Source organism: Arthrobacter sp. 179 (assembly GCF_052379645.1).
Lineage (GTDB): Bacteria > Actinomycetota > Actinomycetes > Actinomycetales > Micrococcaceae > Arthrobacter_H.
Genome location: NZ_JBQSYU010000009.1, coordinates 1 through 57,671 on the forward strand (window position 1 = coordinate 1; position 57,671 = coordinate 57,671).

48 protein-coding genes and 2 tRNA genes (1 of these 50 running past the window's edge) are annotated in these 57,671 nt (G+C 67.7%); 29 read left to right on the top strand and 21 right to left on the bottom strand.

The features are described 5' to 3' along the window. Positions 1–50: 50 nt before the first annotated feature. From ACT3UE_RS07450 to ACT3UE_RS07465, 4 genes are all read right to left on the bottom strand, one after another. Positions 51–710, bottom strand: a complete 660-nt coding sequence (locus tag ACT3UE_RS07450) for a methionine ABC transporter permease (RefSeq protein WP_444554335.1) — start codon at positions 708–710, stop codon at positions 51–53. Next, positions 707–1,801 carry a methionine ABC transporter ATP-binding protein gene (locus ACT3UE_RS07455; RefSeq protein WP_444554336.1) on the bottom strand — a complete coding sequence of 365 codons (1,095 nt, stop codon included), beginning with the start codon at positions 1,799–1,801 and terminating at the stop codon, positions 707–709. Before ACT3UE_RS07455 ends, ACT3UE_RS07450 begins: the two co-directional genes overlap by 4 nt. A gap of 115 nt (positions 1,802–1,916) precedes the next feature. Continuing rightward, on the bottom strand, positions 1,917–2,825 hold the full coding sequence (locus ACT3UE_RS07460) for a MetQ/NlpA family ABC transporter substrate-binding protein (RefSeq protein ID WP_444554337.1): 909 nt from the start codon (positions 2,823–2,825) through the stop codon (positions 1,917–1,919). 306 nt (positions 2,826–3,131) lie between these two features. Further along, positions 3,132–3,812: a 3'-5' exonuclease gene (locus tag ACT3UE_RS07465; RefSeq protein ID WP_444566497.1), complete on the bottom strand. Its 681-nt coding sequence runs from the start codon at positions 3,810–3,812 to the stop codon at positions 3,132–3,134. A gap of 58 nt (positions 3,813–3,870) precedes the next feature. On the opposite strand from ACT3UE_RS07465, the gene ACT3UE_RS07470 reads away from it, so the two are divergent. The 3 genes from ACT3UE_RS07470 to ACT3UE_RS07480 are packed head-to-tail and all read left to right on the top strand — an operon-like array spanning position 3,871 to position 10,927. Further along, positions 3,871–4,257 carry an MGMT family protein gene (locus tag ACT3UE_RS07470; RefSeq protein ID WP_444554339.1) on the top strand — a complete coding sequence of 129 codons (387 nt, stop codon included), beginning with the start codon at positions 3,871–3,873 and terminating at the stop codon, positions 4,255–4,257. A gap of 8 nt (positions 4,258–4,265) precedes the next feature. Then, positions 4,266–7,499, top strand: coding sequence for an ATP-dependent helicase (locus tag ACT3UE_RS07475; RefSeq protein ID WP_444561464.1), 3,234 nt, complete (start codon positions 4,266–4,268; stop codon positions 7,497–7,499). Further along, positions 7,496–10,927, top strand: a complete 3,432-nt coding sequence (locus ACT3UE_RS07480) for a UvrD-helicase domain-containing protein (RefSeq protein ID WP_444561465.1) — start codon at positions 7,496–7,498, stop codon at positions 10,925–10,927. The genes ACT3UE_RS07475 and ACT3UE_RS07480 overlap by 4 nt, the downstream gene beginning before the upstream one ends. A 3-nt stretch (positions 10,928–10,930) precedes the next feature. Here ACT3UE_RS07480 and ACT3UE_RS07485 read toward each other — a convergent pair whose 3' ends face one another. Continuing rightward, entirely contained in the window at positions 10,931–12,397 is a 1,467-nt protein-coding gene (locus ACT3UE_RS07485; RefSeq protein ID WP_444561466.1) for a phosphotransferase, read from the bottom strand. A gap of 209 nt (positions 12,398–12,606) precedes the next feature. Here ACT3UE_RS07485 and nudC point away from each other — a divergent pair, with 209 nt between their 5' ends. Both nudC and ACT3UE_RS07495 read left to right on the top strand, forming a co-directional pair. Then, complete coding sequence (gene nudC / locus ACT3UE_RS07490) at positions 12,607–13,557, top strand: NAD(+) diphosphatase (RefSeq protein WP_444561467.1); 951 nt, start codon at positions 12,607–12,609, stop codon at positions 13,555–13,557. A gap of 4 nt (positions 13,558–13,561) precedes the next feature. After that, positions 13,562–15,682, top strand: coding sequence for an ATP-dependent DNA helicase UvrD2 (locus ACT3UE_RS07495; protein ID WP_444561468.1), 2,121 nt, complete (start codon positions 13,562–13,564; stop codon positions 15,680–15,682). Positions 15,683–15,691: 9 nt separating this feature from the next. Here the strand turns inward: ACT3UE_RS07495 and ACT3UE_RS07500 are convergent, their stop codons facing one another. Then, a complete protein-coding gene (locus ACT3UE_RS07500; protein WP_444561469.1) occupies positions 15,692–16,627 on the bottom strand; it encodes a hypothetical protein in 936 nt (311 codons plus the stop codon). A gap of 178 nt (positions 16,628–16,805) precedes the next feature. Here ACT3UE_RS07500 and ACT3UE_RS07505 point away from each other — a divergent pair, with 178 nt between their 5' ends. Further along, positions 16,806–17,522: a M48 metallopeptidase family protein gene (locus tag ACT3UE_RS07505; RefSeq protein ID WP_444561470.1), complete on the top strand. Its 717-nt coding sequence runs from the start codon at positions 16,806–16,808 to the stop codon at positions 17,520–17,522. A 91-nt stretch (positions 17,523–17,613) separates the two neighbouring features. On the opposite strand, the gene ACT3UE_RS07510 is transcribed toward ACT3UE_RS07505, so the two are convergent. Next, positions 17,614–19,101: a zinc-dependent metalloprotease gene (locus ACT3UE_RS07510; protein WP_444554347.1), complete on the bottom strand. Its 1,488-nt coding sequence runs from the start codon at positions 19,099–19,101 to the stop codon at positions 17,614–17,616. A gap of 158 nt (positions 19,102–19,259) precedes the next feature. Here ACT3UE_RS07510 and ACT3UE_RS07515 point away from each other — a divergent pair, with 158 nt between their 5' ends. The 6 genes from ACT3UE_RS07515 (at position 19,260) to ACT3UE_RS07540 (ending at position 26,203) form a co-directional block, all read left to right on the top strand. Further along, positions 19,260–20,378, top strand: coding sequence for a YlbL family protein (locus tag ACT3UE_RS07515; protein WP_444554348.1), 1,119 nt, complete (start codon positions 19,260–19,262; stop codon positions 20,376–20,378). Positions 20,379–20,512: 134 nt separating this feature from the next. Beyond that, on the top strand, positions 20,513–23,572 hold the full coding sequence (locus ACT3UE_RS07520) for a UPF0182 family membrane protein (RefSeq protein WP_444554349.1): 3,060 nt from the start codon (positions 20,513–20,515) through the stop codon (positions 23,570–23,572). A 147-nt stretch (positions 23,573–23,719) separates the two neighbouring features. Further along, positions 23,720–23,793 (top strand) — tRNA-Met (locus ACT3UE_RS07525). Between the two features lie 143 nt (positions 23,794–23,936). Further along, on the top strand, positions 23,937–24,872 hold the full coding sequence (locus ACT3UE_RS07530) for a cytochrome b/b6 domain-containing protein (protein ID WP_444554350.1): 936 nt from the start codon (positions 23,937–23,939) through the stop codon (positions 24,870–24,872). Between the two features lie 61 nt (positions 24,873–24,933). Next, positions 24,934–26,070 carry an acyl-CoA dehydrogenase family protein gene (locus tag ACT3UE_RS07535; RefSeq protein ID WP_444554351.1) on the top strand — a complete coding sequence of 379 codons (1,137 nt, stop codon included), beginning with the start codon at positions 24,934–24,936 and terminating at the stop codon, positions 26,068–26,070. A 59-nt stretch (positions 26,071–26,129) separates the two neighbouring features. Beyond that, positions 26,130–26,203, top strand: a tRNA-Met gene (locus ACT3UE_RS07540). Between the two features lie 122 nt (positions 26,204–26,325). Here the strand turns inward: ACT3UE_RS07540 and ACT3UE_RS07545 are convergent. Then, positions 26,326–27,060, bottom strand: a complete 735-nt coding sequence (locus tag ACT3UE_RS07545) for a PspA/IM30 family protein (RefSeq protein ID WP_444554352.1) — start codon at positions 27,058–27,060, stop codon at positions 26,326–26,328. 87 nt (positions 27,061–27,147) lie between these two features. Then, complete coding sequence (locus ACT3UE_RS07550; protein ID WP_444561471.1) at positions 27,148–29,211, bottom strand: TPM domain-containing protein; 2,064 nt, start codon at positions 29,209–29,211, stop codon at positions 27,148–27,150. A 265-nt stretch (positions 29,212–29,476) separates the two neighbouring features. On the opposite strand from ACT3UE_RS07550, the gene ACT3UE_RS07555 reads away from it, so the two are divergent. The 4 genes from ACT3UE_RS07555 (at position 29,477) to ACT3UE_RS07570 (ending at position 33,721) form a co-directional block, all read left to right on the top strand. Next, entirely contained in the window at positions 29,477–30,955 is a 1,479-nt protein-coding gene (locus ACT3UE_RS07555) for a trypsin-like peptidase domain-containing protein (protein WP_444561472.1), read from the top strand. Positions 30,956–31,187: 232 nt separating this feature from the next. Continuing rightward, positions 31,188–32,006, top strand: a complete 819-nt coding sequence (locus tag ACT3UE_RS07560; protein WP_444561473.1) for an electron transfer flavoprotein subunit beta/FixA family protein — start codon at positions 31,188–31,190, stop codon at positions 32,004–32,006. A gap of 16 nt (positions 32,007–32,022) precedes the next feature. Continuing rightward, complete coding sequence (locus ACT3UE_RS07565; protein WP_444561474.1) at positions 32,023–32,964, top strand: electron transfer flavoprotein subunit alpha/FixB family protein; 942 nt, start codon at positions 32,023–32,025, stop codon at positions 32,962–32,964. Between the two features lie 7 nt (positions 32,965–32,971). Then, positions 32,972–33,721: a PIG-L deacetylase family protein gene (locus tag ACT3UE_RS07570; protein ID WP_444561475.1), complete on the top strand. Its 750-nt coding sequence runs from the start codon at positions 32,972–32,974 to the stop codon at positions 33,719–33,721. Positions 33,722–33,759: 38 nt separating this feature from the next. Here the strand turns inward: ACT3UE_RS07570 and ACT3UE_RS07575 are convergent, their stop codons facing one another. From ACT3UE_RS07575 to folP, 5 genes are all read right to left on the bottom strand, one after another. Beyond that, on the bottom strand, positions 33,760–34,311 hold the full coding sequence (locus ACT3UE_RS07575; protein ID WP_444554358.1) for an anti-sigma factor: 552 nt from the start codon (positions 34,309–34,311) through the stop codon (positions 33,760–33,762). A gap of 92 nt (positions 34,312–34,403) precedes the next feature. Then, on the bottom strand, positions 34,404–34,865 hold the full coding sequence (locus ACT3UE_RS07580; RefSeq protein ID WP_444554359.1) for a tRNA (cytidine(34)-2'-O)-methyltransferase: 462 nt from the start codon (positions 34,863–34,865) through the stop codon (positions 34,404–34,406). Positions 34,866–34,905: 40 nt separating this feature from the next. Continuing rightward, positions 34,906–35,829, bottom strand: coding sequence for a J domain-containing protein (locus ACT3UE_RS07585; protein ID WP_444561476.1), 924 nt, complete (start codon positions 35,827–35,829; stop codon positions 34,906–34,908). Between the two features lie 97 nt (positions 35,830–35,926). Next, entirely contained in the window at positions 35,927–36,688 is a 762-nt protein-coding gene (locus tag ACT3UE_RS07590) for a dihydrofolate reductase family protein (RefSeq protein ID WP_444566498.1), read from the bottom strand. A 9-nt stretch (positions 36,689–36,697) separates the two neighbouring features. Then, positions 36,698–37,615 carry a dihydropteroate synthase gene (folP, locus tag ACT3UE_RS07595; protein ID WP_444554426.1) on the bottom strand — a complete coding sequence of 306 codons (918 nt, stop codon included), beginning with the start codon at positions 37,613–37,615 and terminating at the stop codon, positions 36,698–36,700. A gap of 73 nt (positions 37,616–37,688) precedes the next feature. On the opposite strand from folP, the gene ACT3UE_RS07600 reads away from it, so the two are divergent. Genes ACT3UE_RS07600 through mnmA form a run of 3 tightly spaced genes read left to right on the top strand, consistent with a single transcriptional unit; the run spans position 37,689 to position 40,960 of the window. Beyond that, entirely contained in the window at positions 37,689–38,543 is an 855-nt protein-coding gene (locus ACT3UE_RS07600) for a hypothetical protein (protein ID WP_444561478.1), read from the top strand. A 30-nt stretch (positions 38,544–38,573) separates the two neighbouring features. Continuing rightward, positions 38,574–39,812 carry a cysteine desulfurase family protein gene (locus ACT3UE_RS07605; protein WP_444561479.1) on the top strand — a complete coding sequence of 413 codons (1,239 nt, stop codon included), beginning with the start codon at positions 38,574–38,576 and terminating at the stop codon, positions 39,810–39,812. Then, the gene (gene mnmA / locus ACT3UE_RS07610) at positions 39,809–40,960 is read left to right on the top strand and encodes a tRNA 2-thiouridine(34) synthase MnmA (RefSeq protein WP_444561480.1); all 1,152 of its coding nucleotides are present in this window, start codon (positions 39,809–39,811) and stop codon (positions 40,958–40,960) included. Before ACT3UE_RS07605 ends, mnmA begins: the two co-directional genes overlap by 4 nt. 25 nt (positions 40,961–40,985) lie before the next feature. Here the strand turns inward: mnmA and ACT3UE_RS07615 are convergent, their stop codons facing one another. After that, positions 40,986–41,351 carry a hypothetical protein gene (locus ACT3UE_RS07615; RefSeq protein ID WP_444561481.1) on the bottom strand — a complete coding sequence of 122 codons (366 nt, stop codon included), beginning with the start codon at positions 41,349–41,351 and terminating at the stop codon, positions 40,986–40,988. Between the two features lie 93 nt (positions 41,352–41,444). On the opposite strand from ACT3UE_RS07615, the gene ACT3UE_RS07620 reads away from it, so the two are divergent. From ACT3UE_RS07620 to ACT3UE_RS07635, 4 genes are read left to right on the top strand one after another with little or no spacing between them, the layout of a single operon-like run. Beyond that, positions 41,445–42,368 (top strand): lysostaphin resistance A-like protein, encoded by a 924-nt coding sequence (locus ACT3UE_RS07620; RefSeq protein WP_444561482.1) that lies wholly within the window; start codon positions 41,445–41,447, stop codon positions 42,366–42,368. Between the two features lie 41 nt (positions 42,369–42,409). Further along, entirely contained in the window at positions 42,410–42,802 is a 393-nt protein-coding gene (locus tag ACT3UE_RS07625; RefSeq protein WP_444554368.1) for a chorismate mutase, read from the top strand. Between the two features lie 29 nt (positions 42,803–42,831). Then, a complete protein-coding gene (locus ACT3UE_RS07630; protein ID WP_444566499.1) occupies positions 42,832–43,833 on the top strand; it encodes a hypothetical protein in 1,002 nt (333 codons plus the stop codon). A 33-nt stretch (positions 43,834–43,866) separates the two neighbouring features. After that, on the top strand, positions 43,867–44,376 hold the full coding sequence (locus ACT3UE_RS07635; protein WP_444561484.1) for a GNAT family N-acetyltransferase: 510 nt from the start codon (positions 43,867–43,869) through the stop codon (positions 44,374–44,376). Here the strand turns inward: ACT3UE_RS07635 and ACT3UE_RS07640 are convergent. Then, entirely contained in the window at positions 44,373–45,416 is a 1,044-nt protein-coding gene (locus tag ACT3UE_RS07640; protein WP_444561485.1) for a hypothetical protein, read from the bottom strand. The genes ACT3UE_RS07635 and ACT3UE_RS07640 overlap by 4 nt on opposite strands. A gap of 70 nt (positions 45,417–45,486) precedes the next feature. On the opposite strand from ACT3UE_RS07640, the gene ACT3UE_RS07645 reads away from it, so the two are divergent. Beyond that, entirely contained in the window at positions 45,487–46,062 is a 576-nt protein-coding gene (locus ACT3UE_RS07645; protein ID WP_444554372.1) for a dienelactone hydrolase family protein, read from the top strand. Positions 46,063–46,095: 33 nt separating this feature from the next. Here ACT3UE_RS07645 and ACT3UE_RS07650 read toward each other — a convergent pair whose 3' ends face one another. From ACT3UE_RS07650 to ACT3UE_RS07670, 5 genes are read right to left on the bottom strand one after another with little or no spacing between them, the layout of a single operon-like run. Further along, positions 46,096–47,388, bottom strand: coding sequence for a DUF58 domain-containing protein (locus tag ACT3UE_RS07650; protein ID WP_444554373.1), 1,293 nt, complete (start codon positions 47,386–47,388; stop codon positions 46,096–46,098). Between the two features lie 8 nt (positions 47,389–47,396). Next, complete coding sequence (locus ACT3UE_RS07655; protein WP_444554374.1) at positions 47,397–48,413, bottom strand: AAA family ATPase; 1,017 nt, start codon at positions 48,411–48,413, stop codon at positions 47,397–47,399. Further along, the gene (locus ACT3UE_RS07660; RefSeq protein ID WP_444561486.1) at positions 48,365–49,555 is read right to left on the bottom strand and encodes a DUF4350 domain-containing protein; all 1,191 of its coding nucleotides are present in this window, start codon (positions 49,553–49,555) and stop codon (positions 48,365–48,367) included. The genes ACT3UE_RS07655 and ACT3UE_RS07660 overlap by 49 nt, the downstream gene beginning before the upstream one ends. Further along, the gene (locus ACT3UE_RS07665) at positions 49,552–50,232 is read right to left on the bottom strand and encodes a DUF4129 domain-containing protein (RefSeq protein ID WP_444561487.1); all 681 of its coding nucleotides are present in this window, start codon (positions 50,230–50,232) and stop codon (positions 49,552–49,554) included. The genes ACT3UE_RS07660 and ACT3UE_RS07665 overlap by 4 nt, the downstream gene beginning before the upstream one ends. Positions 50,233–50,236: 4 nt before the next feature. Next, positions 50,237–51,541 (bottom strand): hypothetical protein, encoded by a 1,305-nt coding sequence (locus ACT3UE_RS07670; RefSeq protein WP_444566500.1) that lies wholly within the window; start codon positions 51,539–51,541, stop codon positions 50,237–50,239. A 147-nt stretch (positions 51,542–51,688) separates the two neighbouring features. Between ACT3UE_RS07670 and mtrA the strand changes: the two genes are divergently transcribed. From mtrA to hpf, 5 genes are all read left to right on the top strand, one after another. Further along, complete coding sequence (mtrA, locus tag ACT3UE_RS07675; RefSeq protein WP_444554378.1) at positions 51,689–52,366, top strand: MtrAB system response regulator MtrA; 678 nt, start codon at positions 51,689–51,691, stop codon at positions 52,364–52,366. Positions 52,367–52,368: 2 nt separating this feature from the next. Further along, complete coding sequence (gene mtrB, locus ACT3UE_RS07680) at positions 52,369–54,321, top strand: MtrAB system histidine kinase MtrB (RefSeq protein WP_444566501.1); 1,953 nt, start codon at positions 52,369–52,371, stop codon at positions 54,319–54,321. Next, positions 54,314–56,044, top strand: coding sequence for an LpqB family beta-propeller domain-containing protein (locus ACT3UE_RS07685; RefSeq protein WP_444561489.1), 1,731 nt, complete (start codon positions 54,314–54,316; stop codon positions 56,042–56,044). The genes mtrB and ACT3UE_RS07685 overlap by 8 nt, the downstream gene beginning before the upstream one ends. Positions 56,045–56,084: 40 nt before the next feature. Further along, positions 56,085–56,969, top strand: coding sequence for a ComF family protein (locus ACT3UE_RS07690; RefSeq protein WP_444554381.1), 885 nt, complete (start codon positions 56,085–56,087; stop codon positions 56,967–56,969). A gap of 192 nt (positions 56,970–57,161) precedes the next feature. Beyond that, positions 57,162–57,671, top strand: the 5' portion of a protein-coding gene (gene hpf / locus ACT3UE_RS07695; protein WP_444554382.1) for a ribosome hibernation-promoting factor, HPF/YfiA family. Its footprint extends 174 nt past the window's final position; 510 of the gene's 684 nt are visible here — the first part of the coding sequence; the start codon lies at positions 57,162–57,164; its stop codon lies beyond the right edge, outside the window.

Below are 57,671 nucleotides of genomic sequence, written 5' to 3' on the forward strand. Positions count from 1 at the left end.
CCCGCGCGTGGCGCACCCCCCCCCCCCGCCTGTGTGTGCGCCGGGAGTGCTCAGCGGTGCAGCATGCGCTTGGCCAGGGCATTGCCCAACAGCTGGGCCAGTTGGACGATCACGACGATGACGCCCACGGCCAGCAGGGTGACCGCATAGTTGAACTGCTGGTAGCCGTAGGTGATGGCCAGGTCGCCCAGGCCACCGCCGCCGATGTATCCGGCCACGGCGGACATGTCCACGACCCCGATGAAGATGAACGTATAGCCCAGCACCAGCGGCGCGATCGATTCGCGCAGGACGACGTCGAAGAGCACCCTGCTACGGCTGGAACCCATGGCCCGGGCCGCCTCGACGACTCCGGGATCGACCCCGACGAGGTTCTGTTCCACGATGCGCCCCAGGACCACGGCGGTCATCAGGGTCATGGGGAAGATCGCCGCATTGGTGCCGATGGAGGTGCCGATGACCTGTAGGGTCCACGGACCGACCAGGGAGATGAAGATGATGAACGGGATCGGCCGGACCAGGTTGATCACGAAGTTCAGCACGTTGAACACCACGGTGTTGGCCAGGATGTTCCCCGGCCGGGTGGCGTAGAGCAGGATGCCGATCAGCAGCCCCAGGATCCCGCCGAGGACCATGGTGATGATGACCATGTAGAGGGTCTGTTCGATGGATGAGACCAATAGCGGTCCGAGGGTGCCCCATTCGATCATTGCTTCGCTCCTTCGGCCTCGGGGCCGGCCGGGGTCGACGCGGGCCATTGCTGGACGGTGGTGATCTTCGACAGGCCTTCGACGACGGCATCGACATCGGCCTCGGGTCCTTCCAGGACGTACGTCAGGGACCCGAAGGGGCGTTGGGCGATTTCGGTGACGGAACCGTAGACCACCGAATCATGGACCGCCGGATAGGAGGCCAGGAGCGAGGAGATCTCCCGTTGGTTGGTTCCGGCCCCGGCCCCGGGGGCCTCGGAGATCGTGATGCTGACCAGGCGTCCCGGATGCAGCACCTGCAGGCGGGCCACGGTTTCTGGGCTGGGCCGGTCGGCGATGGTGCTGCTGATGAACTTCTGCGTGGCCGGGTTCTCCGGGAAGGCGAAGACGTCGTAGACGGGGCCGTGTTCGAGCAGGGCGCCTTGTTCCATGACGGCCACGTGGTCGCAGATCGAGCGGACGACGTGCATTTCATGGGTGATGACCACGATGGTGGTGCCGAACTCCTCGTTGACCCGTTTGAGCAGGGCCAACACCTCGGTGGTTGTTTCGGGGTCCAGCGCACTGGTGGCCTCGTCGGCCAGCAGGAGCTCCGGGTTGGTGGCCAGGGCCCGGGCAATGCCCACGCGCTGCTTCTGACCGCCGGAGAGCTGGCTGGGGAACTGCCTGGCCTTCTCGGAGATCCCGACGAATTCCAATAATTCGGCGACCCGGGCCACGCGTTGCTCCTTCGGCCAGCCGGCGACGATGAGCGGGTACTCGACGTTCTTGGCCACCGAGCGCGAGGTGAAGAGGTTGAACTGCTGGAAGATCATGCCGATGCCGCCGCGCAACCCCCGCAGATCCTTCTCGTTCATGCCGGTGAGTTCTCGTCCGTTGACGTCCAGGCTGCCTCCGGTGGGCAGCTCCAGGGCGTTGATCAGACGGACCAGGGTGCTTTTTCCCGCCCCGGAGTAGCCGATGACCCCGGTGATGGAGCCCTGCTGGATATCGAAGGTGATGTCTCGGAGCGCGTGGACGGGGGTACCCTTGGCGGCGCCGCGGCCCGGGTAGGCCTTGGAGACCTGGCGGAAACTGACGATGGATGGCATCGCAGGTCCTTTCTCGCGGAGGATGATGGCGGGGCCCTCGAAGCCATGCCGGCTGCGGCCCCGGGGTGTCCGGTGCCGCAGCCGTGCTGACTCGGTTCGAAGGGGGGCCGGGGGACTACTGGGAATCGGCCTTCATGTTCTCCTCGATGGTCGCCAGGGCGGACTGCAGGTCCTCACCGCTGTTCTCCCTGAATACGCCACCGGTGCCCAGATCCTTCTTGATCGCCTCGACGACCTCGGGGTCGTGGTAGAGCTTGGCGACCTCGAGCAGCGTGGGGTTCGTCTTGTCGGCATCGCGGGCGACGAACGCATTGATGTACGGCTTCGTCGAGTCCGCCTCCGGATCGTCCTGGGCGATGATGTCGTCATCGCTGAGGTCCGCTGCCGCAGCGTAGTTGTTGTTCACGACGGCACCGGCCAACGAGTCCAGGTTCTGTGCGGTCATCTTGGCATCGACGGTGACCACCTTGACCTTGGAGGCTGCCGTGTCCACATCGGTCGGGGTCGACGTGGAATCGGCGCCGCCCTCGACCTCCACGAGTCCCGCGGCCTCCAACACGATCAGCGAACGGGCCAGGTTCACCGGGTCGTTCGGAATGGCGATCTCCGATCCCTTCGGGATCTCCTCGGTGGAGGAGTACTGCGTGGAGTACAACGGCAGCGGGTAGACGGCAGTGCCCCCGATGGGCTGCAGATCCTTGTCGTTCTTCGTGTTGTAGGTGGCCAGGTACTGCAGATGCTGGAACTCGTTGAGATCCAGTTGTTTCTGGTCCAAGGCCGGGTTGGGCTGGTTGTAGTCGGAGAAGTTCTTGAACTCGACGTCCACGCCAGTCTCTTCCTTCACGACCTTCTTGTAGACCTGCCAGTAGGGCTCGGCGCCGTCGGCCACACCGATGGTCACCGTCGTGATGTCATCCGGCAGACTGGACGATGCTTCGGAGGTTCCGCCGCAGGCGCTCAACCCGAGGGCGGTCACCGCCGCGAGGGCTGCAAATTTCGCAAGGGGCAACTGGAATTTAGGCATACAGGGGTTCTTTCCGGCTGGAAGTGAACGGTGTCCCGAAATGGACACCAACAATCGAATGAATCCATTTGATCAACCCCTGCGTGCTTCACGAAATCGAATTCACATATCGAAATATTGGGTCCTGGCGAAGAAACTTCACGAGAATGCGGTTTTGGTCCGAGCCCATGCGATATGAACCCGACGCGCTCTAAGAACGGCCCCATCCGTCCGGCGACGCCCACTTCCGGAAAATTAAGTGATATGTCCCACTATGGGATCGTGCGCCGGCCCCGCTGGTCCGGCCACCGACCCCCTGACTGGGGGTCAGCGGACCGGCCAGGTGCCGTCCACGACCGCCGTCGGATCCTTGCGGCGGAAGAATTCCTGCAGGCTCGCGGCCTGCTCGGCAGCCCATCCGATCAGCAACCGGTGCAGCTCGGCGGGATCCACGGACAGGACCCGTGCGTACTTCGCGACCTGGGCATCGGCCACCCCAACGGTCGCCGCCGCGTCGGCGGCCGAGGAGTGGGCGTTGTTCAACGGGATGCCATAGTGCTCGCACATCGCCGTGAGCGTGCGCTTGCCCCGACGGTACTTATCGACATGCTTGTCGATGATGAACGGATCGATCACCGGGGCCGGCTCCAGGGCGGGAACCCCCTGGCGTTCCGATTCCCGGGCCAGGACGGTGAAGTCATATCCGGCATTGAAGGCCAGCACCGGCATGGTCTGGAACAAGTCGCGCAGATGAGCGGAAATCTCGGCGATGGCAGTGGCGGGATCCTGCCCGGAGGCAACGGCCTGCTCCGTGCTCACCCCGTGCACTGCGGCGGCCTCCTCGGGGATCGGCACTCCGGGGTTCACGAGCCACTCCCGGTGGTTGATGATCTCCTGCCGGCCATTGACGATCACGACGGAGGCGGTCACGATGCGTGCCTCCTGCGGATCCTTGCCGGTGGTCTCGAGGTCGAATGCTGCGCGGGGGAGCTCATGCCAGTTATCCATGTCCCCACGGTATCGTCAGCTGCCGACGATATGGCGCCGGCCCGCCTAAACTGGAACCATGTCAGCCGAATATGCCCGGGCCGTCCATCGGCTGGCCTGTCACATCCCTGCGGGGGCCGTGCTGACCTACGGGGACATTGCCGAGCTGCTCGGCGCCGGTGGCCCCCGTCAGGTCGGCGCCGCGATGGCCCGGTCCGACGGCGCCCTGCCCTGGTGGCGGGTGCTGCGCGCCGACGGAACCCTGCCGGCCGATCTGCAGGCCAGGGCCATCCCGCACTGGATCGACGAATCGATCCCGCTTCGCCACGGACGGGTCCGCGTCCCGGTGGCCCGCTGGCAACCCGACGAGGAGGCCTTCGCGCTCCTCGACGAAGTCGCCGCGGTCCTGGCGTCGGCGACCGTCGTGGAGGAGGCCGCGCCAAAGCGACGGGGGCGCATGCTCTGATGGAGTCCATGGAAACCGTCGAGGACACCGCAGAAAGTTCCCGGCAACGCCTCCGTGAGCTGGTCCCCGGCCACGGCCCGGTGCTTGTCCTGGGAGCACCGGGGACCGGGAAGAGCACGGCGTTGCTCGACGTCGTCGTGCGCAGGCTCGCCGCCGGGCACCGGCCCGAACACCTCCTGGCCATCGCCCCGTCCCGGTCCGCGGCAGCCGATCTGCGCGATCGGCTCTCGGCAGCGACGGATACGACGTTTTCCGAACCTGCGGTACGCACCTGGGCGGCCTACGCCTTCGATCTCATCCGCAGGGCCCGGCTGCTGGGGTACCTGCCCGCCGTCGAGCGCCCCCCACGGCTGCTCTCCGGCCCCGAACAGGACACCCTGATCGCCCAGTTGCTGGCGGGGCATGCCGACGGCATCACCGCGGGCCCCGCCTGGCCGGAGTCGCTGGGCGAAGCCATCGGGACCCGCGGATTCCGCAAGGAGATCCGTGAACTCTTCGACCGGCTGGCCGAATACGGGGTGGAGGCCGGGGACCTGGAGGAACTGGGGGAACGCTGCCTGCGGCCCGAATGGACCGCCTCCGCCGCGCTCTACCAGGAATACCGTGACCTGCTCGACCTCGGCTCCAGCGAGGCCTTCGACCCGGCAGGGCTGATCACCGCCGCCGCCGACCTGCTCGAGGACCATGAGGAACTCCTCGAGGAGGAATGCCAGCGCCTGTCCTTGATCGTGGTGGACGACCTGCAGGAGGCCAACCCCGCCCAGCACCGGCTGCTGCGGTTGCTGGCCGCCGGGCGTGACCTGCTGGCCTTCGCCGCCCCGGATAATGCCGTCCTGGGGTTCCGGGGCGCGCGTCCCGACTTGCTGGGCCGGTTCGAAGGCGATTACGGAACCGATAGGAACCCCGCCGAGCGGATCGAACTGGGGACCTCATGGAGGATGAACCCGGCGATCGCCGAGGCCTGGACGCGGGTGGCCGGACGCATCCCGGTCACCACGGGCCACTCGGGGCGCCGACTCGTGGAGCGCCCGCAGGCGCCGACCGGAGACGACGAGCGGGAAGCGGTGGAAGTCCATCTGGTCGAATCACCCGTCCACGAGCTACGGCTGGTGACCCAGCGGCTCCTGGAAGAACACCTGATGCGCGGCCGGTCCCTGGACTCGATGGCCGTCATCGTCCGCAATGGTGGTCTGGTCGCCGAGGTTTCCCGTCATCTGGCGAGCCAGGGCATTGCCGTGGACGTCCCGCAGGCGGAGGTGCCGTTGCGGGAGGAACCGGCGGTGCGCCCGTTGCTGACCCTCCTGCGCGTGGCCTTGGACACGGCGGGGGGTCCCGACGGGAGCGAAGGAACCGGGGAGCCGGCCCCGGAACCGGCGGCATACCTTCCGGATGCCGGGGTCGTCGAGGCCCTGCTCTCCTCGCGCTACGGGGCCTCCACCGCCTTGGACATCCGTCGGCTCCGACAAGTCCTGCGCCGCCGCGAACGCGTGGCCGGAGGACGACGCTCCAGCACCGAACTACTGCGCGGGATCTTCACCGATCCGCAGGCCCTCGGCGGCCTGGGCCGGGAAGGTCGCGGCGCCGAACGACTGGGACGGATGCTCACCGCGCTGGTCGCCGAACTCGCGGTACCCACCGCCAACGCCGAGACCGCCCTCTGGGCCCTGTGGTCGGCCTCCGGAATGGAAAACACCTGGCGTCAGGCCGCCCTGGATGGCGGGGCCGCGGGGGCCCGGGCCGATCATGATCTCGACGCGTTGATGGCGCTGTTCCAGGCCGCGGAACGTTTCGTGGACCAGCTTCCCGGCTCGACGGTTGGCCAGTTCGCCGATCACGTGCTCAGCCAGGAACTGCCGATGGACACCCTGGCCTCCCGCGGGGGCAACGGCGCCTCCGTCGCGGTGACCACCCCCGCCGGTGCGGTCGGCCACGAATGGGATCTGGTACTGGTGCCCGGACTTCAGGAGGGGATCTGGCCCAATACGCGCCTTCGGGGGGAACTGCTGGGCAGCAGCGCCCTGGCCGATGTCATCGAACACGGACCGGCCATCCTGCGCCAGCGTGACCCTGCCACCCGATTGAAGGCCACCCGGGCCGACGAACTGCGCACCTTCGCCAGTGCGCTATCCCGCGCCCGGGACGGATTGGTGTGCCTCGGGGTCGCTTCCGAGGACCAGCAACCCTCCCAGTTCCTGGATCTGGTCCTGCCCTGGACCTCCCAGGAAACCCCGCGACCGATCACCGCGGTGCCGCGTGAACGCACGTTGGCCTCCCTGGTCGCCTTGTTGCGCCAGCGTCTGGAAGCCGGCAGCACCGCCACGGACCCGGGACCGGCAGCCATCGACGCGGCAGCCGTCCTGGCCCGATTGGCGGATCAGCCCGAACACGTCCGCGGAGCAGCCCCCGCCCAGTGGTGGGGGCTCAAGCCGGCGAGCACCGACGCCCCGGTGAACCCCGAGGGCGAGCCGGTCCGGGTCTCACCCTCGCGGGTCCAGGCTGCCTTGGAATCCCCGCTCGACTGGTTCGTCCAGGCCGCGGGCGGGGAACCGGCGACGGATCTGGCCCGCAGTCTGGGGACCCTGGTGCATGCGATCGCCGAGGACCTGCCGGCCGCCACCGGGAACGAATACCTGGAGGAACTGGATCGCCGCTGGCCGGATCTGGATCTGCCCTCGAACTGGGAAACCGCGAAGGACCACGAGCGGGCCGAAACGATGCTGCGCAAACTCGCCCAATACGCGATCCTCATGCGGAGCCATGACCGCACGCTGCTGGCCAGGGAGCAGTCCTTCGACGTCGAAATCGCCGATGCAGAGATCACCGTCCGGCTGCGCGGGGTCATCGATCGGCTGGAGGTCGACGCGGACGGCCGCGCCTACGTGATCGACCTCAAAACCGGGAAATCCGCGCCGACGAAGGCCGACGTCGAACGCAACCCCCAACTGGGCAGCTACCAGGCCGCCGTGTTGGCCGGGGGGTTGGGCGCGGAGCTGCCCCAGCAGCCCGGCGGCGCCGCCCTGGTCCAGTTGGGTACCACGACCAAGAGCCCGGGGGAGCAAGCCCAGGACCCCGTCGGCGCCGAGGACTGGGCCACCCCACTGGTACTGAGCGCCGCCCGGTTGATGGCCGGCAACGAATTCCACACCCGGCACGACCCCTCCAAGGCGGGGCGCAGCGGCAGCGGCTGCCGGCTGCCGGCCGTGTGTCCCTTATGTGATGAAGGACGGCAGGTCACCGAATGAACCACGAGCACGACCTGGCACTCCCGCAGCAGGAATCCGCTGCCGGCCGCCGCTACACCCCGGAGGAGCTGGCCGAACTGCTGGGCCAGCACCAGCCGACCGCCGAACAGGCGGCCATCATCTCCTCCGAACTGGCTCCGATGCTTGTGATCGCCGGCGCCGGATCCGGAAAAACGGCGACCATGGCCGACCGGGTGGTCTGGCTCGTGGCCAATGGGCTGGTCAGGCCGGATGAGATCCTCGGGGTCACCTTCACCCGCAAGGCCGCAGGGGAACTGGCCCAACGCATCCGGGCGCAGTTGGCCCGTCTGGCCGAGAGCGGGATCGTCCCGCCGGGAGATGACGATGCCCCGCTGGAACCGGAGGTCTCGACCTACCATTCCTACGCCAACGCCCTGGTGCAGGATCATGGCCTGCGCATCGGGGTCGAATCGGACACCGCGCTGCTGGGCAGCGCCCAGGCCTGGCAATTGTCCCTGAAGGTCGTCCAGGAGTACGACGGCGACCACGAACACCTGCGCGTGGCGAAGTCCACCCTGGTCGATGCGGTCGTGCAGTTCGCCGGGGAATGTGCCGAACATCTGGTGGATCCCCTCCAAGCCCGCGACCATGTACTCGCCGAAGTCGACCATCTGTCCGCGCTTCCCTACCGCGTCGGCAAGGAAGCCAAGCCCTCCCAACCCGCCCTCAAGCTCCTGGACAAGCTCAGGACCCGGGCCACGGTGGCGGATCTTGCCGTGCGGTATGCCCGGGCGAAGGCCGAACGCAATGTCCTGGACTATGGGGACCTGGTGGCCCTGGCCGCCCGTATAGCCAGAACCGTACCCACGGCGGGGGAGGTTGAACGAGACCGGTTCAAGGTCGTGCTCCTGGACGAGTTCCAGGACACGTCCCACGCCCAGATGGTGCTGTTCTCACAACTGTTCACCGGAGGCCATGCGGTCACGGCCGTCGGGGACCCCAACCAGTCGATCTATGGTTTCCGGGGGGCCTCGGCCGGCCAACTCTTCCGCTTCCCCCAGGAGTTCCCGGCCACCGGTCCCGACGGCAGGCCCACCCCCTCGGCGGTGGCGTTCCTGACCACCGCCTGGCGCAACTCGGTGAACGTCCTCGAAGCCGCCAACGCCGTATCGGCCCCGCTGAACCGTGAAGACCCGAACCGGGCCTCGGGTTCCATCGCCGTCCCCGCGCTGGTCCACAGCCCCTTCGCCGGAACCGGCCGGGTCGAACTCGCCCGCTTTGCCACGAGTGCCGAGGAGGCAACTGCTCTCGCAGGCCGCCTCCTGAGCGAACGCGGGGCGTTCACCTCGGCGTTCGGGCGCCATCCGACCATGGCCGTCCTGTGCCGGACCCGGGCCGCCCTGGCGGGCATCGCCGAGGCCCTGACCCAGCGCGACATCCCCTACGAGATCGTCGGGTTGGGCGGGCTGCTGGCCATGCCGGAAATCGTCGATCTCGTCTCGACGCTGCGGGTCCTGGTGGACCCGCTGCGCTCCGATGCCCTGTTGCGGTTGCTCGCCGGTGCCCGCTGGAGGCTGGGCCCCGCCGACCTGATGGCCTTTGCCGATTGGTCCCGGTTCCTGGCCCGACGCCGTGAAGCAGCCATCCGCGAGGCCCGCGACATCGATACCACCACCGCGGACAGTGCCGCGGTGGACAGCCAAACCGAAGCCCGCAGCGAGCTGGCCGAGGAAGCCAGTCTCGTCGAAGCGCTCGATCGGCTCCCCCCACCGGAGTGGACGTCCTCGGCCGGACGGAGCCTGACCTCCACCGCCCTGGACCGGCTGCACACACTCCAAGCCGAGATCCGCTATCTGCGCAGCTTCGCCGACGACGATCTGCCGTCCCTGCTGCATGAGGTCGAACGCACCTTGTTGCTCGACATCGAGGTCGCCGCCAAACCCGGCGTCGGTATCCATACGGCACGACGCCACCTCGACGCGTTCGCCGAGGTCGCCGCCGGATATTCCGATACTGACCTGGGAGCCGATCTGAGCGGATTCCTGGTCTGGCTGGATGCTGCCGCAGCCAAGGAAGGCGGTCTGGAGATCGTCCAGCAGGAAGCCAGTAGCGAAGCCGTGCAACTATTGACCATCCACGCTTCCAAGGGATTGGAATGGGATGTCGTGGCGATCCCGGGAATGAACGAGGGCATCTTCCCCTCCTCGACCGACTCCCGATGGACCAAGGAAGACGGCTCCCTGCCCTGGCCGCTGCGCGGTGACCGGCACGACCTGCCCCAATGGGATACCGATCAGCCCAGCCTCTTCGAAGCCGTCGTCGCCGAAGCGATATTCCGTGATGACGTCCTGGCCCACGGGGAAAACGAGGAACGACGGCTGGCCTACGTCGCACTGACCCGGGCCAAGGACCTGCTGCTGTGTTCGAGTACGGTCTGGACCGGATCGCGGTCCAAACCGACCGGGCCCTCCGTGTTCCTGAACGAGCTGCTCCCGTTGGCCCAGGCCCCCACGCCGCGGGCCACCGTCCCCGTCTGGTGCGAGGACGACCAAGCACCCGGGCAGAACCCCTTCCGGGAGGATCCGCTCGAATCCAGCTGGCCCTACGACCCGCTCGAAGGCCCCGTCGTCTTCCGGGCCGGGGTGGCCCAGCCCAAGCCGCGGGGACGGCGCGGCCCACTCGAGGCCGCCGCGGCCCTGGTGCACGAGCAGCTCGAACTACGGGCCGTCCCCGGAGCCGACGACGAGACCCCGGTGACCACCGAAGACGGGGCAGCGTGGAACCACGAGGCCTCGTTGTTGTTGGCGGCCCGCCGGGAACGGGAGGCCTCGCGGGAAACCGCGGCGGTGCCCGAGCATGTGCGCGCCTCGCTTTTCGTCGATCTGGCCACCGATGCCGGACAGGTCCTGGGCCAGATGCGTCGACCGGTCCCGCGACGCCCCGGTGTTGCCGCCCGGAAGGGCACCGCGTTCCACGCCTGGATCGAGGACCACTACGGCTCCACCGGGATGCTTGACCTGGGGGAGTTCCCCGGGGCGGCCGATGCCTATGTGGAGGACATGTACGGGCTGGAGGAGATGAAAACCGAATTCCTGGCCTCGGAATGGGCGACCCGGCAGCCGGCCTACGTCGAGGTCCCGTTGGAGACCCGCGTCGGACCGGTCAGCGTACGCGGTCGGATCGACGCGGTGTTCAAGGAGCTCGACGCCGACGGCAGAACGGTATGGACACTCGTGGATTGGAAGACCGGGCGGGTACCCACCGGGCGGGATCTGGAGATCAAATCCCTGCAGTTGGCGGTCTACCGCCTGGGCTGGTCGCGCCTGCACGACGTCCCGTTGGAGGACGTCGAGGCAGCGTTCTACTACGTCGGCCAGGGGCGGACGATCCGGCCCGCCCGGTTGGCGGATGCGGAGGAGCTCGAAGAACTGATCACGACCTCGATGGCCGACCTCGACCCGAGCTGAGGATTACTTCGAATCCGTGGAAGGGCCGGACTTCTCCGAGGACTCGATGACGATCATCGGCATCGCATCGGTCTCCAGCCCGGAGGCAACGGTGTCGGACGGCGGAGTTTGCTGGGCATCGCTGCCGGCATCCGTTGGTGCGGGGGAGTCCTCGTCGTCGATATCGGCATCGCGCAGGAAGGCCGGCTCCTCCTCATCCTGGACGGGCGCAGCGTCATCCTCTGCGGCGCCGGAGGGATCCGCAACGGGATCACCGGAGTCCGTGTTGGAGACCTCGGCGGGATCGCTGGTGGAGGGGGCGTCGGAGTCTTCGTCCGTGGGCAGGCCCTCGGGGGAGGCGGGGGCGACCCGTGGTTTCGGCGGCACATTCGGAGGCGCAGGGACTCCCGGGGGCCCTTCGTCGGCGGGAGTTGACGGGAGATCGGTGGCCTCCTGGTCCTGAAGGGCAGCGTCGAGGTCCGGGGCATCAGTCCCGTTCGATTCGTCGTCGTCCTCGGGAATCGGCTGCCCGTTGATATCCATGCGGGGCGGGTCCACGATGCTGATCGGCTGGCCGCCGTACTCGGAGATGTCTTCGTCGAGATCGCGCAGCATCTGTTCGCCTTCGGCAATGCGTTCGGCATCGTTGGTCGCCAGTCCGCGGGAAAGCCATTGGGCCAACGCGAATTCGGCCGCCAGAGCGGCACGGCGCATGATGTGCGGGTCGGCCAGTTCGCCGCGTGCGGCGGTGTAGGCCTCGACGACGGTGTCGGTGAAGGACTGTTCGTGGGCGGCTGCGAGCCAGGCGAAGTCATCGGCCGGGTCCCCGATGCGCACATCGGTCCAGCCGATCACGGCGGCCACCTTGCCGTGTTCGATCAGCAGGTTGTCCTCGTGGACATCCCCGTGGACCACGCGCGGGTTGAAGCGCCACAACGCCACATCCTCCAAGGCGTGCTCCCAACGGCGGAGCAGCCGCGGGGGGATTCGCCCCGTCATGGCGGCCTGATCGAGCTCGTTGAGCTTGCGTTGACGGAATTCCTCGGCGGTATAGACCGGTAGGTCGGCCCGATCGACCAGTTCCTCGGGCAACGCGTGGATGGCGGCGATGATGCGGCCGATATCCGCTGCGGTGGAGCCACCGGCGGCCACCAGTTCGTCGAGGTCCATCACTTGGCCGGGCAGGTGGTTGTAGACGAAGGTGCGCAGGCTTCCCTGACGCACGGTCCCGGCCACGGAGGGCAGCCTGAAGGGCAACGAGGCGCGGATGCCGGGGGTGAAGGAACGCAGTGCGGTGAGCTCGGTCTCCAACCGCATGCTGGATTCCTGGTGACGGGGTGAACGCACCCTCCAGCGGTTCTTCTGCGCGTCGATGACCAGCGCCGAATCGAAGTCATCGGGATCATCCGCGATGCCGGCGACGCGGGCAGGAGTCAACCCCGGCACCGCTGCGGTCGCGATGGCGGCCAGTTCCATGGGAGAACGTTTCACGTACACAACCGTATGCCGCGAAGTGCCCCGCGGCCACGCCTCGTCGACGGCGAGTCGCCTGAATGACGGCCACTACACAGTTATTACACAACCAATGGGTGCGCTCGTGATCCAGCACACCCCGTGGTCCGCTTCCGGCAGGGCAGCGGCGTCCACAGCGGTGACCTGCGGATATGCGGGCCGGGGGCCAACCTCAGTACGGTAGGACCATGACTTCTTCCCACGATCCCGTTGCCGAGGCCGCTCCCGATCTCCCGCTCCTGGGGCGACTTCCATTGGCCCGGACCGAAGTGGACCGGGGGTGTGAACGCCGGCAGGAAGAAGGCTGGCTCGATTCCTTGCTGGAGGACGGAGGGACCAAGGCCCTCCTCCTGGTCAACGGCCGGACCCCGGTCCGCGACGGTGAATTGGCCCTCGTGGGAACCGAGGGCCTGCCGGAGGACTGCCGTTGGGTGTACCTGGGGCGTTCGGACGGGCGGGAGATCGTGCTGGCCGACCTCGACAAGGCCCCAGCGCAGGCTCCCGTCGATGCCGACTGGTTGGGGCTGCGCGATGTCGCCGCCGGACTGGGTGCCCGCGATGCCGGGCTGTTCGTCGAGGCGGTGGCCATCGCCAACTGGCATGCCAGCCACACCCATTGCCCGCGCTGCGGAACACCGACCGACGTCGTGCACAGCGGCTGGGTCAGGATCTGCCCGCAGGATGGTTCACAACATTTTCCCCGGACCGATCCGGCGGTCATCGTCGCCATCACCGACGCCGAGGACCGGCTCCTGCTGGGGGCGAACGCCCAATGGGGCGGCCGGCGGTATTCGACCCTGGCTGGATTCGTGGAACCGGGGGAGTCCCTGGAGGAAGCCGTGGAACGCGAGATCGGGGAGGAGGCCGACGTCCGGGTCCACTCGATCCGGTACGCCGGTTCACAACCCTGGCCGTTCCCGTGCTCACTCATGCTCGGATTCACGGCGAGGGCCGAGACCGCGACGGTCGCCCCCGACGGCGAAGAGATCATCGACCTGCGCTGGTTCACCCGGGAGGAACTGGCCAGGGAGGTCACCGACGGCACCATCGGCGTCCCTTCGGGCGTCTCGATCTCCAGTGCCCTCATCGAACATTGGTACGGTGGGCCGCTGCCCGAACCGCGCCGGATGGAGAACTAAACGCATGACCACATTGGAAGAGCGCATCCTTGGCGGCCTTGACGAGGAGCAGCGCAGCGTGGCGACCACGCTCAACGGGCCGCTCTGCGTCCTGGCCGGGGCCGGAACCGGCAAGACCCGTGCCATCACCCACCGCATCGCCTACGGCGTGCACACCTCGGTGTACAAGCCCAACCAGGTCCTGGCCGTGACCTTCACCTCCAGGGCCGCCAGCGAGATGCGCACCCGGCTGCGTGACCTCGAAGCCGGCGGCGTCCAGGCCCGGACCTTCCACGCCGCGGCCTTGCGCCAACTGCAATACTTCTGGCCGCAGGCCATCGGCGGGCAGCTGCCGTCGATCGTGGGGCATAAGGCCCAGCTCGTGGCTGAAGCAGCCCGCCGGCTACGCATCTCCACCGACCGGGCCTCCATCCGCGACATGGCCGCCGAAATCGAATGGGCCAAGGTCTCGATGCACACCCCCGAGGGGTACGTCGCGGCGGCCTCGGGACGGGCCGAGGCCGCCGGCTTGGACCCGCGTACCGTGGCCCGGCTCTTCCAGTCCTATGAGGACGTGAAATCCGATCGCCATGTGATCGACTTCGAGGACGTGCTGCTGTTGACCGTGGGGATCCTGGACGAGGACCCCCGGGTGGCTGCCTCGGTGCGGGAGCAGTACCGGCATTTCGTCGTCGACGAGTACCAGGACGTCTCACCGCTGCAACAGCGGTTGCTCAAGCTCTGGCTCGGTGGGCGGGACGAACTGTGCGTGGTCGGCGATGCCAGCCAGACCATCTACTCCTTCACCGGGGCCACCCCCTCCCATCTGCTCGACTTCACCCTCGAGTATCCGCAGGCCCCGGTGGTCCGCCTGGTCCGCGACTACCGCTCCACCCCCCAGGTCGTGAACCTGGCCAACAGTCTGCTGGCCTCCCGCCGCCTCGAACATGGGGTCGCCGGCCGCGACGTGCAGTGGGCGACGCCGCTGGAACTGCTCGCCCAACGAGAGCCGGGCCCCGAACCGGCGTTCACCGAATGCAGCGACGACGAGGCGGAGGCCGCCCATGTGGCCCGCACCATCGGCACATTGATCCAGGACGGCGTGGAACCGGCGCAGATCGCCGTGCTGTTCCGGACGAATGGACAGTCCGAGGCCTACGAACAAGCCCTCTCGGGGGCGGGGATCGGCTACCAGCTGCGGGGCGGGGAGCGTTTCTTCCAACGTAGGGAGGTCCGTGACGCGGTACTGGCCCTGCGTGCCGCCTCGCGTCAGCCGGCGGACGACGCCGTACCCCAGCTCTGCCGTGATGTGCTGGCTTCGCTGGGTTATTCCCCGCAGGCTCCCACCAGTGGCGGGGCAGTGCGTGAACGCTGGGAATCGCTCTCCGCGCTGGTCGCGCTCGCCGACGAGCTCTCCGCAGCCCGGGCCGACCGCGAAACACCATTCACCTTGTTGGAGTTCGTGGCCGAACTTGATGAACGGGCGACCACCCAACACGCGCCGACTGTCCAGGGGGTCACCCTGGCGTCGTTGCACTCGGCCAAGGGGCTGGAGTGGGATGCCGTGTTCCTGGTCGGGCTCAGCGAGGGGCTGATGCCGATCTCCTTCGCCGAGGACCAGGGCGACTATGACGAGGAGCGCCGGTTGCTCTATGTGGGCATCACCCGGGCCAGGAAGCAGTTGTCGCTGACCTGGTCCACGGCGCGGACCCCGGGAGGGCGGGCCAGTCGACGGCCCTCGCGTTTTTTGGACGGGCTGCGTCCGGCCTCCTCCTCCCGGGCCGCGGCCCGGCCCGCGGGCGGCGGTTCTAAACGACGCAAGGCGGCCACCCCGCCGACCTGCCGGGTCTGTGGAACCTTGTTGGGCAGCCCTGCCGAGCGCAAACTCGGTCGGTGCCTCGACTGCCCCTCGAGCTACGACGAGGCGGTGTACGAGGCCCTGCGCGAATGGAGGTTGAAGACCTCCAAGGAGGCCGAGGTGCCCGCCTTCGTCGTGTTCACCGACGCAACGCTGATGGCCATTGCCGAAGCCATGCCCTCCGATCCCTCGGCACTGTCCAAGGTATCCGGGGTCGGGTCGGCCAAGCTGGAACGCTACGGCCAGGACGTCCTGGACATCCTGGGCACGGGGTCCGCCCCGGCCTGAGACCACCGGTCAGGCGGCGGGAACCATGCAGGTGCAGTCGGAACGCGGCTGGACCGGGACCCGCTGCACGCCACCGGTCGCCAGATCGATGGTCAGCATGGCGTCGGCGGTGGAGGGGACATTGACCCCGTCCAGCAACATCAGGATCTGTACGGCAGCCAGCCCGGCGGCGGTGCAGGAGAGCGCCAACTCGGCGGTCGAACTCCCCGGTCGGGGCGTCCCTGCGGCCCGGGGGCCCGCCATCGGGGCCCCGACAGGTGGTTGGGCGCAATCCAGACAGGTCGTCAGCCCGGGGATGACCAGCGGTCCGACGCGTGCCCAGGCCGGACCGAACACCACCGGCAGGTGGGGCATGCGGGTCCCCGCCAGATGGGCGGCCCATGATTCGGGCAGGGCGTCGCAAGCGGTCACCACCGTGATCCGGGCTCCCACCCCGGAGGAATCGGGGCCCGGAGCCCATCCGGAGAGCCGGGTACGGGGCCATTGCTGGCCCAGCCGGTGGGCCAGGGCGACGGTGCGCGATTTACCCAGATCGGCCATCCGCAACGGACCGATGCCGATGTCACCGGCGAGGACCGGATGCTCGTCGTTCAGGTAGAGCCCACCGATCCCGCTGGCTGCCAGCAACGAGGCGATGGTCTGACCGCAGCGGCCCAGGCCGTGGATCCGGGCGGCGGAGCGGGACCGTTGCCGGACCAGTTCCCCGGCCGGTGCCGTATAGGCCACCGAATATGCATTGACGTCAGGGACCAGACTGGCCCCCAGGGCGCCGGGCAGCCGGTAGGAATCCTCCAGGACCGGAGCCAGCAAGTCGAGGAGTTCGCGGCGCCGGCGCGGGCCCGGATCGGGGCTGAGCGAGCCGTGCGGCGGTGGCTCGACGGTACTTCCGTCCTCGGTGGCCAGCCAGTGGATGTACTGCTGGTCGACGGGGGTCAGCCCGGTCATCCACAGTCCGTCGCCTGGGGCTCCAATCCGAAGTGAGGTCTCGGTTACGCTGACGATCTGAAGTCCGGGGATGATGCGCATGTTCGCCTCCAGCGATTCTGCCGGAAGGGTTCCGGTGGGGATATCCTGACAGGTCCGGTGCGCTGGAATCCGGGTTTCCACAGCTTCTGGTGGGCGAGTGGCCACCGCGGCATACGACGACGAGAAACGAGGAACCACCATGGTCCAGCGACCGACCGAACGCGAACTGGTCACCGCCGACGGGGTGAATGTGCGCGTGCTGCGTTCGGCCCGGCGGCGCCGCACGGTCTCCGGTGTCTGGAAGGACGGGGCCGCGGTGATTTCCATCCCGGCCACCCTGAGCCTGCGGCAGGAAAACGACTGGGTCGACCGGATGGTCCCTGACATCCTGGCCCGGCGGGCGAAGGCCCTGGGGAAGTTCGGCGAAAACGCGGATACGGAACTGATGCAGCGGGCCCAGCGCCTGAACCGGAAGTACCTGCAGTCACGGGCCGAACCGTTGTCGGTGAAATGGGTGACCAACCAGAACACCAGATGGGGGTCGACCTCCACCGGCTCGGGGGCGATACGGCTGAACCATCGGTTGCAGCAGATGCCGTCCTGGGTGCAGGACTACATCCTCGTCCATGAACTCGCCCATCTCATCGCCGAGGACGGTCACGGCCCCCAGTTCAAGGCCCTCGAAGCCCGCTTCGAACGGCTTGACGAGGCCAAGGCCTACCTCTGGGGCGTCAGTTTCGGCATGGCGCAGGAGCAGGAAACGGAGGGGACCCATCGGGGGCCTCCCCGGGCCGGTAGCGGCCCCGGAGATCGTGAAGGAGCCGACGGGGCCGGAGGGTGGGATGAGGAGCCGTCCGATGATTGGACCGACTGAAACGGCCGGTGGCGTCCGCAGGGACGACACCGGCCGTTTCAGTCCTCACACCCGGCTGGGTGTGAGGCGGGGGGATAGCACGGGCTGAAGGTCAGCGGGGCGTCTCGGGGCCCTGCCCGGGGTCCGACCCATCCTCGGGGGAGTCGGGGTCCCCGTCGTCGGAGGAATGATCTTCATCGGAGGCCCCGGGCGTCTGCTCGGGTTCGTCGTAGCCGCCGTCGAGCAACCGGTTCAGGGCCTCATCCATCTCGCCAGCCGAGGCTTCAGCCAGGGCCCGCCGCGAGGAGAATCCCTCGGGATCGTCGAGATCCTCGGCGGCCGGCATCAGATCCGGATGCTGCCAGACGGCGTCCCGACCTTCCATTCCACGCTCATCCTTGAGGATCGACCACAGCGTGGCGGCATCGCGCAGCCGACGTGGACGCAATTCGAGGCCAACCAGGGAGGCGAAGGCCTGCTCGGCGGGCCCGCCGGTGGCCCGGCGCCGCCGGACCGTCTCACGCAGGGCGGGTGCGGAGGGCAGATTGGCTGCCGCCTCGGCCACGACCTCATCGACCCAGCCTTCGATCAAGGCCAATGCCGTTTCGAGCTTGGCCAGTGCCGCCTCCTGGGCCCCGGTGCGCTGGGGCATGAAGAGCCCCTCCGTCACGGCCCCTTGGATGGATTCGGGATTGGACGGGTCGATGTCGCGGATGGCTTCCTCGACCCTGGACATGTCGATGTGGATTCCGCGGGCGTAATCCTCGATGGCTCCTAGCACATGGGCCTGCAACCAGGGGACCCGCTGGAAGAGTCGGGCGTGGGCTGATTCGCGCAACGCGGCAAAGAGCATGACCTCTTGTTCGGGGATGTCCAGACCCTCGCCGAAGGCCGCCACGTTGGTGGGCACCAGGGCCGGCGCATCCGTGGTGAGCGGAATCCCGATATCAGTGGATCCGAGCACGTCCTTGGCCAGGCCGCCGACGGCCGTACCCAGCTGCATGCCGAACATGGCGCCGCCGAGGTTCTGGAACATGCCCTGGGCGGAGCCGAGCATGGACTTCATTTCCTCGGGGACCTGATCGCGCATGGCGGTACTGATCGCCTGCGAAACGCTGATCGCCACGGGTTCGGTGAGTTTCTTCCACCGTGGCAGGGTCTTCTCGACCCACTGGGCCCGCGAATAGGAGGAGAAACCCGAGGCCGAGGCCTCGAAGGTGGTGGCCTGATCGAGCCACAGATCGGCCAGTCGACCCGCTTCGGTGATGGCTGCGGCCCGCGCCGTGGTCACGCTGGGGTCGTCCCCGGAGGCTGCCTGGCGGGCGGTGTCCTGGGCCAGCTTCCAATTCACGGGGCTTCCGTCGCCGGAGGACATGGCACCCATCATGGCCTGCATCTGGGCCATCATCGCCTGCATGGCGGCCGGATCCGAGGGCATGCCCATGGCACCGAACTGCTTCTGCAGATCGGCGGGGTCCATGCCCGGAGGAAGCTGGCCACCGAAAAGGTTGGAGAGCATCTCCGAAAAGGGGTCGTTGCTGCCGGAATCATCCGGGTCGTCAGAGCCGTCTGGGCGGTTGTTCGGGGGGTTCTCAGCCATGCACCCACGGTACCCCCGGACCGTGGACGGCCACGAGGGATGAAACGGCAGGTTCGCTGTCGGCACAGCGAAAACAAGGACTTACCTTGTAGCCTTGGGGGGATCTAATGCGCACCGGCCTGCGGGTCGGCGAAAAGCCGGAAGGAAAGACAACCACGGTGACCCAGCCGCAGGACCCCCAGGAGCGCGCCACCCACGAGCCGGCGCCGGAAAACGAACCGCCCCCCGTCCGCCCGCGCCGGAGCCAGCGGCGGCTGATCACGGCGACCTGCCTGGCCGTCGTGCTCGCGTTCGTGGCGCTGGCCCTGCCCACTCCCTATGTCGTGGAGGCCCCGGGTCCGGCCGTCAACACGTTGGGCAAGGAACACGGCAAACAACTCATCGAGGTCTCCGGACACAAGACCTACCCCACTAGTGGTTCCCTGGACCTGACGACCGTCTACGTCCTGGGCGGGGCGCAGGGGAAGACCTCCTTCTTCAGGGTGCTCCAGGCCTGGGCGGATCCGAGCGAGGACGTCTATCCGGAGGAAGCGCTGTACCCGCGCACCGCCACCAGCGAGCAGATCAGTGACAACAACGCCGCCGAGATGGACGATTCCCAGCAGAGCTCGGTAGCCGCGGCCCTGGGGGACCTGGGGATCGACTACGAACAGGAACTCACGGTGGCCGGGCTGGCCAACACCACGAATAAGGGCCTGCTGCAGACCGACGACGTCCTGCGGCGGATCGACGGCCGCCCCATCACCGATCTGGACATGCTCCGGTCCGCGCTGCAGGATTCCTCCGAGGGGAAACCCCGGTTGGAGATCGAACGGGCCGGCCAGGAAAAAAAGCTCACCGCGAAGACCACGGTCTCCGACGACGGGAAACACCAACTCGGCGTCTACCTGGGCACCCGGTACACCTTCCCCTTTGATGTGAAGTTCACCCTGTCCGATATCGGCGGGCCCAGCGCCGGGATGATGTTCGCCCTGGGAATCATCGATACGCTCACCCCCGAGGATCTCACCGGAGGCAACAACATCGCCGGAACGGGGACCATCGACGCAGACGGGAAGGTGGGCCGCATCGGAGGCATCGCCCAGAAGCTGGTAGGTGCCAGGGGCGGAGGCGCGGATTACTTCCTGGCCCCCGCCGGCAACTGTGGCGATATCGACGGACGCGTGCCGGACGGGCTGACCGTCGTCAAGGTCTCCACCCTCGAACAGGCGCGCCAGTCGGTGGAATCCATCGCCTCTGGAGCCGACCCGGAGACCCTGTCGACCTGTGGTTCGTGAATGTTTCTGCTGTGAAACCCACGCAACACCCCCCGGGGGGTTAGCGAGTTGACCTGACTCAAGGCAGAATGGGCGAGTGTGCTCCTGCCTACTGTGGGTGCGCGGTAGCTCGTACCAACGATGAGGTTCAATAAGTGAGTTTTGGTCCTGACAACCCGTTCGGCCGACGACCCCAGGGTTCCGGCGATGACGAAGGCGGCGGCCAGCAACGCCCCGCGCCCACCAATAAGAAGCCATCGCCGCTGGTGCCCACCATCGTGGCCATCGGCATCCTGGTGGCCGCGTTCATCTTCTTCGCGAATATCTACGCCGACGTCCTCTGGTACAACCAGGTCGGCTACGGGCAGGTGTTCTGGACCGAACTGCTCACCAAGGTGGCCATTTTCGTGGTGGCCTTCCTGATCATGGCCGCAGCCATCCGGGCCAGTCTGCAGATCGCTTTCAAAACCCGTCCGGTGTACGCCCCTGACATGCAGATGCAGGACAACATCTCCCGCTACCAGGCCCAGCTGGAGCCGATCCGCCGCCTGCTGATGTGGGGGATCCCGCTGGTGATCGGCGCCTTCGCCGCCACCGCCCTGGCCTCCCAGTGGCAGACCGTGTTGTTGTACATCAACCGGGTTCCCTACGGGGAAGTGGACCCCCAGTTCAACCTGGACCTCTCCTTCTACATGAACTCGCTGCCCTTCTACGGGCTGCTCGTCGGCTTCCTGATCAGCGTCGTGTTGATCGCCGGCATTGCCGGGCTGCTGACCCACTACCTCTATGGGGGCATCCGCATCCAGGAACGCGGTGGAGTCACCATCTCCCGCTCGGCCCGGCTGCATGTCTCCATCGCCGCCGCCTTGTTCCTGCTGCTCCAGGGCGCCAACTTCTGGCTTGACCGCTACTCCACGCTGGAGGACCAGGGCGGACGCGTCGCCGGCGCGCTGTACACCGATGTGCATGCCGTCATCCCCACCAAGACGATCCTGGTCGTCGCCGCGGTCCTGGTGGCCGTGTTGTTCGTGGTCGGCGCCATCATGGGCCGGTGGAAGCTGCCGCTGATCGGCACGGCCATGCTCGTGGTGACCGCCCTGGTCGCCGGCGGGGTCTACCCGATGCTGGTGCAGCAATTCCAGGTCGTCCCCTCCGAGAAGACGCTCGAACAGCCCTACATCAAGAAGAACATCGAGATGACCCGTCAGGCCTACGGCCTCTCCGACGTGGAGTCGAGCAACTACGATGCCACCATCGACACGGCCAAGAACGCCCTGTCCAAGGACAAGGCCACCACGACGAACATCCGCCTGCTGGACCCCGATCTGGTCTCCGATGCCTTTGCCCAGCTCCAGCAGTTCCGTACGTACTACAAATTCGCCCCGACCCTGAACGTCGACCGCTATGAGGTGGACGGCAAGACGGAGGATACGGTCATCGCCGTCCGCGAGGTCAACGTCGATCCGACCGACAGCTGGGTCAACCAGCACGTGACCTACACCCACGGCTACGGTGCCGTGGCCGCCTACGGCGCCAAGGTCGCGGCCGGTGGGCGCCCCGACTTCATGCTCTCCGGGATCCCGACCACCGGCGTGCTGGCCGACGATTCCACCTACGAGCCCCGGATCTACTTCGGTGAATTCTCTCCGGAATACTCGGTGGTCGGTGGCCCCGACGACTGGACCGCCCGCGAACTGGACCACCCCTCGGACCAGTCCGGAGAGGGCGACGCCAAGACCACGTTCGAAGGAGACGGCGGGCCCATCGTGGGCAATTTGTTCAACCGACTGGTCTACTCGCTGAAGTTCAGCTCCACGGACCTGCTGCTTTCGGACGCCATCAACAACGAATCGCAGATCCTCTACGACCGGTCCCCGAAGGACCGGGTGCAGAAGGTCGCCCCGTATCTGACGACCGACTCGAATACCTACCCGGCCATCGTCGACGGCCGCGTGAAGTGGATCGTGGACGCCTATACGACCAACAGTTCCTTCCCGTACTCCACCGAGCAGCAGCTCGACACCGCCGTGCGCGATTCGCTGACCGGTGAGAACCGGACCGCGACGCTCTCGGGCAAGGTGAACTACATCCGCAACTCCGTCAAGGCCACCGTCGATGCCTATGACGGTTCGGTCGACCTGTATGCCTGGGAGCCCGACGAGCCGCTGCTGAAGGCCTGGCAGAAGGTCTTCCCCACCACGGTGAAGCCGATTTCGGAGATCTCCGGGGACCTGATGAGCCACGTGAGGTACCCGGAGGACCTGTTCAAGGTCCAGCGGACCCTGCTCGGCGACTACCACGTGACCGATCCCGACGACTTCTACGAGTCCAACGACGCCTGGTCGGTCCCCAACGACCCGACCACACCGGACAACCCGGTACCGCAGCCGCCGTACTACCTCTCGCTGCGCATGCCGGACCAGAAGAAGGAGACGTTCTCCCTCACCAGCACGTTCATCCCCAAGACCAGCGCCGGAAGCCAGCAGCGCAACGTGCTCTATGGCTTCCTCTCGGCCGAGGCCGACGCCGGGGACAAGAAGGGGAAGAAGTCCGATGGCTACGGCACGCTGCGGTTGCTCGAACTGCCGCGTTCCACCGTGGTCCCCGGGCCGGGCCAGGCACAGCAGAACTTCGACTCCAACACCACGGTGTCGACCCAGTTGAACCTGCTGCGTTCCGGTGCCTCGAAGGTCATCAACGGCAACCTGCTCTCGCTGCCGGTCGGCGGTGGCGTGCTGTACGTGCAGCCGGTATACGTCCAGTCCACCGGCGAGACGTCCTACCCGACGTTGCGCAAGGTGCTGACCTCCTTCGGCGACAAGGTCGGCTTCGCCGATACCTTGTCCGAATCCCTGGACCAGCTTTTCGAAGGTTCCTCGGGTGCCGAGACGAGTGAGGGCGACGGGAGCAAGAAGCACGACGACGACGAGGGCGGAGCAGGTGCTGAAGAGGCTCCGGCGAACGAGCAGCAGCAGCTCAAGGAAGCGCTGGCGGACGCCAACTCGGCCATCAAGGCTGGCCAGAAGGCCCTGTCCGATGGTGACTTCGCCACGTACGGCAACGAGCAGAAGAAGCTCGGCGACGCACTGGACAAGGCACTGGAGCTCGAAGGGAAGATCTCCGGTGAGCCGGTCGAAACCGATAAGGAGAAGTCCTCGGACAACCCGATCCCGGGTCAGGACGGGTCGGCTCCGGCCAAGGATTCGAAGGGCTAGCCGCACAGGGCGGGCCTCGGTGGGCCGGTAGTCCGGCCATCGATGACCCGTCCCCGTCGAAGGCGGTGGTGCCACGTAGTGATCTGCGTGACACCACCGCCTTTCGATTTGAGGTTGGGGCCCGAAGATGGGATGCTTTAAGCACGCCGCGGGGTGGAGCAGTTCGGTAGCTCGCCGGGCTCATAACCCGGAGGTCGCAAGTTCAAATCTTGCCCCCGCAACGGAGAAAAGGTCCCGGTCGATGGAAACATCGGCCGGGACCTTTTGTGTGCCCGGAAACTCGAAAAAAGCTTTGACCTCCTACTAAATGGTTGCAAGACCTAGTATCATCGAGTCCAGCAAACCGCGCCGAGAGGAACAATTGGTGAATCAGCAAACCCGCACACCATCTGCTGTGACCGGAAGCCGTTGGGGACGCTTCGGCATCTATGCAGGAGGTGCCGTCGTCATCCTGGCGCTGGTCGTCCTGGGTGCCAGGTGGTTGACCGGCACCGCACCGGTCTCGGAATTCATGACCACCTACCCCGGGCAGGTTCCGCTGCCCGCCGTGGCCCCGGTAGGGCTGCCGGCATGGTTGGGGTGGCAGCACTTCCTCAACGCCTTCTTCATCGTCCTGCTGGTGCTCACCGGGTGGAGGGTGCGGACCACGCAACGGCCCGCAGCCCACTGGGTGCGCAACAACAAGGGGCTGATCAAGACCAAGAAGGCGCCCAAGCGCATCAGCCTTGACCTCTGGATGCACCTGAGCCTCGACGTGTTGTGGGTCCTGAACGGGACCATCTTCATCGTCCTGCTCTTCTCCACCGGCCAATGGCGGCGCATCGTCCCGACCAGTTGGGACATCATCCCCAATGCCGTTTCGGCCGGCCTGCAATACGTGTCGCTGAACTGGCCGCTGGATGACGGCTGGGTGAACTACAACAGCCTGCAACTGCTGACCTACTTCCTGACCGTCTTCGTGGCGGCCCCGTTGGCCATCATCACCGGTCTGCGGATGTCCTCGATATGGCCGACGAAGGCGAAGAGGCTCAACCGCCTCTACCCGATCGAAGCGGCCCGCGCGTTGCACTTCCCAGTCATGCTCTACTTCGTGCTCTTCGTGGTCGTGCACGTGACCCTGGTGCTCAGCACCGGGGCCTTGCGCAACCTGAACCACATGTTCGCCGCGCGGGACGACGGAGGCTGGCTCGGATTCATCTTCTTCGCCATCTCATTGGTCGTCATCGTCGGTGCGGCATTGCTGGCACGACCCATCTTCGTCGGCCCGATTGCCTCACTGATGGGCAAAGTGAGCCGCTGACCACCCGTCCGGTCGAAAGTGCCGGACGTCCCCATCTGGCCCCCGGGCCGAAAGGACACACATGTTCGAGCTCAACGACGAGCAACAGGCCATGGTCGACATGGTGCGCGATTTCGCGACGGAGCAGATCGCCCCGTTCGCCGACACCTGGGACCAGGAACACCATTTCCCGGTCGACGTGCTGCGTCAGGCCGGAGACCTGGGCATGGGGGCCATCTATGCCGACGAAGAGTACGGCGGCTCGGGACTGACCCGCAGTGATGCGGTGCTGATCTTCGAGGAACTGGCCCGGGCCTGCCCGACGATCTCCGCCTACATCTCCATCCACAACATGGTGGCGTGGATGATCGACCGGTTCGGCACCGCCGAGCAGCGGGCCGCGTGGATCCCCGGGATGGCGACCATGGAGGAGCTGGGCAGCTACTGCCTCACCGAGCCCGGAGCGGGCTCCGACGCCGCGGCCCTGACCACCCGGGCCGTGCGTGAGGGGGACGAGTACGTCCTGAACGGAGTCAAGCAGTTCATTTCCGGTGCCGGGGCCTCGACCTACTACCTGGTGATGGCCCGCACTGCGGATACCGGTAGCCGGGGGATCTCGGCGATCGTGGTCCCCGCAGGGACCGAAGGGCTGGGGTTCGGCGGCCTGGAGAAGAAGATGGGCTGGAATGCCCAACCCACCCGCCAGGTCATCTTCAACAACGTCCGGGTCCCGGTGGCCAATCGCCTCGGCGAGGAGGGCGACGGATTCGGCATTGCGATGAAGGGCCTGAACGGGGGCCGGCTGAACATCGGCGCCTGCTCCTTGGGCGGGGGACAGGCCGCGTTGGAGAAGTCCGTCGCCTACCTCAAGGAACGGCAGGCCTTCGGCGGACCGCTGATCAAACAGCAGGCGCTGCTATTCGAACTGGCCGACATGGAAACGAAGATCTTCACGGCCAGGACCCTGTTGTGGCGGGCCGCGGCGGCCCTGGATGAAGGTGCCGACGACGCGCTGAAACTCTGTGCCATGGCCAAGCGCGTGGCCACCGATGCCGGTTTCGAAACCGCTAACGCCGCCATCCAGCTCCATGGCGGATACGGATACCTGAGTGAATATGGTTTGGAGAAAATCGCCCGTGACTTGCGGGTTCACCAGATCCTCGAGGGGAGTAACGAGATCATGCGCCTGATCATCGGCCGGATGATCGCCCAGGAATAGGGGATCGGACACCTCGATTTTGGGCGGTATCCACTTTCGTGTAGAGTCATATCTCGCAGCGCGGGGTGGAGCAGTTCGGTAGCTCGCCGGGCTCATAACCCGGAGGTCGCAAGTTCAAATCTTGCCCCCGCAACGAGATGAAGAACCCCGATTCGGCATGACGCCGGATCGGGGTTCTTTTCGTGTCCCCGGTCGTCCGTGACCGACCGGTCACGGACCACCGGGTGGAGCGGGAGGTGCCGGGCTTCGTGGTCCCTAGCCCAGCTCGGGCGTCGGGCTGCCTCCGGCCTTCAGGGCCGCCAGGCGGGCCTCCACCTCGGTCTGCTCGCCGAGGTCCTCGAGGGACTCGAACTGGGCGTCGAGGCTGGAGGCCGAAAGCTCTGCGGCGCCCTGGACGCGGGCTTCCTCGCGCCTGACCTTCTCCTCGAAACGCGAGACCTCGCTGTTGGGGTCCATGATGTCGATGCTCTTCAGGGCATCCTGGACCTGGGACTGCGCCTGCGTGGACTTGGCCCGTGCGACGAGCGAATCCCGTTTGGCCACCAATTCCTGACGTTTGGTGTTCATGGCGTTCAAGCCGCTTTTGAGCTTCTCGACGATCTCCTCCTGCGAGGCGATAGTCGGCTCGACGGATTTGGCTTCGTCCTCGGACTGCATCTGACGCTGGATGGCGACCTTGGCCAGATTGTCGAACTTCTTGGCGTTCTCGTCCTTGCCGGCGGCCCGGAACTCATCGGCCTTCCGCGATGCGGCGAGGGCCTTGTTGCCCCAGTCGCGGGCATTCTCCTGGTCTTCCTGATGGTCCTGTTGGAGCATGCGCAGGTTGCCGATGGTCTGCGCGACCGCCGTTTCCGCCTCGGCGATGTTGTTGGTGTAGTCGCGCACCATCTGGTCCAACATCTTCTGCGGGTCCTCGGCCGAATCGATCATGGAGTTGATGTTGGCCTTGGCCAGTTGGGCGATGCGCCCAAAGATTGACTGCTTGATCACGATGTCACCTTCCACTGGGGTTTAACTGGTCTGGTCCTGCAACCGGCGGCCGAACCGCCGGAATCCTCTGGGAGCCCGGGCGGCGGCTCAGAAATTGCCGCCCCCGCCTCCACCGCCGAAGCCGCCTCCGCCGAAGCCGCCTCCACCTCCGCCGCCGCCGAAGCCACCGAATCCGCCGCCTCCGAACATGCCGTCGCCGCCTCTGCCGCGCCCGCCGCCCCCGCGGAGGATCGAATCGATGAGGATGCCGCCGAGGATGGCTCCGCCCATGCCGTTCCCGCGGCCGTAGCCGCCCCGGCCGCCGCCGAAACCGCCGCCGAAGCCATCGACGTCGGACTCGGCCTGCCGAGCCGCCTGATCCGCGAGCGAGGCGGCCTGCTGGGCGCTTTGCAGCGCCTTGACGGGGTCTTGTTCGGTGAGTTGGAGTGCTTCGTTGAAATACCGTTGGGCTTCGGCCAGCCGGGTCCTGGCCGTGGCGCCGACGCCACCGCGACGGGCCCGGATGAAGTCGTCGGTGCCGTCGATCTTTCCCCGGGCGGTCTGCAGGGCGGACTGCAATGAAGCCGCAGCCCGTCGGGTTTGTTCCCGGCGGTCCCGGATCGCACCCAGCGGGCCGTCGAGGCCTTCCCGGGCGCGGGCCAGTCGGGACAGCAGGTCGCCGGGATCCACGCGTCCCTGGTGACGGGCTTCCTCGATCCGGCCGATGGTTTCCTTCAGGACGGCAGCAGGCGCCGCCAGCTCCTGGTGCTGGCCCGCATCGACCAGCGATTGGGCCTGCGTGAGGTCCTGGTGCGCCTCGGCCAGTTGGGATTCCACGTCCTCGCTCGCCTGGCCCAGGCTGGTCCCGGTCTTGCCGATGGCTGCGATGAGCACCCGGGTCTGGTCCACGGCTTCCTCCCCGGCGCGGATCGCGACGGCTGCCTCGGCCTCGGAGGAGTCTGAGGAGGACTCGGCAGCGGTCTTCAGGGAGTCCTCGATGAAATCAATGAGTTCGTCGGCCTGTTCGACGTTGTCCCTGACCTGGAGCAGCGCCGAATCCGCATACCGCTGGGCCAACCCCGTCAACGAGGACTTCGCCGTCTGCAGATCCGTGCGCAGCACCTCCAGGTGGCTCCTCAGGGACGCGGTGGCCTGGGGTAGCTTGCGTTCGAGCTCACGCAGGGAGGCAAAGTCCTCACGGTGCTCCTCGAGCGAGTCGTTGACCGCTTCGCACCGGTGGATGATGGTGCCCAGCCACTGACGCTGATCGGCTTCGGAATCGGGGATGGAATCGTCGAGCTGCTGCTGGAGTTTGAAGGATTCGCCCAGATGTTCCTTGGCTTTGGCCAGATCCGCCGCGAATGGCTTGATGGCTTCCTCGCCGAACTCGGCCAGGGCGAAATTCAATTCCTGCTCGCTGGAACGGATGGCGTCGTCCGCGGCGATCAGGAGTGGGCCGGCCTGGTGCCGGAGCTCCTCGATGCTCAACGACGCCAGCGGGTCCTGTGGTGCCGTGTCTGCCGAGCGGGGGCGACGGGATTCCCGGAGGGATTTCTTCCGGCGTCCCAGGACCCAGAGGGTTCCGCCGCCGACCACGATGACCCCGCCGATGATCCACGGCGCGGCCGAGCCGCCGGAGGACGCGGAGGCGCCGTTCCCGGACGCACCCTGGAGTTCGCCGGAGGCGGCGGCTTCGATGCCGGTGACGGCATTCTCGGCCGCGGAGGCCCAGTCGTCGGCCGTGAGCGTGTTCGAGCGCAGGTCCGGGGTGATGTACTCGGTCACGATGTCCGCATCATGGGCGGCGATTTCTCCGTTGTCGCTGGACTTCAAGCGAAGCTGCCGCGCGTCGGTGGCAATGGCCAGCACGCTGTCCGTGGTGCCCAGGCCCTTCTTCCGGGCCACGTCCTGGACCCAGGCATCCATGTCCGAAGGGTCGGAGAACTCGTCGACGTAGATGACGTAGAGGTTCAGCCCCTCGCTGTCCTGCAACTGGGTGACCGCCTGGTCGACCCGGGATGCTTCCGAACCCAGGACCCCGGCGTCGTCCACCACGTATTGGCCCGGGGGGATCGTCACCGGCGGTTCGGCGGACGCTGGTCCCGCCAAGAGCAGCATGGACAGCAACGCGAATCCGGCGGCCGCCGGAACGCGTCTGGAAATGGATCGCATGGATCACCCTTCGACGTCGGTGACGGCTGGCCAGCACCGCTGGGGGCACACGCCGGAAGGCTGCTCCCGGCGCACGATGGCCTTCGACCGTCGTCTTTGAGTCTATTGGTATGATTTGGGGCCGTCCACAGCGACGCGGCGGCGATGGCCGGCTCACGGGAACCCGTCCGTGTTCTCACAGGTTTCGCTCAGGTAAAGCTTCTCCAGGACACAGCGCACGTTGTCATAGTTGGAGTCAAGGAACTCCCAGAAAGGACACCACGTCATGAGCGAGGAACGGAACACCTTCTCCCAAGGATCGACAGGCGAACCGGAGGATGGATCCGGGACGTCCACTGGCGGCCCCGTGGTCCCGCCTCGCCCGCAGACCCCGCCCCAGGCCCCGGCGGAACCGACCACGGAACAGTACCGCTCCGTCACCGGTGAACCCCGGACCGGGACCTTCCCGGCCGGCGGCAGCCCCGGGGCGACGCCCCCTCCGACCGGTGGCGGCCACTTCCCTCCGGGAGCGGCCTTCTCCCCGGCCCCGCGCCGCCAACCCAAGCGTTTCGGGACCGCCACGCTGATTTCCGGCATGGTCATCGCCGCCCTCATCGGCGGGGGCAGTGCGGTGGGCGCCAACTATCTGATGGACGGCTCCGAGCAGCCCACGGCCAGTTCCTCGCAGAAGAGCGATGCCGTGGTCATCAACAACCCGGAGAACGTCACGGCAGTCAGCGCCGCGGCCGCCAAGGCCTCGCCCAGCGTCGTGACCATCGAAGTCGATGGTCAGAAGCAGGGAGGCTCCGGTTCGGGCATCATCCTCGATACCGACGGCCACATCCTGACCAATACGCATGTGGTCACCCTCGGGGGGACCGTCTCGGATCCGAAGATCACCGTGCGCACCAGTGACGGACAGGTCCACCAGGCCACCGTCGTCGGTACCGATCCCATGTCGGATCTCGCGGTGATCAAGATCGAGGCCGATGGCCTGCAGCCGGCCAAGCTCGGGGACTCCTCGAAGCTGAACGTCGGTGATTCGGCGATCGCCATCGGTGCCCCTCTGGGCTTGAGCGGTACCGTCACCGACGGGATCATCTCCACACTGAACCGCACGATCAGCGTCGCCTCCTCGGCGGTGCCCGATAGTTCGGCACAGAAGGACTCCTCCGATGAAGGCAACCAGTTCAACTTTGAATTCCCCGGGGAGAAGCAACAGCAGCAAAGCGCGGGCAGCGGGTCGATCTACGTCAATGTCATCCAGACCGATGCCGCCATCAACCACGGCAATTCAGGCGGGGCCCTGGTGAACACCAAAGGTGAAATCGTCGGCGTGAACGTCGCGATCGCCTCAGCCGGCGGTTCCGGGAGCACCGGGGGCGATGACAGCGGTTCGATCGGTGTCGGATTCGCCATCCCGATGGACTACGCCCACCGGATCGCCAACGACATCATCGAGGACGGCAGCGCCACCCATGGTCTGCTCGGGGTCACGGTCAAGGCCAAGCAGGCCGACTCGGGAACCCAGTTCAGTGTCGGGGCCGAAGTCCAGGAGGTCACCTCGGGCTCGCCCGCCGACAAGGCAGGGATGAAATCCGGGGACGTCATCACCAAGGTCGGAGAACGCCAGATTTCCGATAGCCAGTCGTTGACGGCAGCCATCCGTGAATACGCCAAGGGCAGCGAGGCGAAGATCACCTTCGCCCGTGGCGACGGCGAGAAGACGGTCGAGGCCACCGTGGGCGCCCTGCCCGCCGACTAGCCGGAAACCACGCCGAACCAACTGCCGCTTGGGGCCCCGACAAGGGCCGCAGGCGGCAGTTGTCGATGGGGGCCGGTTACGCTGGTCTCCGGACCGCGGTGTCACCTGCTGGCGGCACGGTCCCTGTGACGTTAGTCTTTGTTAATACCCATTAACTGGAATTCGCGGGTTGTTCCCGTGAAATCGACGGTACCGGTCGCCTACGGCCGGACGAGTCAAGTGAAAGGCAATCATGAGCGTGACAAGCGGGGCACCCCTGAAGGTGCTCGTCCTGGTCAAGCACGTCCCGGACGCGCAGTTCGACCGCCACCTGACCGGTTCCGACCATGTCATCGACCGGTCCGAGAGCATCCTGTCCGAATTGGATGAATATGCGGTCGAAGCGGCATTGCAGTTGGTGGAGGCGCGCGGAGGAGCCAAGGCCGGCCATACCGTCACCGCGCTGACGATGGGGCCGGAGCGTGCCTCGGCCGCGGTGAAGAAGTCCCTGCAGATGGGTGCCACGGACGGGGTGCACATCAACGATCCGGCCCTGGCCGGCTCTGATGCCGCAGCCACCTCGCTGGTCCTGGCCTCGGCCGTGAACCATCTGGGCGGATTCGATGTCATCATCACCGGCATGGCCTCCACCGACGGCGAGACCTCCCTGGTCCCGGCGCAGCTGGCCGAACGCCTTTCGCTGCCGCAGCTGACGATGGTCTCCTCGCTGGAACTGGGGGAGGACGGCGTGCTCACGGCCCGGCGCGATTCGGACACGACCTCCAAGACCCTGCAGGCCGCGACCCCGGCCCTGGTGTCGGTCACCGACCAGGGGGAGGAAGCGCGCTACCCGAACTTCAAGGGCATCATGGGCGCCAAGAAGAAGAAGACCGTCGCACTGTCCCTGTCGGATCTCGGGCTGGAGGCCTCGCAGGTCGGCGCCGCCGGATCGTGGACCAGGATCGAGGACGCGAGCCCGCGTCCGCCGCGGGAAGCCGGAACGGTTGTCACCGACTCCGGCAACGCCGGTGTGGAACTGGTCGACTTCCTGGCAGACAAGAAACTTCTTTAGGAGCTGAGGCGAACAGATGGCTAATATTCTGGTTTTCATCGACACCCCCACGGCACAGCCGGGCAAGGCCCAGCGCGAACTGCTCACCCTGGGCCACCGGCTCGGCGAGCCCGTGGTCGCCCTCGGCTCACCGGCTGCAGACGAAACCGTCGCCGCCTACGCAAACCTGGGGGCCACGGCCCTCTACGCCCCGGCGGGGGCGCTGGCCGGCACCCTGATCGCCGGGGAAGCAGCTTTCGTGGCCGAGGCGGCCCGCGCCTGCTCGGCCGGAGCCGTGCTCCTGCCCAACTCGGCGGATGGCAAGGAAATCGCCGCCCGGGTGGGCATCAAGCTCTCCGCCGGTGTCATCACCGATGCGGTGGATGTCACCGCCGACCTGACGGTGACCAAATCGGTGCTGGCCGGCGGGTACACCGTCAACGCCCGGGCCGTCCAGGGCACCCCGGTCATCACGGTCAAACCCAATAGCGTCGAGCCGACCGACGCAGCAGCGACGAGCCCGGAGGTCACGACCCTGGAGGTCGCCGATGCCGGCCCCGCCGCACGGGTCACCGAAACCGTCGAGAAGGCGGTCTCGGCCCGGCCGGAACTCCAGGATGCCCGCATCGTGGTTTCCGGTGGACGAGGCCTGGACGGGGACTTCACCCCGGTCGAACAGTTGGCCGATGCCCTCGGCGCCGCAGTCGGTGCCTCCCGCGCGGCCACGGATGCCGGATGGATCGAGCACTCCTACCAGGTCGGTCAGACCGGTAAGACGATCTCCCCGCAGCTCTACATCTGTGCCGGGATCTCCGGTGCCATCCAGCACAAGGCAGGGATGCAGACCTCGCAGGTCATCGTGGCGATCAACAGCGACGAGGACGCCCCGATCTTCGAGATCGCGGACTTCGGCATCGTGGGCGATGCCCGTAGCGTCCTGCCGCAGGCCGCCGCCGAGATCCAGCGTCGGAAGGGCTGAAGGAACCGTGTTCGACCCGCGACGTGAGACCGTCCGCCGGGTCTTATGCTTCGGCGCGCATCCGGATGACCTCGATTTCGGGGCGTCCGGATCCGTCGCGGCCTGGACCACCTCCGGCGTCGAGGTCCACTATTGCATCATGACCGACGGCGACGCCGGAGGCTTCGATCCTGCCCACCGCGCGGAAATCGTCTCCATGCGCCATGCCGAGCAACGCGCAGCGGCGCGCAGCGTCGGCGTCTATGACGTGCACTTTCTGGGCGAATCCGATGGGTTCCTCGAACCCTCGTTCGCAGTACAGCGCAAGATCGTGGAGATCACGCGGAAGGTACGCCCCGATATCGTGCTGGCCCAACATCCCGAACGGGATTTCACGCGCCTGCAGCGTTCCCACCCCGACCACCTGGCCTGCGGGGAAGCGGTGACCCGTGCCGTGTACCCGGCGGTGGAGAACCCCTATGCCTTCCCGGAACTGCAGGACGCCGGGCTTCAGGCTTTCAAACTGCGATGGCTGTGGCTCTACGGGGGACCCGAAGCCCGGGAAAACCATGTAGTGGACATCACCGACACCTTCGAAACGAAGCTCCAGGCCTTGCGGGCCCATTTGAGCCAGCATCCCGACGTGTCGAAGATGGAGCGGTTCGTACGGGCCAACGGGGAGTCGTTGGCCGAACGCCACGGGCTCGAGCAAGGACGGATCGCCGAGGGGTTCCACGTCGTGGAGGTCAACGCGGCCGATACCATCGCCGGATTCTGAGCCCCGCGGCCTCCTGAAGAGGCCGCGGGCCCGCCGGATCAGTGCGGCAGGTCGATCTCGAGGACCTTGGTATCGCTGGGCTCGTTGGAACCATCGACCGGTTCCGTGGTGACCAGGACGGATTCGATGTCATCGAGGGATTTGAAACCCACCGTGTCCTTGGTGTCCTTGGGGTCCAGGACCTCCACGGAACTGACCGTTCCGCCGCCGACGGACTCGACCCACACCTGGTAGGTCTGCTGGTCGGGGGCTCCGGGCAGGTCGCTCAGTTCCAACGAACCGGCATCAAGGGACTCCGAAAGGCGCAGCACGGCCTGACCTCCACCGGTGACCCCGGCCGACGTCTCGGTGACATCCGGGGCATCGGCGACCTCGCCGGCGACGTTGCGTGGCATCAGGGCAAGCACCAGGGCGGTGATGCCGATGACGACCACCAGCGCGGCGCCGACCACGAGCATCCATTTCTTCACCGGGGCCGACCGGCGTCGTACCGTTTCCTGCGAGGCATCGTCGACCAGGCCCAGACCCAGATCATCCGTGGCGTCTTCGGGCGTCCCGTAACGGAAATCCTCGGGCTCTTCGTGGTGCATGATCCTCATCCCTGGATGGTCTGGCGTTTTCTCCCCTCCCAGCTTAGGGCAGGTGGGGTCGGGGACCGATAGGGCGAGGCCGGCAGGGCGCGTCAGGCCCCGGCGAAGCCTTGTTGGCGCCACGCCTCGTAGACGACGATCGATGCCGAGTTGGCCAGGTTCAGCGAACGCCTCGAAGCCAGCATGGGCAGGCGGACCCGGGCCTCGAGGCGGGGATCGGTCTTGATCTCCGGGGAGAGCCCCACCGATTCGCGGCCGAACATCAACACGTCGGAGGGCCGGTACCCGATATCGGTGTACGTCGTTTCCCCTTCGGCCGTGAAGGCGAAGATCCGGCCGGGAGCCAACGCCTGCCAGGCGGAGTCGAGATCGGGGTGGATATGGACGTCGGCGAGATCGTGGTAGTCCAGGCCCGCCCGACGGAGCTTGGCATCGGAGAGATCGAAGCCCAAGGGCTCGACCAGATGCAGTTCGGCGCCGGTGACGGCGGCCAATCGGATGGCATTGCCGGTATTGCCGGGGATCTCGGGGGTCACGAAGAGTATGCGGAACACCGTTAGATCCTATGCCTGGTCGGGGGTCCCTGCGTGCAGGTCAGTACATTCCGCCGATCAACCGGGACAGGAGCGGGACATCGACGACATTCGGGCTGGGGCCGGTGCCCAGGAACATCTTCAATTCACGCACCAGGTTCGCGGCGTTGACCACATGGGTCAGCGAGGCGGAGGCCGGGTCGGCGCCGCGGGCATAGTCGATGACCGGTTCGTGGAGGTTGTCATCGGGGGAATGGACCACCGTCCAGCCGGTGACGTTCAACTCCGGGAAGGCCTCCTGCATCCCGCGGACCAGGGAGGCCATCCGCGGGGGATCGATGGCCTTGCCCCCCTGGTGCAACGTCGTTCCGTCCCAGCGGTAGACCCCGCGGGGCAACACCATGGAATTGACCAGCGCCAACCGGTATCCGCACAGCACGACATGGTCGATGAATCCACGGCCCGCCGGTGAATGCAGGCCGTTGACCAGCCGGGCCGCAGGAACGTGGGGCAGGATCCGGCCCGAGAGCAACCTGACGGTCCCGGCCTCGCGGGCCAACCGTGATTGCGGGGTGAACAGACCGCGCTTCCGGGGAGCCCCATGGATCTGCCGGGAGGCGACGGTCTCGGTGAGCACCGGGGTCGGGGTGCTGGAGAACGCCGGGACATAGCGCACGGAGTCGGTGGCGGTCGGTCGACGCCCACCGGCCGGCTCGGTCCTGGGGGTGCTCCGTGCGGCCGCCCGGGCGTCGGAGGCCGGGGCCTGGTAGGCGGAGGAGGTGCCGTAGCTGCGGTCATAGGCGGCCCGCGAGACCGGGTCCCGCAAGGTCTGGTAGGCCAGCGAGACGACCCGGAACGCCGCCGCGTCTCCGCCCTGGTCGGGGTGGGTGGTGCGGGCCGCCCGACGGTAGGCGGTCTTCACTTCGGCCAATGAGGCATCACGGGTGATGCCCAGGACCTCGTAATGGGTTCTTGCCGGGGACACGCCTGACCTTTCCGTGGGCGCCGAAGGGCTGCCTGATGGGTGTATCTGTTGTGCCGAACGAACGGCACCGGGAGCTGGTTCCGGATGAACCAGCGTGTTACTCGGAGTCGTGGGCCGGGGCCCTGCGGTATTCGGTGAACAACGCGCCGGCTTCCTCGAGCAGCAGGGCCAGCCTGACCGGCTGGTTCCCGGAGGTGGGCCCGGTGGCGATGCGCTGGCCTTCCCCGCCGGCCAGCACCGGGGAGACGGTCAGGCAGAGGCTATCCACCGCGTCGGCCCGCTGGAACGAGGCGAACAGGGTCGGCCCGCCCTCGGCATGGACCATCCGGTGCCCGCGCCCGCCCAACCCGGCCAGGACCTGCCGCGGGTCGACGTCGTCCGCTCCTGCGGTGATGACCTCCGCCACCCGGGAGATCGCCTCCCGGCGGGCCGGATCCGCGGGACCGGTCGTGAAGACGAGCACGGGGACCGGGGCGGAGGTGAAGAAATCGGATTCCGGATCCAGGGCCAGGGATCCGGAGACGACGGCGATGGCCGGATGGGAGGGCAGGCCGCGGTCGCGACGCCAGGCCTGGGCCTCGGCGTCGAGGAGCTTACCGGCGTAGCCCTCGGCACGAATCGTTCCGGCACCGACCAGGATCACGTCGGCATGGCGGCGCTGCAGGGCGAAGAGGCGCTGGTCGGCGTCGGTTCCCAGCCCGCCGGAGGTGCCGCCGGTGGTGGCCGCCCCGTCGGCGGAAGCCACGAAGTTGAAGCGCACCAGGGCGCGGTCCTGCGGAGCATAGAGCTCCAGGAGCTGCTCATCGGTCTGATCGGGGGAGCCGTCATCGCGGCGCGGTGGAATCAGTTGCTGGACCATGGGACCAATCTATCGTCCCGGCAGCCGGGCCGGCTCGTTGACGTCGGACATGTTGTGCCGCAAATAGGCGGGTTCACGCCATCCGGCCGTGGACTCGAAGAGCCGTGCGGCCGAGACGGCTTCGGGGATGTTGTGCATGCGCAGGATCCGGGCCCCGTTCATCAGGCAGATCACCGCGGCGGACAACGACCCGCTGAGCCGTTCGGATTTGGGTTGGTCCAACGTCTCGCCGATGAAGTCCTTATTGGACACCGCGGCCAGCACCGGAAGACCCAGTGCGGCGATCTCATCCAGCCTCCGGGTCACCTCCAGGGTGTGCCGGGTGTTCTTATTCAGGTCGTGTCCGGGATCGATGATGAGCTTGCCCTCGTCGATCCCCAGGCTCCGGGCCAGTTCGACCTTGCGTTGCAGGAAGCCGGCGACGTCCTGGACCACATCCGCATAATCGGGGCGCGGGTAGACGGTGCGGGGTTTGGCCAGCGAATGCGTGATCACCAGATGCACCCCGGCATCGGCCACCACCCGGGCCAGATCCGGGTTGGAGATCCCGGTGGTGTCGTTGATGACGTCGGCGCCGGCGGCAATGGCCGCCTCGGCGACCTGCGGCTGGAAGGTGTCGGCGGAGATGATGGCATCGGTCTGCTCGCGGATGGAGCGGATCACCGGGACCACCCGGTCGGCTTCCTCCTGCCACCGGAGTTCAGGACCCGGTGCGAACGGCACCCCGCCGATGTCCAGCCACGCGGCGCCGGCCTGGACGGCAGCCAGCGAGGCATCGAGCGCGGCGTCCAGGGCAAAGGTCGCCCCGCCGTCGTAGAAGCTGTCGGGGGTGCGGTTGATGATCGCCATCACCGCGACCTGCTGCGAAAAATCGATGCGGCGATGCGCGAAGTCGTGGATCGGATGAACGAGTGGGGGGAGATACATGCTCACGGGGGGTCTGGCTCCTCGGGACGGGTCCCTTCAGTTCTACCAGCCCGGCGGCTTGTAGGGTGGAGGCATGGCCATGACGTTCGCCGGGGCAGGGCCCGGACAGTGGATCGCCCAAACACTCGAAAGGGTCCTGGCGACCCGACCGCCGGCCACCACGGCGGCCGCGCAGATCCCCGCGGGGTTCGACGCCTATGCCCGCATCTTCCATCCGGCCTCCGACGAGGACGGAAACCCCGTGCGCTGGGCGGATATCGCCCTCGAACGCGGGACCGTGCTGCATGCCGGGGCCCAGTTCTCCGCCGTCTCGGGCATCGACGACACCGGGATGGCATGGACCGAGGACGCCTGGGATGGTGAAGCGCCCGCCGGTGACGGCCTGCCGGCCACCGATCTGGCCGCCGTGGCGGAGATCATCTCCCGGCATGCGGGGCCCGAGGTGTATCTGGGGTTGTGGGACGGGTATGCCTTCATCCGGGGAGGCGACGCCGTCGAGGTCCTGGCAGCCGACGAAGCAGCCGCCGACCCCGCCACGGCCCAACGCGAGGCCCTGCTGCGGGAAGAACTCAAACGACCCGCCTTCTCCGCCCGGGTACTCGAGGGCCCGAAGCTCGAGATCGGCCCCGAAGGCTACCGTTCCTACTACCTCTTCTCCGGCAGCCTGGAGGATCTGGCCTCGCCGCTCTGGAAGGCGGGGACCGGTTTTTCCGAACGCCAAGCACCGGACCTGGCCTGGGGCGCCGACCGTTCCTGGATGTTCTCCACCGAACTGTTCGAGGACTCGACCATCATCGGGGGAGGGGCCGAGCTGATCGATGAGCTCTGCCGGGACCGGCGTCTCGAAGCCCGCGCCATCACCCTGGACACCGATCTGGGGGCCGATGGTGACCGGATCAACCCCGTTCCGGAGCTCGACGGGTACTGACATCGGCGGCTCCGGCGGTAGAATCGTGACGTGTCCGCCACCCAGCCCGTGTATTTCGATCACGCGGCGACCACGCCCATGTCGGCGTCCGCGCTCGCCGTGCTGACCCAGGAATTGAGCCGTACAGGGAACCCGTCGTCCCTGCACGGTGCAGGTCGTCGTGCCCATACCGTCGTGGAGGAAGCCCGCGAGAAGTTGGCCGCGGCCGCCGGGGCGCACTCCTCCGAGGTCATCTTCACCTCCGGCGGGACCGAATCGGACAACCTGGCGATCAAGGGCCTCTACTGGGCGCGCAATGGCGCCGACCCGGCCCGCCGCCGGATCCTGTGCAGCACCGTGGAACACCATGCCGTGCTGGATGCCGTCGAATGGCTGGCCGCCCATGAAGGGGCCGAAATCAGCTGGATCGACGTGGACTCCACCGGACGCATCCTCCTGGACCAGCTCGCCGCCGAAATCGCCAGGGATCCCGTATCGATCGCGTTGGTGACCCTGATGTGGGCCAATAACGAGGTCGGTACCGTCCAACCGGTCGCCGAGGCGGCCACGCTGGCGGCGGCCCACTCCATCCCCCTGCATTCCGACGCGGTCCAGGCGTTCACCGCCCTCGAGGTCGACTTCCGTGCGTCGGGCCTGGCCACGATGGCCATCAGCGCCCATAAGATCGGCGGGCCCGTCGGCATCGGGGCCCTGCTGGTGCGCCGGGACATCGTCCTGACCGCCGTCCAGCACGGTGGTGGCCACGAACGGGCCCTCCGCTCGGGAACCCTGAACACCGCAGCCGCTGCCTCCTTCGCCGCGGCCGCCGGTGAGGCAGTGGCCGGCCTGGCCGCCGAATCCGAGCGTCTGGCCGGGCTGCGCGATCGGCTGATCGCCGGCGTCCGCCATGCGGTTCCCGATGCCGAACTCTGCGGGCCGGCCGCCGATGGAGCCTCGGGGGAACGGCTGCCGGGCAACGCCCACTTCACCTTTCCAGGCTGCGAGGGGGACTCCTTGCTCTTCGTGCTGGACATGCTCGGGGTGCAATCCTCCACCGGGTCCGCCTGCACGGCAGGGGTGCCACGACCCAGCCACGTGTTGTTGGCCATGGGACGCACCGAGGAGGCGGCCCGCGGGGCCCAGCGGTTCACGATCGGGCACACCACCACCGAAGCCGACGTCCAGGCCCTGGTGGAGGCCTTGCCCGAAGCCCACCAACGGGCGAAACAGGCAGGTATGGCCGCCAGGAAAAGCAGCATCCAAACAGCAGGAACAGGATTAAGAGTATGAAGGTATTGGCAGCAATGAGCGGCGGGGTCGACTCCGCGGTGGCGGCAGCGCGCGCCGTGGATGCCGGGCACGACGTCGTCGGGGTGCATTTGGCGCTTTCGCGGATGCCGGGGACCCTGCGCACCGGGAGCCGGGGCTGCTGCACGGTGGAGGATTCCAACGACGCCTGGCGGGCCTGCGACAAACTGGGCATCCCGTACTACGTCTGGGACTTTTCCGAGCGTTTCAAGGAAGACGTCGTCGATGACTTCATCGCCGAATACGCCGCAGGACGCACCCCGAACCCCTGCATGCGCTGCAATGAGCGCATCAAGTTCGCGGCCCTGCTTGAAAAGGCGCTCGCCCTCGGCTTCGACGCCGTATGCACCGGCCACTACGCCAAGGTCATCACCGATGCCGAGGGGAACCCGGAACTGCACCGTGCCGCCGATTGGGCGAAGGACCAGTCCTATGTGCTCGGGGTGCTGACCCACGAGCAGCTGGGCCATTCGCTGTTCCCCTTGGCCGAAACCCCGTCCAAGGCCGAGGTGCGGGCCGAAGCCGAAAGCCGTGGTTTGTCGGTCGCGAAGAAGCCGGACAGCCACGACATCTGCTTCATTCCCGATGGGGACACCCGAGGCTGGCTCGAGGAGCGCATCGAACTGAGCGAAGGGGAGATCCTGGACCACGAAGGCAACTCCGTGGGTAGCCACCCCGGCGCCAACGCCTTCACCGTCGGGCAGCGCAAGGGGCTGAAGATCGGCCGTCCCGCCTCCGACGGCAAACCACGCTTCGTGTTGGAGATCCGGCCCAAGGACAACCAGGTCGTGGTCGGACCCAAGGAACTGCTCTCGGTCGATCGGTTGCGGGGCATCAAGGTCAGCTGGGCCGGCTTGCCGCTGAAGGAAGCGATGGCCGGCGAACGGTTCGACTGCATGGTCCAGGTCCGCGCCCACGCCGATCCGGTGGAGGCGGTGGGCTGGCTGGAAGAGGTCGCCGCGGAAGACGGTGGGACCAACCGCGAACTCGTGGTCGACGTCGACGATCCGCTCCAGGGGGTCTCCCCGGGACAGACGATGGTGATCTACCAGGGCACCCGGGTGCTGGGGCAGGCCACCATCGACACCGCCCGGAGCCTGTCCTGGGATCCGGCCAGCGTTTCCTCCTAGGAGACCGGCAGGTGGAGGCCGGATCCTAGTGGGCGGCCTCGTCGACGACACCGGTCAGCGGTCCGGCGACCTGCTCGTACTCACAGCGCACCCGTCCGGCCGGAACCGCCGGTAGCTCGCGGGGGGAATGGGTATCGCAGAAGACGAAATCGAAGTCCGGCCACCACTTCTTCGGCCGGGCGGCCTCGGAGCGGCCGCAGACCGTGCAGGTCAGATGGACCCAGACCGGTCGTTTGCCCTGCCGGTTCTGCATCGACTGGACCAGCCATGGTGGGGGATCGGCCTGCAGCTCGGCGAGTTCGGATTCCTCCAGCCGGCTGGGGATCCCGTGTCGGGTGGCCATCTCGAGGGGGATGTCCAGGGCAATCGCGGCGTCTCGTCTACTCATCATGGCCCCTCCACTGTAGGCCATCCGCCCCGGCCGTCCCGTCGCGGGACTACGCTGGAATGGACCTTTCCTCCCCGACCCCCGAGGTGCTCGCGCATGCGATCCGTCCGCCTGAAACCGATCGTCCTCTATATCGTGATCGCCTACGTGCTGGCCTGGCTGGTGGCACTGCCGCTGTGGCTCGGCGGCCAGGGCCTGGGCGATCCGTTGTTCACGGTCTATGCGCTGGTCATGATGCTCACCCCGACGGCGGCGGCCCTGCTGGTCACCCGCTTCGCCGAACCGAAGGCGCAGCGTCCCGGAGGGCCGGGGATCGCCCGCAGCCTGGGCCTCTGGCCGCTGAAGCCCGTGGGCCCCTTCCTCGCCTTCCTGGCCGCCGGCTGGCTGCTACCGATGCTCCTGGTGGTCGGTGGGCTGCTCCTGGGAGCCCTCCTGGGACTCTATCCGGCCGATGTCACCCACCTGCCGGTACTCCGTGGCCTCATGGCCCAGCAGGCCCCTCAGGCCGCCCGGGAGATCATGTCCATGCCCACCGCAGTACTGCTGGGCACGCAACTAGTGAGCATCCTGGTCGGGTCGATCATCAACATGGTTCCGGCGCTGGCCGAGGAGATCGGCTGGCGGGGGTGGCTGGTGCCCCGGCTGGAACCCTGGGGAAAAACTGCCACCGTCCTCATCTCGGGGATCATCTGGGGACTATGGCACGCCCCGCTGATCCTGTTGGGGTACAACTACCCGGGGGTCCCCGGAGGATTGAGCCTGCTGGCGATGACCGGGATGACGATCAGCTTCGGCGCCGTATTCGCCTGGTTGCGGATGGCCTCCGGGAGCGTCTGGCCGGCCGCCCTGGCCCACGGGTCCTTCAACGCCGCGGCGGGGTTGTATGTGGTGTTCGCGGCCACCTCGGATCTGGACCTGCTCGTCGTGGCGCCGCTGGGTTGGACCGGGTGGATCCTTCCACTGGTCCTGGCGGTCCTGCTGCTGTGGAAACTGCCGGTCAAGCGGGCACGCACCACGTAACACCGTCGGGCCCCGGGCCACTCCCAACTAGGATGGGACCCATGAGCAACGAGCCGCACGCCCAGCCCGCCCCGGGCGAGGACTACGACCCCACCGCCTCCTCCCTGTCCGGGAGCGTGGACCCCGAAATCATGCAGGAACTGTTGTCGGTGCGCGGCAGCATCGACAATATCGACGCCACCCTGATCTATCTGCTGGCCGAGCGGTTCAAGGCCACGCAGAAGGTCGGCCATCTCAAGGCCGAACACCAGCTGCCCCCGGCGGATCCGAACCGCGAAGTCGCCCAGATCGCCCGACTGCGCCGGCTGGCCGGCGAGGCACATCTGGACCCGGCCTTCGCCGAGAAGTTCCTGAACTTCGTGATCGACGAGGTCATCCGCCATCATCAGGCCATTTCGGCCTCCCGCGCCCCCGAGGGAGGCGAGGACCGCTGAGCAGCGTCCGCGTCACCGGTCAGGGGCCGTTGCCCGGCACCGACCCGCTCGAATCGACCCGCATCATCTGCGGTGAGCTGGGCGAGCCCCATCTGCCGCATCTGGTCCAGCTGCCCGATCGGGGCGTCGGCTCCGATGCCGTGGGCCGTACGGCCGCCCTGCTCACCGAACTCTATGTCGAGGTCCGACCCCACGGTTGGCGTCTGACCGACCGCCCCGGGCTGGATCACCGCCGCGCCGTTTCCGCCTTGGGCACCGACCTGGGGGTGATGGCCGACGTCGTCGGGGCCGCCGGAACCGACCCCGGGGCCCTGAAGCTCCAGCTGAGGGGGCCGCTGTCCCTGGCGGCAGGGATCTCGTTGCACCAGGGGGAGAAGATCCTCTCCGATGCCGGGGCCCGCCGGGATCTGGCCGATTCCCTGGCCGAGGGGGCCGCGAGGCATCTGCAGGACGTCCGTCGGGTCACCGGGGCGTCCGCGCTGACCGTGGTCGTGGAGGAACCCGGCGCCGCCGCGGTCCTGGGCGGTGCGGTCCCCACCGCCAGCGGATACCGCAGCCTGCGGGCCGTGGACCGGCAGGAAGCAGGCAGGCACTGGAAGGTCCTGGTCGAGGCACTCCACCAGGCCGGGGCGGAAACCGTGATCCTGGCCCCGGGGACCGGATTCTCCGGGGGAGGCCCCTCCTGGCCCGAACTGATCACCGAGGCCCTGGCCGTGGGGTTCGACACCATCTGCCTTCACGGGCGGGCCGATATCGCCGCCTGGGAACGCTGCGCCGAACTCCTGGACCAGGGCGGACGGCTCTGGCTCGAAACCCTGGACCCGGGTCAGGAACTCCCCGGTGTCTCCGCCGCCGTGGAGACGGTCCACCGGCACTTCCGCAGGATGGGACTACCCGATGCCCTGCTCGGGGCCCTGACCCTCATGCCGGCCCCCGGACTGGAAGCAACGACCCCAGAGACCACCCGCCGCGTGCTGCGCCGGCTCACCCGGACGGCGGACGCCCTGGACCAGGTCCGGCTGGGCGGCTGAGACACCCCCCGTGGAGGAAGGCCTGGAGACCCGATGCTGAAGGACCTGCCCCTGCCCGCCACACTCACGGTGCGCGGCGGCCCGTTGACCCTGCGCCGGGCGCAGGAGGGGGATCTGCCGGGGCTGATGCGGTTGCTGGCCGATGATTCGATCAGCGCCTCCCGCGGTGATGGCCCCGGAAGCGATCCGGAACCCTATCGGCTCGCGCTGCAGGACCTGGTGGACGATCAGGGGAACGACCTGCTGCTCGTCGAGGACCCCGACGGCACCGCCATCGCGATGCTGCAGCTGACCCGGACCCCGGGGTTGAGCCGCCGGGGCAGCACCCGGCTGCTCGTGGAAGCGGTGCGCGTCGGAACCGGGCACCGGTCCGCCGGTCTCGGATCTGCGATGCTGCGCTGGGTCACCGGGATCGCCGCCCCGGCCCTGGGAGCCTCCCTGGTCCAGTTGACCTCGGATGCCTCCCGGGTCGAGGCCCACCGGTTCTACACGCGGCTGGGGTTCGTGGGCTCGCATATCGGGTTCAAGTACCAGTTGCCCTAGACCGCCCGGCGGGCTCCGAAGCGCAGGGCCAGCAGATCCAGCAGTTGGAGGGCACAGAGCTGCTGGTGGCTGCGCAGGGCGGGGCTGGTGGACAGTGGTTCCCGGCTGCCGGCTTCCGCATAGTAGATGAACAGGGCGGAGAACCAGGTGTCCAGATCCGCGTCAGCGGCCCCGGCCGTCAATTCCCAGGAGGAGACCTCCTCGAGGGAGAGGCCGCCGTCGAGCAGGGAAGGCCAGAGCACCGCCCAATCGGCCCAGCCGGGACCGGTGGCCAGGTAGTTCCAATCGCAGATCCAGGCGGTACCGGCCGGGAATCCACCGGACGCGGCCCGGGAGATGACCACGTTGTCGGCCCGCAAGTCGTTGTTCAGCGGCACGGGCCCGGACAGGGCGGTGTCGATGCGGGAGGCCGCCCGCAGGATGTCCCCGGCCAATTCGTCCCCCGCCGAACCGATGAACCACGGGGGCAGATGGTCGGGGCGCCGGCCGGACTCCAGGACCATCCGTCCGCCGTCGAGGTCCGCGAGGTGGGTGTCCCATTGGAGTTCGAGGCGTCCGGTGGCGGGCAGGCTTGCGGAGGCGTCGCCCAGGACCTGGTTGGTGAGCAGGCAACTGTTGTGGATGGCCCGGGCATCGGCCAGGGTCCATGGGGTGCCGGGCATCCACCCGTCCAGTGCCGTGGTGGCGAAGACCAGCCACCCGGCGAGGATGTCGTGCTCCAGCAGTGACGGGACCGGGGCGCCGGAGGGCAGGACCCCCAGCACTTCGACCTCCCGGGCATACGCGGGGGCGATGTGTGGATCATCCGCCGGGATGGCCTTGACGAAGAGCGGACGGGGCCCGCGAAGGACAGCGGCGAACCCGTGGGTGAAGCCACCCCCGGCGGGGTCCACGGCGTCGAGGCGTCCGCCGACCCAACGCGTCAACAGCTCCCTGACCTCCTCGGGGAGGTCCTGCCACCGGGCGCGCCGGGCCGTGGAAGTGTAGTCAAGGTCCGGGCGCCGGTCCGCCAGGGGGCCGGAGGCCTTGTCATTGGTCATCCAGTCCACCATTCTGGGATCGGGTCCACGGGCCCGCCGACAGAGCACGCACCACTGGAGAGGCACCACCATGGCCGACGTCGTCCTATTCCACCACGCACTGGGCCTGACCCCCGGGATCGAGGGGTTCGCCGAGCTCCTGAGGGCCGGAGGACATACGGTGCACACTCCCGACCTGTTCGATGCGCACTGCTTCGAGACCCTGGACGAGGGGGTGGCCCACGCCTCGAAGATCGGTTTCGGGGAGCTGGTGGGCCGCGGCACCCGGGCCGTGGAGGATCTGGGCCCGGAACTGGTCTACGCAGGATTCTCCCTGGGCGTGATGCCGGCCCAGAAGCTGGCGCAGACCCGTCCCGGGGCCGCCGGCGCCCTGTTCTTCTCCTCCTGCGTCCCGGTCACCGAATTCTCGCCCTCCTGGCCGGCCGGGGTCCCCGTGCAGATCCACGCCGCGGAAGAGGATCCCTATTTCATGGACGAAGGAGATGCCGACGCCGCCCGCGCCCTGGTCGCCGAGGCGCCGGCCGCCGAGTTGTTCCTCTACCCGGGGTCGGGCCACCTGTTCGCGGACTCCTCCACCGCCGAATACGACGCCGGGGCGACGGACACGATGCTGGCCAGGGTCCTGGCCTTCCTCGGCTCCCACTGACCCGGGGGACGGGGACGGGGACTCCAGGGTGTCCTAGAGCCGCCCGGTGGCCTTCAACCGGATGTAGGTGTCGGCCAGTAGCGGAGGCAGCTCCAACGGGGCGGCGTCGACGATCTCGGCGCCGACGGCCCGCAGTTGGGTCTTCAACGCCTCCCGCTGCTGCAACGTCCTGGCCGCGGCAGCCGCCCGGTACACGGCCGCGGCATCGGAGACATCGGCGGCCCGTTCGTCCAGCTCCGGGTCCCGCACCGCGGCGATGACCACCACATGCTGGGAGGTGAGCGCCGGCAGGATGGGCAGCAGCCCCTCTTCCACGGCGCCGGAGTCCAGGGCGGTGAGCAGCACCAGCAGGGAACGGTGCGTGGAGATGGCCCGCACCTGTGCCGGGAGGCCGGAGAAGTCCGCCTCGATGAGTTCGGGCTCCAACGGGGCCATCGCTTCGACCAGCTGGGTGAGCATGACGGCCTTGGACGCCGATTCGACCCGGGCCCGTGGCCTGCGGTCGTAAGCCAGGAAATCGACCCGGTCCCCGCCGCGTTCGGCCAGCACCGCCAACAGCAGGGAGGCTTCGATCCCGGTATCGAGCCGGGGTTCGTCGGCCACCCGGGCCGCCGAGGTGCGGGAGGTATCCAGGACGATGACCACCCGACGGTCGCGTTCGGGCCGCCAGGTCCGCACGACGACGTTCTGTCGGCGGGCGGTGGCCCGCCAGTCGATGGAGCGCACGTCGTCACCGCGGACGTAGTCTCGAAGTGAATCGAATTCGGTGCCCGCGCCCCTGACCTGGATCGCGGCCCGGCCGTCCAATTCGCGCAGACGCTGGAGCTTGGAGGGCAGATGGCGTTTGGCGTGGAAGGGGGGAAGCACCCGCAGGGTGCCTGCGCTGGCATGGGTGAGTTGACGGGCCGCCAGACCCATTGGACCCGAGGACCTCACGGTGGTGTGGTGCACCGATAGGTCCCCGCGCCGGACCGGTTGCAGGTTGATCGCGAAGACCCGGCGCTCGCCGGCGGGCAGGTCAATGGGAAAACGGGTGTTCCGGGCTCCCGTCGAGGGCTGCCAGCCGTCCCGGACGGAACCCCGCAACCTGCGGGTTCCTGGATTATGCAGATACAGCTGGGCCGTGGCCGGTTCCCCCAGGCGCACACTGCGCGGGATGGCCCGTTCGATGACCACCACCCGGGGGGAGGCGGCCAGGGCGACATCGAGTCCCGCCAGGGCGGACAGCACGCCCAGGGCGATGAGGATCGTGGGCACGCCGGGCCAGAGGACGACCGGCACGAGCCCGAGCAGGGCCAGCCAGACGAAACGGCGGTACAGGGCCATGCCGGGCCCTAGCGGGGGACCGGCACGGTGGCCAGGATGGACTGCAGGACGTCGTCGGCCCCGACCCCATCCATCTGTGCCTCGGGCCGCAGGGATACCCGGTGGCGCAGGCACGGCAGGGTGAGGACCTTGACGTCGTCGGGGGCCACGAAGTCGCGGCCGGAGAGCCACGCCCAGGCCCGGGAGGTGTTCAGCAAGGCGGTCGCCCCGCGGGGGGAGACGCCCAGCTGGAAGCTGGGGGCATTGCGGGTCGCCCGCGCGATGTCGACGATGTAGCCGATGACCTCCGGTGACACCGTCACCGCGGCCACCGCCCGGCGGGCTGCCGCCAGGTCATCGGCGCTGGCCACCGCCCGGACCCCCGCCGCTGCCAGGTCGCGGGGATCGAACCCTGCGCCGTGGCGGCGGATGATCTCGATCTCGTCCTCGCGTTCGGGAAGCTCCATGGTCAGTTTGAGCAGGAACCGGTCCAGCTGGGCTTCGGGCAGCGGGTAGGTGCCTTCGTATTCCACGGGGTTCTGCGTCGCGGCCACGATGAAGGGTTCGGGCAGCAGCCGGCTGATCCCGTCCACGCTGACCTGACGTTCCTCCATGGCCTCCAGGAGCGAGGCCTGCGTCTTGGGCGGGGTCCGGTTGATTTCGTCCGCCAGCATGATGTTGGTGAACACCGGGCCCTCACGGAAACTGAAATCGGCGGTGTTCGCGTCGTAGACCAACGAACCGGTCACGTCGCCGGGCATCAGGTCGGGGGTGAACTGGACCCGCTTGGTATCCAGGTCCAACGCCGCCGACAGGGTGCGCACCATCAGCGTCTTCGCGACCCCGGGCACGCCCTCGAGCAGCACGTGTCCCTGGGCCAGCAGGGCGATGAGGAGCCCGGTGACCGTGGCATCCTGCCCGACGACGGCCTTGGACACCTCATGGCGCACGTCCAATAGCGCCTGGCGGACCGTATCGGCCTCTTTGACTTGTTCGCTCACGGGATCCCGATCTCCTTTTCGACGGTATGCAATTCCTGGGCCCATTCGACCAGTCCGGCCTCGCCGGTGATCTTTTCGGGGAAATAGAGGCGGCGCAGGCGGGAACCGGGCAGGCCCGACTCCTTGGCCGCAGTGGCTACGATGTCATCGGCCCGGCTGCCGTGCCCGAGCCGGAGGCGGACGGCGAGGCGGTCCAATGACGCCGACCGCAGGGCGGCGACGGCCGCGTCGATGGCCTGGGCGTCCCGGTACAGGCGGGCCCGGCCCTCGGCGGTCTCCGAGGCGGGGACGACGACGGGAAGCGGTTCGCTCACCAACGGGCCGTCCCGGCGGGCCCGCCAGAGGATCGCGATGACCCCCAGGAGCAGCAGCCAGCCGGAGGCCGGGGAAACCCAATCCGGGAGCAGTTCGAAGGGGTTCGCCGCGGGGCCGGTGAACTCGTGGTCCGCCACGGTGGGCTGGTACCAGACGAGCGTTGGTTCGGCCCCCAGGGTGCGCAAGGCCAACGGGGCATGGTCGAAGTCCAGGACATGGCCGTTGTCGAGGTAGGCCGGGTTGCCCAGCACCGTCGTCGTCCCCTCCACGACGTAGCCGTAGGCCTCGTGGTCCCGGGCCCCGTAGTTGAAGCATCCCCTCGCGGCGCGGTACTTCTTCCCGCCGGCGGCGGCCTCACGCGTTTCGGCGACGGCGGGAACCGGGCAGTCGGCAGCCACCGGGGAGTCGGCCTCCTCGGGGACGACGCCGGCCGGGCGGGTGGAGGGGGCGAAGACCCGGAGCTCATCGAAGCCCGGCTCCACCAGTACGGTCCGGCCGGCGGCCTCGTCCAGTTCGGTGAGTTGGTCCTGGTTCAGGTAGCCGCCCTGGTCGTGGAGCAGCAGCGTGGTCCCGCCGTCGGCCCGCAGGGCAGCCAGGGCGGCGTCGAGTCCGTCGGGTTGTTCCACGGAGATGTCGTGGTCCGCCAGGACCCGTGCCACCGCCTTCCCGCCCTCGGGGCCGGGGTTCTGCGGGCTCAGGACCCGGGTGTCGTGGGGGCCGTTGGCCAGGGCGTAGTAGACGGCGGCGAGCACGGCCACCACGGCGATGATGATCCACAGCCGCCAGGCCCGCCAGCGGCCGGCCCAGACCGAACGGGCCGAGGCCGGACGCGGGGCCGCCAGCAGGCGATCGCCATCCTTGATCCGACTCATCTGGGCACCACCACTGCCGGGTCCGCCCGGGCGGCTGAGGGGGTGGCCGTGGAGAGGCGGTCCTCCAGCGTGGTCAGGTTGCGGGCGTCCTCGGCGCTGGGCTCGTGATGACCGTAATGCACCGCGTTGAAGAGCCTGGCCGCCTCCCGCAGTGCCGGGGATTCGCCGGCGAAGGCCTGCCCGAGCGCGGTGGAGACTTCGGTGGCGGTCCGTCCAGGCCGGGGCTCCAGCAGGGTGCGTTCCTCGGCCCGGGCCAGCAAGGCCCTGAACCGCTCCAGGACGGCGGTGGCATAGTCGGCCGCCAGGAAGGCGCGGTCGGCCCGTCGACGGTAGTCCTCGGCGCCGAGGGTGGCATCCAGGTCCACCTCGGCCCCGGCCTCCTGCGCCGTGCGGGCCCGGCGCTGCAACCGGGGGCGCGCGAAGAGGACGACCAGGGTGATGAGGATGGCCAGGGCCAGCAGGACCACGAGCCAGCCCAGGTTCGGGGCCAGCGCATTCAAGGAATCCACCCACTGGACGAAATCGGCCCAGACCTGTTTCAGGAAGACCACGATGGGGTTGGGCATCGCCTGGGCATACTCCTGCCGGGCCAGTTCCCGCGTCAGCTCACCGGTGGCTTCGTCCCGGTCGGGAAGATAGTGCGGGGCCTGCAGGAGGAGGGGCAGCGCGGAGGGCATCGGGTCAGCGGCCCGCCGGGTAGCCGGGGGAGTTGCCCGCCGGGGGGACGGTCGGCAGGCCCGGGATCGGGGCATCGATGCCGCTGTCGAATTCACGCAGCAGGGTCATGTCGAAACCGTCGCGACGGAACCGCAGATCGGTGTAGAGCAGCGTGGTGACCGAGCATTCGTAGGCGAAGCCCAGTCCCGCGGCGATACCGCCGAGGATCGTGCTGACGAAGCCGATCTTGACCAGGAGGCCGGCCAGGGCCGCCGGATCCTCGGGGGCCAGCATCCCGCCCAGCAACCCGGAGATCATGCTCAGCGGGGAAGTGATCAGGCTGGTGATGATCGCGACGATGATGCCGGTCAGCAGCAGGATCCCGAAGCACCGCCACCAGGAGGACTTCACCAGGGCGAAGGATCGGGCCATGGCCGCCAGCGGTGGCAGGTTCTCCGCCACGACGGCGTGGACGGTGAACGTCAGTTTAATCGAGATCCAGAGCGTGGTGGGGATGGCCAGCACCACGACGATGGCCGCCGTGGTGAAGGTGGCGGCCGTATCGGCGTTGAAGGCCACGAGGGTCACGATGCCTGCGCAGATGGCCAGCGCCGCGATCCCGGCGATCAGGTACAGCAACGCGACCAGCAGGAGCCTGCCGATCGAGGGGCGCAGGATCCGCAGGGCCTGCCCGAAGCGGGTCTTGCGGTTCAGCGTCGCCCGCAGCACGGGGATGGTGATGGCCCCCTGGACGATGATCATCAGGAACACCGAGGCCAGCCCGGCCGCCAGGCTGCCCGCGACCATGGTGATCAAGGATCCGGCCAGGGCGCTGAAATCCGGTTCGGCACCGTCGGCGAAGCCGGGGTCGGCGATGACGGAGAGCAACGGGATGGCCAGCAGGGCGCTGATGGTTCCGATGAAGAGCTGGACGATCACCGACAGGCCCAGCGTGGAACCGGCATTGCGGCGGACCGCCTGGAAGGCGCCGTCGAGCATGTCCCCGAGACCGAGTGGACGCAACGGGACGACCCCGGGCTTCGGCGGCGGGGCATATCCGTAGGGGCCCGCCGGGGGGAAGCCCTGGCCGGGCGGCGGCATCCCTCCGCCGGGGCCCGGTGGTCCTCCCCAGGAGCCGGGGGCCGGGTGGCCCCAGCCCTGGCCCGGTGCGGCCCCCCACCCCTGCTGCGGTGGGTTCTGCCAGCCGGGCGCCGCCGGTGGTTCGAAGCCCCCGGGAGCCGGCGGGATTCCGGCGCCCTCCGGCACTCCGGCATCCTGACCGGGCTCGGAACCGGGCAGGTCGTCGGGGTTGGGTGGGTATTCAGTCATGCCGTTGGTGCCCCTCGCATCGCGTCAGTGTCCGAACCAGCCTAACGGGGCCCGGTGCGCCGCTGCAGGGGGCGCACCGCTGACCCCTATAGTGGAGGGCAGGTTCAAAGAGACACCAGTGAGACGTTCAGACGGAAGAGGGGTGCCATGAAGGCCCGAGTTTTGGTGGTCGACGATGACGAGGCGCTGGCCGAGATGATCGGCATCGTGCTGCGTAACGACGACTTCGACCCGGTCTTCTGCTACGACGGGGCCCAGGCCCTGGACACCTTCCGCGAGGTCAAACCGGATCTGGTCCTGCTGGATCTGATGCTGCCGGGCATGGACGGCATCGAGGTCTGCCGGCTGATCCGGGCCGAAGCGGATGTCCCGATCGTCATGCTCACGGCCAAATCCGATACCGCCGATGTGGTCCGTGGACTGGAGTCGGGGGCCGACGACTACGTCCCGAAGCCGTTCAAGCCGGCCGAACTCATCGCCCGGGTCAGGGCCCGGATGCGTCCGGGGGAGAAGCATGCCCCGGAGACGCTGAAGATCGCGGACCTGGTGATCGACGTGGCCGGGCACTCGGTGACCCGGGGTGGGGAACCGATCTCGTTGACCCCGCTGGAATTCGATCTGCTGGTGGCATTGGCCAGGAAACCGTGGCAGGTCTTCACCCGTGAACTGCTGCTCGAACAGGTTTGGGGCTACCGGCATGCCGCCGATACCCGGTTGGTGAACGTCCATGTGCAGCGGCTGCGGTCCAAGGTCGAAACCGACCCGGAGAACCCCGAAGTCGTCCTGACCGTGCGCGGAGTCGGATACAAGGCCGGACAGGGCTGAGCATGGAGACCTCCGCCGCGGACCACCCGGCGGCGGAACCCGACGACGGGGAGCCGCCAGTCTCCCGGGCCTTCCTGCTGCGCCCGCGGGCGGACCGGGAGGGCTCCCGGTGGAAACGCATGGTCACCGCGTGGCGGCGCTCGCTGCAATTGCGGGCCGTGGCCACCACCGTGCTGCTCTCCGCGTTGGCGATGCTCGGGGCCGGGATCTTCCTGTCGAACCAGATCGCCGACGGCCTGTTCCAGGAACGCTTCAACCAGGTCCAGGAGGAATCGGTCCGTGGCCTGAACCAGGTCAAATCCAACTTCGAGTCCGCGGCCACCACCGACCGCTCCAGCACCGTGGCCTTCGTCAATGACACGTTGAAGCTGGTCGAGGGTGATGGTGCCAGCGTCCAACGCGACTTCATCCTGACCCCGCTGCCCAGCTCCGAGAACATCTATGTCCCCAACACCGCCAGTGGTGGACTGACCAATGCCGTCATCCCCGACACCCTGTCCACCACCGTGAAGGACAGCCCCGGGGTCTATTGGGAATCGATCAGCTTCCCGCATGCCAGCTACGACACCCCCGGTCTGGCCTTCGGCACCACGGTCCAGTTGCCGCCCGGGCGCGACTATGCCCTGTATCTGGTCTACGACCTGGATTCGGTACAGCAGACCCTGGACTTCATCCACCGGGTGCTGGCCATCGGTGGGGTGCTGTTGCTCCTGGTCACCGGCGGCATCGCCTGGTACACCACGCGTCTGGTGGTCCGCCCGGTCTCCACCGCCGCCTCGGCCTCGGAGAAGTTGGCCGCCGGACAGTTGCAGGAACGCCTGGAGGTCCACGGCGAGGACGAGATCGCCCGGCTGGGGATCTCGTTCAACCGGATGGCCACCAACCTCCAGGACCAGATCACCCAGCTGGCCACCCTGTCGCAGATGCAGCAGCGCTTCGTCTCGGACGTCTCTCACGAACTGCGCACCCCGCTCACGACGGTCCGCATGGCCGCCGAGGTCCTCCACGACGCCCGCGAGGACTTCGACCCGATCAACCGGCGCTCCGCCGAACTGCTCTACAACCAGGTCGAACGCTTCCAGACCCTGCTCAACGACCTGTTGGAGATCTCCCGTTTCGACGCAGGGGCCGCGCTGCTGGATGCCGAGGTCCTCGATCTGGTTCCGGTGGTTCGGCGGGTCGTGGAGACCGCGAGCCTGCATGCGGAGAACCTCGGATCCGAATTGCGCGTCCACCTCCCCGAGGAGGGGTGCGCCGTGGAGATGGACCCGCGCCGCATCGAACGGATCATCCGCAACCTGGTGATGAACGCCGTCGAACACGGGGACGGGAATCCGATCGACATCACCGTCGGCCAGGATGAATACGCGGTCGCGGTCAGCGTGCGCGACCATGGGATCGGAATGGACCCCGAAGAGGCCTCGCGCGTCTTCGACAGGTTCTGGCGCGGGGATCCCGCCCGGGCCCGGACCACCGGAGGCAGTGGGTTGGGACTATCCATCGCCACCGAAGACACCCGCCTGCATGGTGGGTGGCTGCAGGCCTGGGGTGAGAAGGGCGAAGGAGCCTGCTTCCGGCTGACGTTGCCACGGCATCTGGGCGAATTGCTCGGTTCCTCGCCGTTGCCCCTGATGCCGCATACCCAGCTGGCGCTGGGCCAGTCGCTGGGCATGGGGGAGCCCGCCCCGTACACGGCCTCGCTGCCCACCCTGCCCACCCTGCCCACCGGGAACCTCGCCTTGCCCGGCTCGATCCTGCGGGCGGTTCCACCGGCCGAGCGGGCCACCGCGGTGTCCCCCTCCCCGGACCCCGACGACCAGCAGCCCGCCGCCCCGGACCGGATGGACCCCCACGGTGATGACCGGGCTGCCGCGGGAGGGCCGGAGGAACAGGACCCGGGAAGCATTGCCGACGACGAGCCCGGCACCGGGAAACAGGGAGGACAGGATGCTTAAGCACAGGGCATGGCACGGCGGCGGGGCCCGGGTCACCAGGGTACTCGGGGCCCTCGTCGCGGTCCTGTTGGTCATCACCGGTTGTGCCTCGATCCCGACGTCGGGGCCCGTGGGCACCAGTGCCCCCGAAGCCGCCGGCCAATCCGATTTCTCCTATGCCTTCGATCCTCCCGGGCCCACCAAGGATGCTTCCCCGCAGCAGATCATCGAGGGGTTCCTGCGCGCGGGCATCGACCCGCAGGACGATTACAGCGTGGCCCGCGAATACCTGGCCCGGGATGTCTCCCGGGAATGGCGGGCCGCGGACCGGACCACCGTCTATACCTCCGAACCCAACATCGTGGAGAATGTCGAAAAAGGCAGCTACACGGTGGAGGTCTCGGAGACCTCCAGCATCGACGAATACGGGCTCCTGACACGCAAGAAGGAACGGACCACGAAGTCGGTGGACTTCGAACTGGTCCAGGTCGACGGCCAATGGCGGCTCTCGAAGGTCCCGGATGGCACGATGATGGACGAGGGAAGCTTCGCGATCGTGTTCAAGTCCTACCCGTTGTACTTCTACGATTCCACCGACACCTACGCCGTGGCCGACTACCGGTGGTTCGCCACGCGGCAGGGCCTGTCCGCGACCGTCACGGCCGCACTGTTGGCCGGCCCCGCCCCTTATCTGCGCAATGCCGTCAGCAGTGCCTTCCCCGAAGGCAGCGAACTGGCGCGGGCCTCCGTGCCGGTGGAGTCCAAGCGGGCCACGGTGGACCTGAACGAGGCGACGTTCACCGATGCCAACGAGCTGCAACGACAACTGATGCAACAGCAGCTCGAATTGACGCTGAGCCAGATCCAGAACGTCAGCACGGTCACGATGACGGTCGCCCAACGGGCCGTGAGCCTGGGCAGCGTGGCCGAGGGGTTCACCGATGCCATCGTCGAGGCCTCGGTGCCGAACACCCAGATCGCGATCGCCAACAATTCCCTGGTGTTCTACCAGGGCAACGGCGTCGTCCCCGTGGGAGGGGTCCAGGACATCTCCTCGCATAAGCCCCGCGACCCGGCCATGTCTCCCGCGGACAATCGTTTTGCCTTCCTGAACGGCAAGCGCACCCAACTGTTCACCGTGGACGAATCCGGGGTGGTCCATGAGGCGACCACCGGGCAGAAGTTGTTGCGTCCGAGCATCGACGTCCACGGCTGGACGTGGACGGTCGGCAACGACGGACGCACCCGGGTCAGGGCGACCCCCTCGGACACGAAGAAGGACGGCCCCTCACGCCAGGTCAATGCCGGATGGATGTCCAAGGCGGATGTCACCTCCCTGCGGGTTTCCCCCGATGGGGCCCGGGCCCTGGTGATCGCCAAGGTCAAGGGCACGACCGGAGTCTACATCACCGGCATCATCCGTGACAGCGAAGGCGTCCCGCGCGGGTTCACCGATCCGTTGAAGCTGGACTCCTCGGTTCCGGTGGAGCGGGGGGTGTGGAACTCCTCGGATTCCGTGGTGGTGATGAAACCCAGCGACACCAAGGCCGTCCAGGCCGAAGAACTCTCCCTGGATGGAAGCACCAAGGAACTGGAACCGTTGTTGGGGATGACCAATATCTCCGCCGGCCCGGGAGACCAGCGTACGGTCTACGCCGAAACCCCCGACGGGGTCTACTCGCAGGTCTTCTCCACCTGGAAGAAGCGTGAGGGCAAGGCCACCCAGCTCGCCTACCCGGGGTAGCGGCCCGCTGTCCACAGCCGCTGGTCCGGACCTTCCAGACATGGCCCGCCCCGGGGACCATGAAGGCATGGAGTACCCGGCATTACCCGATCGGTGGGGTCGTCGCCTGGACTCGGTGGCCTTCTCCTCCTCGGTCCGGGGGCCGCTGTCGGCCCTGGCCGAACTCGGTTCGGTGGCGGCGCCCAGCGACTGTGTGTTCTGCCGCCGGCCCGATGTGGTGATGTGCCGGTCCTGCCGGGGCTCCTTCCGGGCCGCGACCGTCCGTCCCTTCCAGGCCCAGGACGGGGCCGAGTCCCTCCCGTTGGATCCGAAGGGGGAACCGTTGGCCGTGGTGGCCGGGGGAGTCTATGCCCGGGAGGTCTCGGCCGCCGTCCTGGCGTTCAAGAACCGCCAACGGGTCTCCTTGGCCGGGGTGTTGGGCCCGGCCCTGGCAGGGGCCCTGCGGGTCGCCGGGGAGGGCTTTGACGACGGGGTGGTGCTGGTGCCGATCCCCTCGACCCGCATCGCCCGGGCCCGCCGCGGCTATGCCCCGGTGGACGTGCTGTTGACCTGGATCCAGCGCCGGGCCCTGTTGCCGCCGTCGACCAGCCTCGCCCGCATGCTGCGGGTCCGCCCCGGACCGCCATGGGCGGGGGCCGCGCAGAAGACCAAGGGCCGGCGTGCCCGCTCGGGTAGTGCCGCACAACTGGTCCTGCGTCGCACGCGGGGGATCCCCGACCGTCCGGTGCTGCTGGTGGATGATGTGCTGACCACCGGGGCCACCCTGGCCCGGGCGCATCACCAACTCCAGGCCGCCGGGGTCCGGGTCGAGGGTGCCGTGGTGCTGGCCGCGACCGCTGCACCGCGGCACGGGGACGGGTCAGCGGTGGGCGCCCCGGATCCCGACGGGAGCGACACGCCCACCGGATCCCGGCCGGGACGCTGAGGAATTCGATGCCAGACCACATGTCGAGTGACGTGGATCACGAAATGAACGGTGGGAAGGCTTGATTAACCTGCGCGCTGGATTACGGTTGAGTATGGGCACCTCACCAAGAGGAGAAGAACCCATCTTCAGCGGTTGAAAGGAGAGACTTTCAGCCGCTGTCGTGTCACCCGAGGTCAGTAGGAGGACACCATGGAGATGCACATCACCGGGCGCAATGTGACGGTATCCGATCGATTCCGCGAATACGCGGATGAGAAGACGGGCAAGATCGAGCAGTTGGCCAGCAAGGTCCAGCGCCTCGACGTGAAGGTCACCAAGGAACCCAACGCCCGGCAGGCCGAAGCCCAGCTGACAGTGGAGATCAGCGTGGTGGGCAGCGGCCCGGCCATCCGTGCCGAGGCCAAGGCGGCCGATAAGTTCGCGGCCTTCGATACGGCCTTCGCCAAATTGCTCGAGCGGCTGCGGCGGGCCCGCGATCGGCGAAAGGTCCACCACGGCCGGCAGACACCCAAGGCGGTGTTCCAGGCGACGTCGACCCTAGAACCGGTCAGCAGTACCATGCCCCTGCATGAACAAACCCGTCAGGAACAGGACCAGGAACGCGAAGCAGCCGAAGCCGCCGAGGAAAGCCCGGTCGAGATCCGCCGTAAGGTCTTCCCCTCCGAGACCATGAGCGTGGACGATGCGGTGGACCGCATG

Excerpts from the sequence above, each read along its gene's own strand:
- ACT3UE_RS07450 (WP_444554335.1), bottom strand. The coding sequence starts at position 710 with ATGATCGAATGGGGCACCCTCGGACCGCTATTGGTCTCATCCATCGAA.
- ACT3UE_RS07455 (WP_444554336.1), bottom strand. The coding sequence starts at position 1,801 with ATGCCATCCATCGTCAGTTTCCGCCAGGTCTCCAAGGCCTACCCGGGC.
- ACT3UE_RS07460 (WP_444554337.1), bottom strand. The coding sequence starts at position 2,825 with ATGCCTAAATTCCAGTTGCCCCTTGCGAAATTTGCAGCCCTCGCGGCG.
- ACT3UE_RS07465 (WP_444566497.1), bottom strand. The coding sequence starts at position 3,812 with ATGGATAACTGGCATGAGCTCCCCCGCGCAGCATTCGACCTCGAGACC.
- ACT3UE_RS07470 (WP_444554339.1), top strand. The coding sequence starts at position 3,871 with ATGTCAGCCGAATATGCCCGGGCCGTCCATCGGCTGGCCTGTCACATC.
- ACT3UE_RS07475 (WP_444561464.1), top strand. The coding sequence starts at position 4,266 with ATGGAAACCGTCGAGGACACCGCAGAAAGTTCCCGGCAACGCCTCCGT.
- ACT3UE_RS07480 (WP_444561465.1), top strand. The coding sequence starts at position 7,496 with ATGAACCACGAGCACGACCTGGCACTCCCGCAGCAGGAATCCGCTGCC.
- nudC (WP_444561467.1), top strand. The coding sequence starts at position 12,607 with ATGACTTCTTCCCACGATCCCGTTGCCGAGGCCGCTCCCGATCTCCCG.
- ACT3UE_RS07495 (WP_444561468.1), top strand. The coding sequence starts at position 13,562 with ATGACCACATTGGAAGAGCGCATCCTTGGCGGCCTTGACGAGGAGCAG.
- ACT3UE_RS07500 (WP_444561469.1), bottom strand. The coding sequence starts at position 16,627 with ATGACCGGGCTGACCCCCGTCGACCAGCAGTACATCCACTGGCTGGCC.
- ACT3UE_RS07510 (WP_444554347.1), bottom strand. The coding sequence starts at position 19,101 with ATGGCTGAGAACCCCCCGAACAACCGCCCAGACGGCTCTGACGACCCG.
- ACT3UE_RS07535 (WP_444554351.1), top strand. The coding sequence starts at position 24,934 with ATGTTCGAGCTCAACGACGAGCAACAGGCCATGGTCGACATGGTGCGC.
- ACT3UE_RS07550 (WP_444561471.1), bottom strand. The coding sequence starts at position 29,211 with ATGCGATCCATTTCCAGACGCGTTCCGGCGGCCGCCGGATTCGCGTTG.
- ACT3UE_RS07555 (WP_444561472.1), top strand. The coding sequence starts at position 29,477 with ATGAGCGAGGAACGGAACACCTTCTCCCAAGGATCGACAGGCGAACCG.
- ACT3UE_RS07560 (WP_444561473.1), top strand. The coding sequence starts at position 31,188 with ATGAGCGTGACAAGCGGGGCACCCCTGAAGGTGCTCGTCCTGGTCAAG.
- ACT3UE_RS07565 (WP_444561474.1), top strand. The coding sequence starts at position 32,023 with ATGGCTAATATTCTGGTTTTCATCGACACCCCCACGGCACAGCCGGGC.
- ACT3UE_RS07575 (WP_444554358.1), bottom strand. The coding sequence starts at position 34,311 with ATGCACCACGAAGAGCCCGAGGATTTCCGTTACGGGACGCCCGAAGAC.
- ACT3UE_RS07590 (WP_444566498.1), bottom strand. The coding sequence starts at position 36,688 with ATGGTCCAGCAACTGATTCCACCGCGCCGCGATGACGGCTCCCCCGAT.
- folP (WP_444554426.1), bottom strand. The coding sequence starts at position 37,615 with ATGTATCTCCCCCCACTCGTTCATCCGATCCACGACTTCGCGCATCGC.
- ACT3UE_RS07600 (WP_444561478.1), top strand. The coding sequence starts at position 37,689 with ATGGCCATGACGTTCGCCGGGGCAGGGCCCGGACAGTGGATCGCCCAA.
- mnmA (WP_444561480.1), top strand. The coding sequence starts at position 39,809 with ATGAAGGTATTGGCAGCAATGAGCGGCGGGGTCGACTCCGCGGTGGCG.
- ACT3UE_RS07615 (WP_444561481.1), bottom strand. The coding sequence starts at position 41,351 with ATGATGAGTAGACGAGACGCCGCGATTGCCCTGGACATCCCCCTCGAG.
- ACT3UE_RS07620 (WP_444561482.1), top strand. The coding sequence starts at position 41,445 with ATGCGATCCGTCCGCCTGAAACCGATCGTCCTCTATATCGTGATCGCC.
- ACT3UE_RS07625 (WP_444554368.1), top strand. The coding sequence starts at position 42,410 with ATGAGCAACGAGCCGCACGCCCAGCCCGCCCCGGGCGAGGACTACGAC.
- ACT3UE_RS07635 (WP_444561484.1), top strand. The coding sequence starts at position 43,867 with ATGCTGAAGGACCTGCCCCTGCCCGCCACACTCACGGTGCGCGGCGGC.
- ACT3UE_RS07640 (WP_444561485.1), bottom strand. The coding sequence starts at position 45,416 with ATGACCAATGACAAGGCCTCCGGCCCCCTGGCGGACCGGCGCCCGGAC.
- ACT3UE_RS07645 (WP_444554372.1), top strand. The coding sequence starts at position 45,487 with ATGGCCGACGTCGTCCTATTCCACCACGCACTGGGCCTGACCCCCGGG.
- ACT3UE_RS07650 (WP_444554373.1), bottom strand. The coding sequence starts at position 47,388 with ATGGCCCTGTACCGCCGTTTCGTCTGGCTGGCCCTGCTCGGGCTCGTG.
- ACT3UE_RS07655 (WP_444554374.1), bottom strand. The coding sequence starts at position 48,413 with ATGGGCCCAGGAATTGCATACCGTCGAAAAGGAGATCGGGATCCCGTG.
- ACT3UE_RS07660 (WP_444561486.1), bottom strand. The coding sequence starts at position 49,555 with ATGAGTCGGATCAAGGATGGCGATCGCCTGCTGGCGGCCCCGCGTCCG.
- ACT3UE_RS07665 (WP_444561487.1), bottom strand. The coding sequence starts at position 50,232 with ATGCCCTCCGCGCTGCCCCTCCTCCTGCAGGCCCCGCACTATCTTCCC.
- ACT3UE_RS07670 (WP_444566500.1), bottom strand. The coding sequence starts at position 51,541 with ATGACTGAATACCCACCCAACCCCGACGACCTGCCCGGTTCCGAGCCC.
- mtrA (WP_444554378.1), top strand. The coding sequence starts at position 51,689 with ATGAAGGCCCGAGTTTTGGTGGTCGACGATGACGAGGCGCTGGCCGAG.
- mtrB (WP_444566501.1), top strand. The coding sequence starts at position 52,369 with ATGGAGACCTCCGCCGCGGACCACCCGGCGGCGGAACCCGACGACGGG.
- ACT3UE_RS07685 (WP_444561489.1), top strand. The coding sequence starts at position 54,314 with ATGCTTAAGCACAGGGCATGGCACGGCGGCGGGGCCCGGGTCACCAGG.
- ACT3UE_RS07690 (WP_444554381.1), top strand. The coding sequence starts at position 56,085 with ATGGCCCGCCCCGGGGACCATGAAGGCATGGAGTACCCGGCATTACCC.